Origin of the sequence: Gordonia sp. IITR100 (assembly GCF_002009645.1) — a bacterium.
Taxonomy (GTDB): Bacteria; Actinomycetota; Actinomycetes; order Mycobacteriales; family Mycobacteriaceae; genus Gordonia; species Gordonia hongkongensis.
The window spans coordinates 114,970-171,420 of sequence record NZ_MVKV01000007.1 but is presented as its reverse complement, the minus strand read 5'-3'; the positions used below and the strand labels follow the sequence as shown (position 1 = coordinate 171,420).

Genomic DNA, 56,451 nt, shown 5'->3' with positions numbered 1-56,451 from the left:
TGCAGGAGATCAGCGCCCCGACCGCCGAACTCATGCGGCTGGCCGACTCCGACGCAGCGCCGGTGACGACCGTCGCCCCGGGGCAGCTCGCCGCGCTGAGAACCGTGGAGTCGGAACCCGTCTCGGACTTTCCCGAAGTCGCGCCGACGCTGCTGGACGTGGGCGGCGATCCGACGCTGTGCCGCACCTGGACCCGCGGGACGGGGGAGCCCCGCGCACAGACGACGTTGCTCGCGGGGCGCGAACTGCCGCTCGCGTCGGATGCGGTGCCGGTCCGGCTGACGTCGTCCGATGGTGCCGGACCGAACCTCGACGCGGTCTACATGCCGCCGGGCTCGGGCCAGTATCTGCAGGTGACCGGCAACGAGGCGGACAGCTCGCGCACCGAATCGCTGTTCTACGTCAACGATTCGGGTGTGCGGTTCGGCGTGCCGGACTTCGAGACCGGCGGCATCCTCGGGCTCGGGGATTCACCGTCCCGCGCGCCGTGGTCGGTGGTGTCGCTGCTGGCGCCCGGGCCGACCCTCTCGCGCGAGAACGCCCTCGTCGCGCACGACGGCCTGGAGACCGCACGACTCGACGCCGGCGCGGAGCACACCGAAGGACCCTCGACCGGCGGATGATCGACGGCGCTCCCGCCGCGGCCCTACGTGAGCGGGCCGCCGACGATGTTGCCGACGATCCCGCGGATGACGTTGGTGCCGTCCTCGGATCGCAGTTCCTCGTACCAGGCCGCGGTCGCCTCCGGGTCCTTGCCGTGCGTGACGTCGCAGCGCTTCCGTGCGCGGAGCACGAGGTCGGCGGCCCGTTCGGTGCGTGACGCCTCATAGGTCGCGAGGGCCGCGTGCAGGTCGTCGGCGTGATCACGGAAGGCGAACTGCAGGGCGATCGCATCTTCCATCGCCGAACAACCACCCTGCCCGATGTCGGGGGTCGTGTTGTGCGCGGCGTCGCCGAGTAGTGCCACACGTCCCCGGACCCAGGTGTGGAACGGATCGATGTCGAGGATCTCGACGCGGTTGGTGGTCGCGGGATCCAGTGTCTCGATGAGCTTCTGGACGCCGGGCGCCCATCCGGCGAACTCCTCGGCGAGCACCTCGCGTGCGGTTCCGCGTTCGAACGGAACCCCTTCGGGCATGGTCACGTCGAAGAAGAAGTAGAACCGGTTGCCCGCCACCGGCATCACCGATACCCGACGCGAATCGCCCACGTAGGTGGTCCATTCGGTGGCCGGTCCGATCTCCTCGTCGATCGGGACGAGTCCGTTGAAGTTCACGTACCCGGCGTAACGACGCTCGACCGCTTGACCGAGCACATGGTCGCGGGCAAGCGATCTCGCACCGTCGGCGGCGATGACGACATCACCCTGGGCAGTGGTGCCGTCGGCGAATTCGACCGTGGCGCCGTCCGGACCGTCGTGGACGGCGACCATCTTCTTGCCGAACCGGATCTCGTCGTGGCCGAAGGCGTTCATGAGCATGAGCTGGAGTTCGGCGCGTGCGATCGGGTAAGGACGTTGCCTGACCTCGTCGATGAGCGGTGCCATGCTGAAGCGGCACATCGTCTCTCCGGTGAATGCGTCGATGTAGCTCATCGAATCGACGATGCCGCCCAGCGCGGCGGTCTCGGCTTCGAGGCCGAGGTGGTTCAGGCACTTGACCCCGTTGGACCACACCGAGATCGCCGCGCCGACGGGGCGGTTCTCGGTGACCTGCTCGTATATCTCGACCTCGTGCCCGAGCTGTCGCAACGCGATGCCCGCCGAGGTCCCGCCCATACCGGCGCCGATGATCACAGCTTTCACAGGAACCCAGGCTAGGTGTCCGCGAGCCGCGGCGCGCGGCGAGTACGCCGGACACCTCGCCGCCTGACCGCCGCCGCGAGGACGCGTGACCGGGATGGACCCGACGGTCAGGACCGGTCGTGTCCGGTGACGAGCGCGGTGACCATGTCCTGCCACTGATGGGTGATCGTCTCGAGGTCGAGCCCGATGTCCACCAACAGGTAGCGGACCGAACTCGCCGAGAGCGGCGCCTGGACAGTGAGGGCCAGGAAATCCAGCGCGCCGTCGAAACCCAACTGGCGCAACAGGATCTGCACATGCTGGGTGGACGTTCGGGCCACCGGGTGACTCATGAAGTCCTCGGCGCCGGCGCCGGCCTCCAGCAGGATGTCGAGGTGGTCGGCGGTGAGCTTGAGGCGAGCGCGACCGTAGGCGAGGAGTCGGTCGAGCGGGGGAGCGCCGGGACCCAGCGGCTCCGGACCGGACAGATACGCCTGCTGGATCTCGGACTCGCTGTGGTCGAGGAGAGCGAGCATGAGCCCGGTCCGGCTGCCGAAGCGACGGAACACTGTGCCCTTGCCCACACCCGCTTCGCGGGCAACCGCCTCCATCGTCACCGCGGCCGCACCGTGGTGATCGATGAGGTTCTTGGCGGCAGCCAGCAGCAGACGCCGGTTACGTGCGGCGTCGGCACGTTCGGTCCCCGAAGAATTGAGAGAGATGTGGAGTGGGGAGTGGTCGGGCCCGTTTGGCACGTGATGAGCGTAACTCTTGACCAGATGCGGAATGAATCGGACCCTGGTCCGGTTAGAGCACGTCGTAGACAAGGTCGCGTGGACTTCCACGGACCCCTGTGCCATCGAGAGGAATCACATGTCGGAACGAGTCGTCGAACTGGTCGCGCTGGTCGGAAGCCTGCGTACGGCCTCGGTCAACCGTCAGCTCGCCCACCTGGCCGCGGACAATGCGCCGTCGGGAGTCTCCATCACGGTCGTCGACAATCTCGGCTCGCTGCCGTTCTACAGCGAGGACATCGACATCGAGGAGCAGCTCGACCCAGCCGTGGCGAACCTGCGCCAGGTCGTCGGCGCCGCCGACGGCGTGCTGATCGCAACCCCCGAGTACAACGGCACCATCCCCGCCGCACTCAAGAACGCCATCGACTGGTTGTCGCGGCCCTACGGCACCGGCGCGCTCACGGGCAAGCCCGTCGCGGTGCTGAGCGCGGCCCTCGGCCAGTACGGCGGCGCGTGGACCCGTGAGGACACCCGTAAGTCGGTCGGCATCGCCGGCGGTCGCGCGATCGCGGAGGCCGACCTCGGTCTGCAGCTCGCGGCACTGCCCGAGGCCGGCCTGGATTCTCCGGAGGTCGTCGAGAAGGTCGTCGCGTCCGTAACCCGGCTCGTCGACGAGGTCGCTGTCAGCGCCTGACCCCTCACCGACGTAGCGACGCCGCGCCCGGCCCTTGCCCGGCGCGGCGTCGTCGTGTCCGGGGGTGCCGGCGTCGGGCAGGTGGGCGACCGGGGCCGGATGTGGATGGTCGGTGGACATGTTGTGGACCGCCTCGGGACAGCCTGTGAACGACACGCCGGACACGCGGAGGACACGCGGGGGATTTGTGATCGTGCACCGCTCCGACCTGCATGTCTTCCATCAATGTTATTCACAAGCCCTTGTGGTGACCAGAAATGTCAGCCACTAGGTGTAGTGTTTGAGCTACCAGTCAGGCAGACGACGGGAAGCAGTTCGACTCCTCGGAGAAAGCCACCACGATGGTGATCCAGGTCACCATCTTCACGCTGGGAAACCGCACGTCACTGGCGATTCCTACGACCCGAGGAGTACCTCCGAATGTCTATCACCGTCTACACGAAGCCGGCCTGCGTCCAGTGCAATGCCACCTACAAGGCCCTCGACAAGCAGGGTCTGTCCTACGAGATCGTCGACATCAGCGAAGATGCCGAGGCGCGTGACTACGTGATGGCGCTCGGCTACCTGCAGGCACCCGTCGTGGTCGCCGGCGACGCGCACTGGTCGGGCTTCCGTCCCGACCGCATCAAGGCACTCGCCACCGCCGCTGCCTGATCTGTCGTCACCATGACGGTGACATCGCCCGCCCGACCGACGGTTCGGAGGCGATCCGACGGGGAAGCCGGATCACGCCGCACCGCGGGGTCATCGAGGAAATGGTCACGCCGCTCACGGCGTTGACACCGACAGTGCCGGGCCGGACACGGCCGGCGAGATCGACGAGAACGTCCAGGCTGGAGGAGACATGGCGGCAGAATCGCCGTTGATCGTGTACTTCTCCTCGGTTTCGGAGAACACCCACCGGTTCGTCGAGAAACTGGACATGCGCGCTGTGCGCATCCCGGTCCTCGATCGGACCGGTGTTTTCCGTGTCGATGAGCCGTATGTCCTGGTCTGCCCGACCTACGGCGGGGGCAAGGCGACGGGGCAACCCGGCGGCTACGTTCCCAAGCAGGTCATCCGCTTCCTCAACGACGAACACAATCGGTCATCGATCAGGGGGGTGATCGCGGCGGGTAACACGAACTTCGGCGAGGAGTTCTGTTACGCCGGCGATGTCATCGCACGGAAGTGCCACGTCCCCTACCTCTACCGGTTCGAATTGATGGGCACCTCCGACGATGTCGACCGCGTCCGCGCGGGACTCGCCGAATTCGCCCAGAGTCCGGCGTTCGCGGCGAGCGTGTCGCTCAGCGCCTCGCCCGCCTGACCTGCGAATTCCGCTCGATCAGGCTTTGTCGTACCCCTCCCATACTCTGGCCGCACCGGCCCTCGGTAACAGCCACCACTACCCGCAGGAGTCATCTGTCGTGTCGCCCACCGCCGCCGTCTCGGACACCACTTCAGCCAGCAAGTCGGGTGTGCACCCCGGGCCCTCGGGACACGACCCGGGCGAGCTCGACTACCACGCTCTCAATGCGATGCTCAACCTGTACGACGCCGACGGCAAGATCCAGTTCGACAAGGATCGCGAAGCCGCGAACCAGTACTTCCTGCAGCACGTCAACCAGAACACGGTCTTCTTCCACGATCTCGACGAGAAGCTCGACTACCTCGTCGAAGAGAACTACTACGAGCCCGAGGTTCTCGCGAAGTACGACCGCGAGTTCGTCAAGAGCCTCTTCGGGCACGCCTACAGCAAGAAGTTCCGTTTCCCGACCTTCCTCGGGGCGTTCAAGTACTACACGAGCTACACGCTCAAGACCTTCGACGGCAAGCGGTACCTGGAGCGTTTCGAGGATCGCGTGTGCATGGTGGCGCTGACCCTGGCCGACGGCGACACGGTCCTCGCGCGCAACCTCACCGACGAGATCATCGACGGCCGGTTCCAGCCGGCGACGCCGACCTTCCTCAATTCCGGCAAGAAGCAGCGCGGCGAACCCGTCTCGTGCTTCCTGCTGCGTATCGAGGACAACATGGAGTCGATCGGCCGGTCGATCAACTCGGCCTTGCAGCTCTCCAAGCGCGGCGGCGGAGTTGCCTTGCTGCTCAGCAATATCCGCGAGCACGGTGCGCCGATCAAGAAGATCGAGAACCAGAGTTCGGGTGTCATCCCCATCATGAAGCTGCTCGAGGACTCCTTCTCCTACGCCAACCAGCTCGGTGCCCGGCAGGGCGCGGGCGCGGTGTACCTGCACGCGCACCACCCCGACATCTACCGCTTCCTCGACACCAAGCGCGAGAACGCGGACGAGAAGATCCGTATCAAGACCCTGTCACTCGGTGTGGTCATCCCGGACATCACGTTCGAGCTGGCCAAGGCCAACGACGACATGTACCTGTTCAGTCCGTACGACGTCGAACGTGTCTACGGCGTACCGTTCGCCGACGTCAACGTGACGGACAAGTACCACGAGATGGTCGAGGACCGCCGCATCCGCAAGACCAAGATCAAGGCGCGCGAGTTCTTCCAGACCCTCGCCGAGCTGCAGTTCGAGTCGGGATACCCGTACATCATGTTCGAGGACACGGTGAACCGGGCCAACCCGATCGACGGCAAGATCACGCACTCCAACCTGTGCTCGGAGATCCTGCAGGTGTCGACGCCGTCGACCTTCAACGACGACCTGTCCTATGCCGAAGTGGGCAAGGACATCTCGTGCAACCTGGGTTCGCTGAACATCGCCAAGACGATGGATTCGCCCGACATCGGCCAGACCATCGAGACCGCGATCCGCGGCCTCACCGCGGTGAGCGACCAGACCACGATCACGTCGGTGCCCTCGATCGAGCACGGCAACAACCAGTCTCACGCCATCGGCCTGGGGCAGATGAACCTGCACGGATACCTGGCGCGTGAGCGGGTCTTCTACGGCAGCGAAGAAGGCATCGACTTCACGAACATCTACTTCTACACGGTGCTCTATCACGCGCTGCGCGCGTCGAACCGGATCGCCGCCGAGCGCGGCCGGGCGTTCACCGGCTTCGAGAAGTCGAAGTACGCGAGCGGTGAGTTCTTCGACAAGTACACCGAGAAGGTGTGGGAGCCGGCGACCCAGAAGGTGCGAGACCTGTTCGGGCAGGCCGGGATCGCCATCCCGACCCAGGACGACTGGCGTGAGCTGAAGGCCGCCGTCCAGCGTGACGGCATCTACAACCAGAACCTGCAGGCCGTCCCGCCGACCGGCTCGATCAGCTACATCAACCACTCGACCAGTTCGATCCACCCGGTCGCCGCCAAGATCGAGATCCGCAAGGAAGGCAAGATCGGCCGCGTCTACTACCCGGCGCCGTACATGACGAACGACAACCTGGAGTACTACCAGGACGCGTACGAGATCGGGTACGAGAAGATCATCGACACTTATGCCGCGGCCACGCAGCATGTCGACCAGGGCCTCAGCCTGACTCTCTTCTTCAAGGACACCGCCACCACGCGCGACGTCAACAAGGCGCAGATCTACGCATGGCGCAAGGGCATCAAGACGCTCTACTACATCCGCCTGCGCCAGATCGCGCTCGAGGGGACCGAGGTGGAAAATTGCGTCAGCTGCATGTTGTGACCTGCGCATCCGCGAACCACTCACCGCAGGAGGAGGCATGACGTAAAGATTGAGGGTGGGTGAGCTACCAACTCACCCACCCTCGGACGGCCGATACACTCAACCGCGTTGCAGCATCGAGTGTACGGCCTCGGAGTACGACCGCGAAACCATTCGCGGTGTGAATTACAAGACGAGGAAGTACAGATCATGGCTATTCGATTGACAGCAGTTCGGCTCGCCGGTGGGTATGAGCACCAGCACATCACTCATTTGTGGTGGACGAATCCCAGTACCGGGGAGTCGGGCTCCAGCTCCAAGGCAACGCTCGTGGACTGGATCGAGAATGACGGCAAGGCATACGTTGAGGAAGACGGGCATCGAGTGAATGTCGGTGTCGTGAAACCCTCAAGTGGGTCCAAGTATCTGCGGACATATGCCGACGGGGTATGGACCAACAACCTGTTGTCCCTGCCGCGACGTTAGTCAGGCTCGGTGCGGGTGGACATAGCGTCCACCCGCACCGGGCTAGTGTCTTGGTGTCCACTGCTCCAGAGGACGAAAGGAATGTGTGAGATGTGTGTTGCACCAATGTACTTAGCGGTTTGTGAGGACCAATGACCTCCACCGAACGCCACAGCCCCGCCGACGGAGCGCCCATCAAGCTGGTCAGCCGGGTCTCGGCGATCAACTGGAACCGCGTGCCCGACGAGAAGGATGCCGAGGTGTGGGACCGCCTCACCGGCAACTTCTGGCTGCCCGAGAAGGTGCCGGTGTCCAACGACATCCCGTCGTGGGGCACGCTCACCGAATACGAGAAGCAGCTCACCATGCGGGTGTTCACCGGTCTCACCCTGCTCGACACCATCCAGGGCACGGTCGGTGCGGTGTCGCTGATCCCGGACGCCACCACCCCGCACGAGGAGGCGGTGCTCACCAACATCGCCTTCATGGAGTCCGTGCACGCCAAGAGCTACAGCTCGATCTTCTCCACTCTGTGCTCCACCAAGGAGATCGACGAGGCGTTCCGCTGGTCGGAGGAGAACGAGCAGCTGCAGCGCAAGGCGCAGATCGTCATGGACTACTACCGTGGCGACGACCCGCTGAAGCGCAAGGTCGCCTCGACGCTGCTCGAGTCGTTCCTGTTCTATTCCGGCTTCTACCTGCCGATGTACTGGTCGAGCCGCGCGAAGCTCACCAACACCGCCGACCTGATCCGCCTGATCATCCGCGACGAGGCGGTGCACGGGTACTACATCGGCTACAAGTATCAGCGCGGACTCGAGGTCGAGACCCCGGAGCGTCGTCAGGAGCTCAAGGACTACACCTTCGAGTTGCTGTTCGAGCTCTACGACAACGAGAGTGACTACACCGAGGCTCTGTACGACGAGGTCGGGCTGAGCGAGGACGTCAAGAAGTTCCTGCGCTACAACGCGAACAAGGCCCTGATGAACCTGGGCTACGAGGCGATGTTCCCGCGCGACGAGACCGACGTGAACCCGGCGATCCTGTCGGCGCTGTCGCCCAACGCCGACGAGAACCACGACTTCTTCTCCGGGTCGGGCAGTTCCTATGTCATCGGCAAGGCCGTCAACACCGAGGACGAGGACTGGGACTTCTAGGTCGACTGCAGATGAAAACTGTTGCCTTCTTCAATAATAAGGGCGGGGTTGGTAAGACTACATTAGCTTGTAATCTTGCTGCACACCTGTCCCTCGATCACGATGCCAAGATCGTGATGTTAGACGCAGACCCGCAATGTAACTCGACCCAGTTAGTGTTAGCGCCTGACCAATGGGCTGCGCTCTACCTGGACGAGCCTGAGGTAAGTCGCGGAACGCTGATCGACATTCTTCGTCCGATGGAAGACGGAGAGCCGAGTATTGACAACTCGGTAGAACCCATCTCTGGCTCAAGCACGAGATTTGGATTCGATCTTATACCCGGGCATCCACGAATGTCGATCATGGAGGACTTGCTTAGCCGCTCTTGGTCAGAGGCATCTGGTGGCGAAGTGGGTGGAATCAGGAAGACGCGCTGGGCTAGCGCGCTGGATAGCGTTTACGGGTCTGCTTACGACGCGATGTTCATTGATGTCGGTCCGAGTCTTGGTTCGCTGAATCGATCAATCCTATTAGAATGTGACTACTTCGTGACGCCGATGGCGGCTGATATTTTCAGCATCGTGGGTGTACGAAATATTAATCAGTGGTTGAAACAGTGGATTGCCACCTATAAAACTGGAATATCTCTTTGCAACGCGCAACACCCAGGCGCTCTTGATCGATACTTCGCGACCATGGATATAAAAATTGAGAGCGGGTTCGCTGGCTATACTGTGCAGCAGTATATTACAAAATCCAAAGAAGGCATCCGTCGTCCAACCGCAGCCTTTGAGAAAATACTCGAAGACATGCCGGCGGAGATCGACAGCGCCTTGATGCCATTTGCTGCTTCTTCGGTTGATGCCAATCTGGTCAAACTTGGAGATGTGCCTAGTATGTACAGTCTCGTACCGCTGGCGCAGGCTTGCAACAGTCCGATCAAGAAACTCACGAGCGCGGACGGCCTGGCGGGTGGTCAATACTCGCAACAAGCTAACTATGCGGAAGTAATTGGGGCGGTGTCCACCTCACTAGCGCGCAATATCGGACTGGAACTGTGACTTCGCACCTTTCATTCCCTAAGTCATTGATCAAGGAATTCGCTGAACGTCGGGTGGTGGTTTTCTTGGGCGCAGGTGCATCAGTGCGCCCGGTGGCAGATGTGCCAGAAACGGATGCAGTGCTAATGCCGCCGTTGTGGTCGGGCTTGATAAGCGCGTTGGAGGAGCAAGTGCCTGATTCGGACCTCGTGGCTCAGGCGCGCGAACTGGCCACATCGGGTCGTCCGCTTGATGCGGCGCAAGTACTGCGTAATCATATAGGCGCTGCGAAGTATCAAGAGGTTATCAGGGAACTGTTTCAGCGCTCTGCGTTGCCGGAAACTGATATACATAAAGCTGTACTGAGGCTCGATCCTAAAATTGTCTTCACTACTAACTACGATGATATCTACGAGCGGTTCTGTCAACGCGGCCCTGCAGGGGATGCCGGAGCTTTCAAGGTATGTCGCTACTCTGATTCAGGAGTTGTAGACGACCTTCGCACGGATCGTCGTTTGATCTTTAAGTTGCACGGATGTGTGAGTGAGCCATCAAAAACAGTGCTAACTCGAAGTGACTATCATCGAGCTCGAACTGACTACCCAGGGTTCTTCAAAGTGGTCGAGGCGCTGGTGCTCACCAATACTATCTTGTTTGTAGGTTGTTCTGTTGACGCCGATCCGCATTTGCAGCTTTTCTTTGAAGCCGCAAGTGCGATATCGCCGCAAACGCTTCCTCACTACGCAATTGTAGAAGAGGGGCGCTGGCCGTTGGCAGTCGAGAATGCACTATCGGAGACCCTGAAGATCGACTTTGTCACCTACCCGAATGGCGAACACGCGCAAATTGCCGATTTGCTTAATGCTCTCGCCGCCTCGGTTGACAGCTCGCGGTCAATACCATCGTAGTGGCCGGTGCTGGCGGACCGTCCAGTCGGTTTAATGAGTAGGTTGATTGCGCAAGCGGACGTTCGAGGTGTGCTCACGACCGCGTGGCCGCGTCCATTGACACGCTACGAATCGCCGGCGGTGAGGCGGTCGTAGAGGTCGCCGAGTTCGTCGATCGCCTCGGCGATGTCGGCGGGCGCGACGCCGGTGGCGCGCAACGCCGCCCGTAGTTCGCCGCCGTCGAGCGCGGTCAGTGGGTTCATCCGCGACGGCGACGGCAGCGGAGGGAGCGTCGAGGCGGTGCCGTAGTAGTCGTCGACCTGCAGTGAGGTTGCTGACCCACCGTCGTCGGAGGTCCGTGAATCCGGTGGGCGAGAGTCGATCTCGGCCAGCAGCGCTCGCAGGTCGGTGCCCATCACGGTCAGCAGGGTCAACGGGGTGCGGTCGATCTCGGCTGCCACCTCGTAGCAGGTGACCAGAGCATGGATGCACCGCGGCGCCTCGTCGGGGCACGTGCAGTCGGTCTCGACGTCGGCGGACTCCGTGGGCACCAGCAGCTCACCCAGCGCCGGCGGCTGTTCGCCGCGGGTGAGCAGCATGAGTTCATCGACAGCGTTGCGCTCGCGGAGAAGGTTCGCAAGTGTCGGTGTGTCGACGGTGCGGGTGGTCAGGATGACGTCGAACGGCTCGAGTTGGGTGCCCTCCACCGAGGCGGTCACCCGGCCGGCGTCGATCCGCAGGCCGCGCAGATGCCGATCGCGGAAATACCTGCGCGCCTTGGTGATACGACGGCTATCGGCGACCGATTCGCCATCGGCGCCGCGTCCCTCGACGACATCGACGAAGGCGCGTGACCATGAGGTGAGGCCATAGCCGCGGACCGCGATCGTGCCGCGCTCACCGCGTCGTTGCGTGCCCTTCTTGCGCACCGTCATTCGCTGACCGCCTCGTCGCGCAGCCGGATGAGTTCGAAGAGTTCGTCGTCGGCGAGGTCGGACACCCAGTTCTCGCCGGCCGCGACCGTCAGCCGGGACAGCTCACGTTTCTTGGCGATCATGTCGTCGATGCGCTCCTCGATGGTGCCGACACAGACGAACCGATGCACCGACACCTTCTGGTCCTGGCCGATCCGGTAGGCGCGGTCGGTGGCCTGGTCCTCGACGGCCGGGTTCCACCACCGATCGACGTGGATGACGTTGTTGGCCGCGGTCAGGTTGAGCCCGGTGCCGCCGGCTTTCAGCGTCGCCAGCAGGACCGGCGGCCCGTCGTCGGACTGGAAGTCGGCGACCAGGCGGTCGCGCTCGGTGCGACCCAGACCGCCGTGCAGGAGCGGGATCTCGCTGCCGAACTCCGCGGACAACCACGACGACAGCATGTCACCGAAGGCGGCGAACTGGGTGAAGACCAATGCGCGGTCGCCCTCCTCGGCGACGGTGGAGACGATGTCGGCCAGCAGTTCGACCTTGCCGGAGCGGTGTTCGCCGTCGCGGACGAGGTCGGTGCCGTCGGCGAGATAGTGCGCGGGGTGATTGCACACCTGCTTGAGGCGGGTCAGTGCGGCCAGTACGTTGCGGCGTCGTAGTGTGCGCTGCTGCTTGTCGCGCAGTGCCGTCATCAGTTCGTCGATCACCGCGCGGTACAGCGCCGCCTGCTCGACGGTGAGGTTGGCCCGGACGGCGAAGTCCGCCTTCTCCGGGAGGTCGGCGGCGATCGCCGGATCGGTCTTCTCGCGGCGCAGGATGAACGGCCGGGTGATCGCGGACAACCGTCGGAGGGCGGCCGGGTCACGATCCCGTTCGATCGGTTCGGCGTAGCGTGCACGGAAGACCGACGCGGAGCCGAGTAGTCCAGGGTTGACCAGGTCGATGACGGCGCGGAGATCCTCCAGGCGGTTCTCGACCGGGGTGCCGGTGAGAGCGAGGCGATGGCCGGCGGGGACCGTCCGAACCGCCTTGGCCGCAATGGTGTTCACGTTCTTGAGGTGCTGGGCCTCGTCGACCACGATCCGATGCCAGGGTTGCGAGGACAGCAACTCGTGGTCGCGCGCCGCGATCGCGAAGGTGGTGACCACGATGTCGACGGAGTCGCGGATGCCCGCGAACGCCGCCCCTGACTCGCGAGAGGGCCCGTGGTGGATCGCCACGCGGAGCGCGGGCGCGAACCGGGCGAATTCCCGCGCCCAGTTGCCCACCAGGGACATCGGGCAGACGACGAGCGTCGGCTTTCGAGGATCATCGGCAGGCGACGCGGACGGACCGCTACGCTCGTGGCATTCGAGTGCGATGACCTGCAGGGTCTTGCCCAGGCCCATGTCGTCGGCCAGCACGCCGCCCACGCCGAGAGTCGACAGATGGGCGAGCCAGTCCAGGCCGCGCTGCTGGTATGGACGCAGGGTGGCGGTCAACCCCGTCGGTGGCGCGACGGATTCAGGTCGAAGGACGCCGGTGTCGGCGACGTCGTCGAGCCAGGAGAGGCCTTCGACGCGTGACACAGGTACAGGTAGACGGTCCGACTCGCCGGTGACGAGGTTGAACAGCTCGCCGAAGTCGCTCGGCGGTTCGACCGCGGCCAGTGCGCGCTGGGTGGCGACGAACGTGGCTGCCCGGGTCAGCGCGGCGCCCTCGGCGCGCATCCACACTCCGCGCACGCGGACCAGATCGCCTTTCTGGCCAGACAATTCGTCGAGGTCGGCATCGGTGAGCGTGATCGCGTCTGGGGTGTCGCCGAGGGCGAGACGCCACTCGAACTCCCGGATCTCCCGAAGGCCGACCATCGCCGCCGGTGCCCCGCCGCCGGGCGGCGCGAGCGCGCGCAGGGTCAGACTCGGACGGACCTCGGCGATCGTCCTCGGCAGCAGAACCGGGATGCCGACGGCGCCGAGCGCCGCCGCGCCCGTGGCGAAGAGTTCCTCCGCGATCGCGGTCGGCAGCAGGAAGTCGAGGGAGCCACGATCGGGGTCGGCGCGGCCCAGTTCGGGAAATTCACGGACTGCCGTGGCCAACTCGGTCGTCAGTTCGTCGAGTTCGTGGGCGTCGAGGCGGTGCGGCGCGACGGGTTCGACCTGTCCGTCGATGCTCCGACGACAGACCTGCAGTCGCCACCGCGAGGTCTCGGCCACCTCGGCGCGGCTCGGCGGGTCGACCGGGTCGTCGTCCCATGCGTCGGCCCACTGAGCGTCGGCGAGGTCGTCGTACTCGGGTTCGTGCAGCCGGAAGATGAGCGAACGATCGTCGCGCGGAGCGCCGGCGTTCCACCGCGACCAGCCACCCGCGGCGGCGGCGAGACGTTCCGGTGAGCTGGGCGGGCGGGGATCGGCGTCGGGGAGCAGTGCCCGCACGACGGGTGACGCGGGCCGTGGTTCACCGAGGCGGACGGCGGAACGAGCGATGGCAGAACGGCATTCGTGGTCGACGAGTTCGGCGAGGAAGTCGTCCAGGGCGGGTGCGGACCCGTTGTGCAGCAGCGCATCCGGCGCGCTTCCCACGACGACGGCATGCCAGCTGCGCCACGTCGGCGTCGCGACGACGACCCAGCGCACCATCCACTCGCCGGCCACCTGCAGAACCGACGGCGCCACGGTGCCGGACCGCACGAACGACCGCACGCCGTCGAGCAGGTACCGGTACCACCGGACGTCACCCGCCACCGGGACCGACCGCGATGCGTCGAGCAAAGTGACCGCCGACGTCAGACCGAGAGTCGCGGCGCGCACGAACTGCCGTCGATCGCCGGCGTCGACGACGGGGATCTCGCTGCGGAATCGTCGACCGTCGAGGAGGTCGCGTAGGGGTGGCGGGAGATCGGACACATCGCCGTCGATCCACACCGCCATGCCGACGCCCGGCCGCCAGAGGGCGTGCAGGGGCTCGGCGAGATGAGGCTTCGGGGCAGAGTCCGGGGGAGTCTGACCGCTGGACGGCGAATCATGTGGCATCGAGGATCGTCGGCCAGTTTAGCCGTGGCCTCCGACACCGCCCGGGCGTCGCGCGGCCGGCCGGGCAGCGAGGTGGTTTGTCCGCCCGACTCCCCGGGTATCGACGATCGTCGCAGCCGGCACGAGCACGGAGGTATCGATGGGACAGTCCGACAACCACAAGACGTCCGGGACAGACGCTCCCGAGAAGGAAGTGGAGAAGGATCCGCCCGGCCCGCAGGACCACGGACGCGAGGGTGGTATGGCCACCCGCGAGAACGCCCCAGAAGCGGTTCAGCGCTCCGAGGGCGGCGACTCGTAGGAGGGTCGAGTTACCCGGGTCAGGACACCTCGCGCAGGAGTCCGGTCGCGACGTCGAAGACGAACCCGCGCAACGACGTGGTCTTGGTGACGAACGGGCTGTTCTGGATCCGGGTGATCGATTGGCGGACGTCCTCGTCGAGATCGGCGAACGCCTCCGCCGACCACGCGGGCTTCTGCCCGATCTCGTCCTGGATCTGGCGCTTGAAGTCGTCGTCGGTGAACGTCAGCATGCCGCAGTCGGTGTGGTGGATGAGGATGATCTCGGTGGTGCCGAGCAGTCGCTGACTGATGGCCAGGGAGCGGATCTCGTCGTCGGTCACCACCCCGCCGGCGTTGCGGATCACGTGGGCCTCGCCCTCGTTCAATCCGAGGATGCGATAGACGTCGAGCCGGGCGTCCATACAGGCCACCACCGCGACGTGCTTGGCCGGCGGCAGGGGCAACGGCCCGGTGAAGGTCTTGGCGTATTCGGCGTTGTTCTCGAGGTATTCGTCGGTGACACTCATGCGCCGATCCTGATGTGTCGACGTCGCCCCGGCGAGGGTTTGGACGTGGGTGATCGGAACTGACCGAACGGCCACGCAGAAGTAGCGCTTCGTTGCGCCTGGGGCAACGATGTGCGACACCTGCCGATCGGAGACCGTCAGGAGTTGCCGTCGAGTGAGCCCTTGACGTCGTTGAGGACCAGCCAGGCGGCGGCGAGTCCCGAGGACTCGTACCAGACGTCGTCGTCGACGGCGAGCACACGTTTCCACACGGGTGCGCCCAGGCTGAGCCATTCGTCGCTGAGCAGGACCTCTTCCCCGTGGGCGAGGCCTTCCTCGCCTTCGAAGCTCACATAGATGAGGTCGGCGTCGGCGTCGCGGAAGTTCTCGTCGGTGAGGGCGAAGGAGTCGGGCACGCGCTGCGGCCCGGGCCGCTGGACGCCGATGTCCCCGAGCACCTGGCCGGCGAAGGTGTTCATCCCGGCGATGGTCTCGGAGTCGTCGCCGAATCGCACCAGCGACACCTGGGTGTGCGAGGCGTCCATCCGCCGGCCGGTCTTGGTCGCCTCGGTCGTGTACTCGGCGAGACGCGTCCGACCCGACCCGCTGCGGTTCACGGCGTCGGCGACGGCCTGGAACTGCTCTTGCCAGGTGCCGTCGGCCGGGACGGTGACGGTGCGGACACCGGGGAACGCGCGGGCGGAGTCCGCGGTGTCGGCGGTGGTGAGGACGAGTCCGGCGTCGGCGTCGGCGACCGCCGCGGCGTCGGGCGTCGGTCCGATGGCCGGGACCGAGGTCAGTTGTGGACCGAGATACTCGGGCACGGAACCGGGTTCGGCAGCCACCGCGACGACCTCGGGGCCGAGCCCGAGGGCGCACAGCGCGTCGAGGACGGCGGGGTCGGTCACGACGATGCGGTCGACGTCGGCCTCACCCGGATCCGGCGCGGTGGGTGCGAGGCAGGTCTTCGCGTAATCACGGTCGGCCGAGACGATGTTCACCTCCGCCACCCGTGTCGTCACGGTGGAGATGGGGGAGCCGTCCGGAGTCGTCAGCGGTTCCTCGCCCGAACAGGAGGCCAGCGCGACCACGGTCAACCCGATCGTGGTAGCCAGGCCGATGCGTCGGACGAGTGAGCGCCGGGTCTCGCCGGTGGCTGCCTCGACACTTCTGGCGGCCTCGTTCGCGACCGTGACCCTCCGTTGCACCCGCCCAACCTAGCACCGGTCCCGAGGCACCCGGCGTAGGCTCGGATGCGCACTCCCGGGCGCCGGGCGCCGGCGATCGGAAGGGTGCTCCGAGAGCCTGGCGCGTCGTCGAAGAAACCCCCGATGAGCACTGCCGATCCGGTGGCTCCGACATCGAATACGACAGATCGTAGGACCCGCTCGGCCCGGGCACCGGTGAGGGTTTAGGATCAGTAACCAGCGCTCGGTTTGTTCATGTGCCGACCGACGGCCGAAGGGGTTCGGCGTCGGGTTCGGGCAAGAGGAGGATCTGTGACCGCGGTAGACCAACCCACCACGCAAGTGGCTCCAGTGCGTCCGTTCCCGGAGCGCTATCAGCCCAAGGGTTCGTTCATCTACAAGCTGCTGACGACGACCGATCACAAGTTGATCGGCATGATGTACATCACCGCCTGCTTCGCGTTCTTCCTCATCGGCGGCCTCATGGCCCTGCTGATGCGTGGCGAGCTCGCGATGCCGGGCATGCAGTTCCTGTCCACCGAGCAGTTCAACCAGCTCTTCACGATGCACGGCACCGTGATGCTGCTGATGTACGCGACGCCGATCGTGATCGGCTTCGCCAACTTCGTGTTGCCGCTGCAGATCGGTTCGCCCGACGTCGCCTTCCCGCGACTCAACGCACTCGGCTTCTGGCTGTTCGTCTTCGGTTCGACCATCGCCGTCGCCGGCTTCATCACGCCCGGTGGCGCCGCCGACTTCGGGTGGACCGCGTACACGCCGCTGACCGACGCCGTGCACAGCCCCGGCATCGGCGCCGACCTGTGGATCATGGGTCTGGCCGTCTCGGGTCTCGGCACCATCCTCGGTGGCGTCAACATGGTCACCACCGTGATCTGTCTCCGCGCACCCGGCATGACGATGTTCCGCATGCCGATCTTCACCTGGAACATCCTGGTGACCAGCGTGCTGATCCTCCTCATCTTCCCGCTGCTGACCGCGGCGCTGATGGGTCTCGAGGTCGACCGCCAGTTCGGTGCCCACATCTACGACCCGGCCAACGGCGGCGTCATCCTTTGGCAGCACCTGTTCTGGTTCTTCGGGCATCCCGAGGTGTACGTCATCGCCCTGCCGTTCTTCGGCATCGTGTCCGAGGTCTTCCCGGTCTTCTCGCGGAAGCCGATCTTCGGCTACTCCGGTCTGATCTACGCCACGCTCGCCATCGCCGCCCTGTCGGCCGCGGTGTGGGCCCACCACATGTACGTCACCGGCGCCGTGCTGCTGCCGTTCTTCGCCTTCATGACGTTCCTGATCGCGGTGCCCACCGGCGTGAAGTTCTTCAACTGGATCGGAACGATGTGGCGCGGTCACATCACGTTCGAATCCCCGATGCTGTTCTCGGTCGGCTTCATCGTGACGTTCCTCTTCGGTGGTCTGACCGGTGTGCTGCTCGCGAGCCCGCCGCTGGACTTCCACCTGTCCGACAGCTACTTCGTCGTCGCGCACTTCCACTACGTGCTCTTCGGCACCATCGTGTTCGCCACCTACGCCGGCATCTACTTCTGGTTCCCGAAGATGACCGGACGCATGCTCGACGAGCGACTCGGCAAGATCCACTTCTGGCTGACGTTCATCGGCTTCCACATGACCTTCCTGGTGCAGCACTGGCTGGGCAACGAAGGCATGCCGCGTCGCTACGCCGACTACCTCCCGTCGGACGGCTTCACGACGCTGAACATGATCTCGACCGTGGGCGCGTTCATCCTCGGCCTGTCGACCCTGCCGTTCCTGTGGAACGTCTTCCGCAGCTACCGCTACGGCGAGGTCGTGACCGTCGACGATCCGTGGGGCTTCGGCAACTCGCTCGAGTGGGCCACCTCCTGCCCGCCGCCGCGCCACAACTTCACCGAGCTGCCCCGCATCCGGTCGGAGCGCCCGGCGTTCGAGCTGCACTACCCGCATATGATCGACCGCATGCGTGCCGAGGCGCACGTCGGACCGGGCCACGCCGCGGGCAAGGACCGTCAGATGGAAGAGGCTCGTCGCGAGCCGTTCACCGTGGGAACGCACGAGGGATCCCCGGATCCCGACCCGCGCTGACCCGGTGAGCAAGGACTCGACAGCCAGTTCCGGTACGACCGTCCTGGTCACTGTCACCGGTCCCGACCGGCCAGGTGTCACCTCTGTTCTCATGGGTGCCCTGGCCGGTCAGGCCGTTGCACTGCTCGACGTCGAGCAGGTGGTCATCCGCGGGCAGCTGACCCTCGGCGTGCTGGTGTCCTCCACCGGCGACCCCGAGGCGCTGCAGGAAGTCGTCGAACAGGCGATGGCGTCCATCGGTTTCGACGTCCGGGTGGAGATCGGGGTCGATCCCGGTAGCCGCTCGCCGTCCTCGCATGCCGTCGTGATCCTCGGCAGCCCGGTCACCGCCACCGCGTTCAGCGCCGTCGCGGCGAAACTGGCGAGCCAGGGCGGCAACATCGACTCGATCCGCGGAATCGCCGACTACCCGCTCACCGGCCTCGAACTCATGGTCAGCGTTGCCGGCCGGGGTGGTGTCGCCGCCGACGCCGCCCTCCGCAAAGGCCTCGCCGAGGTTGCTGCGAAGCATTCGGTCGATATCGCCGTGGAGCGCGGCGGACTCGCTCGGCGCGCCAAGCGCCTGATCGTCTTCGACGTCGACTCGACCCTCATCCAGGGCGAGGTGATCGAGATGCTCGCCGCGCACGCGGGCCGCGAAGCCGAGGTCGCCGCGGTGACCGAGGCGGCGATGCGAGGTGAACTCGATTTCGCGCAGTCCCTTCACGAACGCGTCAAGGCCCTGGCCGGACTCGACGCGAGTGTTCTCGACGATGTCGCCAAGTCACTCGAACTGACCCCCGGTGCCCGGACGACGATCCGTACGCTGCACCGTCTCGGATTCCACTGCGGTCTCGTGTCCGGCGGTTTCCGTCAGGTCATCGACGGACTCGCGCACGAACTCGAACTCGACTTCGTCCGGGCCAACACCCTGGAGATCGTCGACGGGAAGCTGACCGGCCGGGTCGTCGGCGAGGTCGTCGACCGGATGGGCAAGGCGCACGCGCTGCGGTCGTTCGCCGATCAGGTCGGGGTGCCGATGGAGCAGACGATCGCGGTGGGCGACGGCGCCAACGACATCGACATGCTCAGCGTCGCCGGGCTGGGAATCGCCTTCAACGCGAAGCCTGCACTGCGCGAGGTCGCCGACGCCACGCTGAATCACCCGTTTCTCGACGGGGTCCTGTTCATCCTGGGCGTCTCCCGCGACGAGATCGAGGCGGCCGACGCCGCCGACGGCGTCTATCGCCGGGTACCCCTGGGCTGACCTCGCACCGCTCCATGGAATCCGAGCGCACGGTCTCTCCGCAGGTCGATCCGGAAGCGATCGCGGCCGATCATCGGCGGCTGGTCGCCTACGTCGGAGGCGGCGACGACCCGTCTGACCCCGCCGACGTCCTGGCGATGGCGATGGTGCTCCGCATCGAGAAGAACGATCCGCCCGACCGCACCGAACTGCTGACCGCGGCGGCGCGAGCGGTGGCGTTATTGTGCCTCGACGAACGGAGTGCGGGCGACGGTCCGTGGGCGGCGGCGATGGACGCCTGGTGCGACGCACGGATCCGGAAGATTGCCCGGCGCGCGCGTGGCGCGCAATGGGCTGCCGCGCAGGAGGTCTGGGGTGTGACCGCGACCGCGGGCGGGGCGTCGGCACGGGCGTTCGTGCCCGGCCGCGTCGGTGACCTCGACCGGCGTGTGGCGAAGCTGCAGATCGGTGGGACCGAGGTCGAGGGAGAGCTGCCCGAGCAGCCGCCGGTCTCGGGCGTCGTGCTGTGGACCAATCCCGACCTGCCGATGACTGTCGGCAAACTGGCCGCGCAGGTCGGTCACGCGTCGATGCTGGCGGCCAAGCTCCTCGCCGCGGACGACGCGATCGAGTGGCGTCGGGACGACTGCCCGCTCGCGGTCCGTCAGGCCACGCCCGGGCGGTGGCGAGAACTGCTCTCCGCCGATGCCGCCGGGAGGGCGGTGGCCGTTCGAGACGCCGGGTTCACCGAGATCGCGCCCGGTTCGGTGACCGTCATCGCCGAGGTCATCCGGGCCCAGGAGGACACGTGAGCGCTGCGGTACCGCCGGAATGGGTGAAAGCTCTTGATCTGCAACCCCATCCGGAAGGCGGCTGGTTCCGGGAGACGTGGCGGAGCGACGTCGTCGTGCCGTCGGCGTCGCTTGCCGACGGCTATACCGGCGACCGTGCCGCCGGCACGGCGATCTACTTCGTCCTCATGCCGGGCGACGAGTCGGCGTGGCACACGGTACGCGGCGCCGAACTGTGGCTGCACCATCGAGGAGCGCCGGTCGAACTCGATTTCGGCGGGGACGCCGATGTCCCCGGTGACCCGACGACAGTTCTCGTCGGACCCGACATCGAGGCCGGTCACCGACCCCAGGCGCTCGTGCCGCCGGGCGTGTGGCAGCGTGCCCGGCCCGCCGGGGACGAGCCGTCACTCGTCAGCTGTATCGTCGTGCCCGGGTTCGACTTCGAGGACTTCCGGCTGGCCTGACGGTCGGCCTGCGAATCCCGGCTAGCCGGCGGCGACCGGTGAGTTCACCGGCGCGAGGTGGCCGAAGGTGCCCAGCCACACGTCACGATCGGGCGCCAGCGACGCGACGATCAGCTCGTCGGCGTCGGCGTGCCCGGCGAACCACGAGAGGTACTCGAGCACCTCGCCCGGCGTCCCGACACCCGAGTACGTCAGCATCTCGTCGATCTGGCGTCCCTGCGGCATCGAGAGGATGGCGTCGGCTTCCTCGTCGGTGAAGGTCCGGCCGCGGCCGTAGAGCAGCGACACGCGTTGACGTTTCGCGATCTGCAGCTGCGCCTGCGCACGGTCGGCGTCCTCGTCGGCGATCGCTCCCACACCCGCGATGACGTAGGGCTCGGCGAGGACCTCCGACGGCCGGAACTCGCGGCGGTACAACGCCACGGCCTCGGTGAGCGCCTGCGGCGCGAAGTGGGAGGCGAAGGCGTACGGAAGTCCGAGGGCCGCGGCGAGCTGCGCGCCGAACAGCGACGAGCCGAGGATGTAGAGCGGCACGTGGGTGCCCGCCCCCGGGGTCGCGCGGACGCCTTCGACACGCGACTCGTCACCGAGGAAGGCCTGCAGCTCGAGGACGTCGTGCGGGAACCGCTCCGCGGAGGCGTGGGTGCGGCGCAGGGCCGCGAAGGTCTGCTGATCGCTGCCGGGCGCGCGCCCGAGCCCGAGGTCTATGCGCCCGGGATGGAGTTCGGCGAGTGTGCCGAACTGCTCGGCGATGGTCAGCGGGGAATGGTTCGGCAGCATCACGCCGCCGGCGCCGAGACGGATGGTCGAGGTGTGCGCGGCGATGTGTGCGATGAGCACCGCCGGCGCCGACGACGCGATGGCCGACATGTTGTGGTGCTCGGCGTACCAGATCCGGCGGTAGCCCCACTTCTCCGCGTTCTGTGCGAGATCGACACTGGCGGAGAGGCTTTGCGCGGCAGTCTCGTCACGACCGATCTGCGCGAGATCCAGGATCGACAAGGGGAGGTTCGAAGGGGTCACGACGATGTTCAATGCGGCCGACGCCCCGGACTATTCCCGCCGTCCGGTCTGCCGTGAGTCGAACGGGTCGACCATTCCCTCGTGGTGCAGGATGGGGGAGTGACCGAATCCGATCCCGACCTCTTGATCGATTTTCGCGACGTCGCCGTCGTTCGAGGCGGCAAGACTCTCGTCGGCCCGTTGTCGTGGCAGGTGGAACTGGACGAACGCTGGGTGATCATCGGACCCAACGGCGCGGGCAAGACGACGCTGATCCGCCTGGCCGGGGCGGAGATTTACCCGACGTCGGGCACCGCCTTCGTGCTCAACGAGAAGCTCGGCCGGGTCGAGATCCGCGAGCTGTCGACCCGGATCGGGGTCTCGAGCCCGTCGCTGGTCGATCGAGTGCCGCCGGAGGAGATCGTCAGCGACGTCGTCATCTCGGCGGGGTATGCGGTCCTGGGGCGGTGGCGCGAGAGCTACGACGCCATGGACCGTGCGCAGGCCGTCGAATCGCTGGAATCGATGGGAGCCGAGCACCTCGCGGACCGTCGCTTCGGCACGCTGTCCGAGGGCGAGCGCAAGCGTGTCGTGATCTCGCGCGCGCTGATGACCGACCCCGAACTGCTCTTGCTCGACGAACCGGCCGCCGGGCTCGACCTGGGTGGCCGCGAAGAACTCGTCGATCGTCTCGCGCGTCTGGCCGCCGACCCCGACGCCCCGGCCATCGTGCTGATCACCCACCACGTCGAGGAGATCCCCGAAGGTTTCACACATGCGATGATCCTGTCCGAGGGCGGCGTGGTGGCCCAGGGGCTGCTCGAGGAGGTACTCACAAGTGAGAACCTCACCGCCGCCTTCCGCCAGCAGATCGTTCTGGACAAGGTCGACGGCCGGTACTTCGCGCGGCGCCGGCGCCGCGCGGGTGGCCACCGTCGAGCAGCAGGAGGTAACTGAATGACGTCGACACAGGAACAGGGCCCGGACATCGTGTCCGCACCGTTGCGGGATGCGGCAACCGTCGTGCTCGTCCGCGACGCCGCGGACGGCATCGAGGTCTTCCTGCAGCGCCGCGTCAAGCAGATGGCCTTCGCGGGGGGAATGACGGTGTTCCCGGGTGGCGGCGTCGACAAGCGGGACGCCGACGCCGACCTGGCGTGGACGGGTCCCGAGGCCACCTGGTGGGCCGGGCAATTCGGCAGCGACGCCGAGATCGCCCAGGCCCTGGTGTGCGCGGCCGTCCGCGAGACGTTCGAAGAGTGCGGCGTCCTGCTCGCGACCGATGCCGACGGCGCATTCGCCGACCCGGAGGGACTGGCCGAGGATCGGCAACGCCTCGTCGAGAAGTCGTTGTCGTTCGCGCAGTTCCTCACCGCGCGCGGACTGACGCTGCGTGCCGATCTGTTGCGTCCGCTCGCGCATTGGATCACCCCGGTGAACGAGAAGCGGCGCTACGACACCCGGTTCTTCCTGGCGGCGATGCCCGACGGACAGCACGCCGACGCCGAGACCACCGAAGCCGAGGTCGCCCGGTGGGTGAACGCCCGGGTCGCGATCGATTCCTGGGCCGCGGGCCAGCACTTCCTCATGCCGCCCACGTGGTCGCAGCTCAACTACGTCTCGCAGTTCTCGACCATCGACGAACTGCTCGACGCCGAACGTGTCATCGAACCGATCCTGCCGAACGTGACACCCGGCGCCGGGCTGGCCGGCCTCGGTTTCCCCGGCTCCGACGAGTACTTCCGGACTCTCGGCGATCAGCAGCCGCCCGAGATCACGCTCTGACCGGACGCGCTGTCAGGTTGAGGGCGCCAGAGCCCCGGCGGCGTTCGTCCGTCCGCCGAACAGCATGACGATGTCGCGGATCGGCGCCTCGACGACCGCGCCTGTCCCGGCCGCGAAGTCGCAGTCGGTGGCCACGTAGCGTCGTCCCTCGTTCCGGCGACGTGCGTGGAACGGGAAACCCGTCGACCACAGGTAGTCGGCGCACGCCGTCGCGGCGTCGGTCGGCATCGGCCGGTCGAGTCCGAGCGGGACCGCGATGTCCTGCCCGTGCAGGAGCGAATCCAGCAGCGGCGCCATGGGAGTCGTCCCGATCGGATGCCGACGCGAACCGACCATGGCGCGCAACTTCGAGGCGGCATCGCCCGCCGTGGTGTCGTCGCGCAGCGCGAGTTCGCGGATCATCGTGTTGAACCGGAAACCGTATCGGCACGCGGCGATCATCGCTCGTGCCGGTGAGGTGTGGGAGTGGGTGAGGTGGACCGCGACGTCGCGCACCGTCCACGCGTCGCACAGCGACGGGGTGGCGAGTTGCTCGGGCGTGAGGGTCTCGATCAGTGCGGCGAGTTCGAGTCGTTGCTCGTCGATGCGCTGCCAGATGAGGTCGGTGTCCATCGGTCGCTCCCGCCACACGGATAGTCAGGTTTCCTGACTGATATTAGTCAGGTTTTCGTACTAAAGTCAACGACGTGTCCGACCCGCAGATCGCCGTCCTGATGTTCATCGCCCACCGCGCGACCGAGCGCCGGGTGTTGGCACGGATCGCCGAGGAAGGGGCCGACGACATCACTCCGGCGCAGTCCCGGGTGCTACAGCGGCTGGCACCCGAACCCATGCGGCTGACCGATCTCGCCGAGCAGGCGGGTGTCACCAAGCAGACCGCGGGCGGCATCGTCGACCAACTCGAGGCGGCGGGCTACCTGACCCGGGTGCCGGACCCGTCCGACCGTCGCGCCCGGCTGGTGACGCTGAGTGAGCGGGGCGTTCACCTGTGCGAGGTCGCCGCGCGAGAGGTCGAGGCGCAGCAGCAGGAGTGGCGCGAGCATCTCGGCGACGCCCAGTTCGCCGCCCTGGAAAAGGCATTGCGGTCGTTACGCGACGTCACCGATCCATATCGATGATCTCGGCGTCCTCGTCGGTGCCGATGTCGTCGCGGTCGGCCCAGTCGATGAGGGTGTCGAGTCGGTGCGCGACGTCGTCGATCTCCGCGTGCAGGTCTCCGAGTTCGGCGAACCGGGCCGGCACGGTGGCGATGGTGAAATCGTCGGGTTCGATGTCGTCGATCTCGGCCCAGGTGATCGGCGTCGACACGGTGGCCCGCTCGTTGCCGCGCACGGAGTAGGCCGACGCCATGGTGTGGTCGCGGGTGTTCTGGTTGTAGTCGACGAAGACCGCCGCCGGGTCGCGGTCCTTGCGCCACCAGGTCGTCGTCACGTCGTCGGGCGCCCGACGTTCGACCTCCCGAGCGAACGCGAGAGCCGCACGCCGGACCTGTGGGAAGCCCCACTCCGGCGCGATGCGGACGTAGATGTGCAGCCCGCGACCGCCCGAGGTCTTGGGGAACCCGCGCATACCCAGTTCGTCGAGAACCTCTTCGACGACGTGCGCCACCCGCCGGATCCGGGGGAACGTGCAGTCGGGCATCGGGTCGAGGTCGATACGCCACTCGTCGGGCGACTCGGGGTCGTCGCGCCGTGAGTTCCAGGGGTGGAACTCGACGGTCGACATCTGCACCGCCCAGATCACCGATGCCAGTTCGGTGACACACAGTTCGTCGGCGGTGCGGCCGTACCGCGGGAAGTAGATCTCGGTGGTCTCCAGCCAGTCCGGCGCGCCGGCGGGGACGCGCTTCTGGTGGACCTTGTTGCCGCTGACGCCCTTGGGGAACCGGTGCAGCATGCACGGACGGTCGCGCAGCGCACGGACGATCCCGTCGCCGACGGACAGGTAGTACTCGGCGAGATGGAGCTTGGTCTCACCGCGCTCGGGAAAGTAGACGCGGTCGGGACTCGACAGCCGGACGGTGCGGTCGCCGACCTCGAGTTCGATGGGATCACCTGCGGAACCCGACGTTTTCGCCATGACCGCCACTGTATGGCTCCGATGCCGGCGAGCGGCGGACTCCGGGCCGCGTCGTGCGTGCCGGGTCGTCGGCCTGGGTCGCCGGGCTGGGGCACCGACCGGACTTACCTACCGGTAGCCTTCGACCATGCCTGAGTTCGTGACCCTCGAGTGCTCCGACGCTCATCCGGGGGTCGGCACCATCCTGCTGCACCGGCCTCCGATGAACGCGTTGAGCCGGCAGGTGCAGGCCGAACTGGCCGCCGCGGCCGAGGAGGCCACGGTGCGCGCCGACATCAAGGCCGTCGTCGTCTACGGCGGCCCGAAGATCCTGGCGGCCGGCGCGGACGTCAAGGAGATGCGGGACGTCGGCTACGCCGAGATGAGCCGGGTGGCGGGTCGCCTGCAGAGCGATCTCGGCGCGATCGCCGCCATCCCGAAGCCGACCGTCGCGGCCATCACCGGGTACGCGCTCGGCGGTGGCCTCGAAGTCGCGTTGGGTGCCGACCGACGGATCGCGGGCGACAACGCGAAGCTCGGGCTGCCCGAGGTCCTGCTCGGTCTCATCCCCGGCGGCGGCGGCACGCAGCGGCTGGCACGCCTCATCGGGCCGTCGAAGGCCAAGGACCTGATGTTCACCGGCCGCTTCGTCGACGCCGCGGAGGCGCTGGCGATCGGACTCGTCGACGAGGTCGTCGCGCCGGACGAGGTCTACAACGCCGCGCTCGCCTGGGCCGGACAGTTCGACGGCGCCGCCTCGGTGGCGCTCGCCGCGATCAAGAAGGCCGTCGACCAGGGCCTCGGCGTCGACCTCGACACCGGGCTCAAGATCGAGGAGCAGCTGTTCGCCCCGCTGTTCGCGACCGAGGACCGCGCCATCGGTCTGACTTCGTTCCTCGAGAACGGCCCCGGGAAGGCGGAATTCGTCGGCCGCTGAGCCGTCGTCGCCGCGTACCCCTCGACCACAGCACCCCATCACCACGCACACAGGAAGCGATCATGACCACCGACGCCACACCGGGCACCGATCCCGCTCCCAATCCGCACGCCACCGAGGAACAGGTCAAGGCTGCCCTCATTGACACCAAACTCGCCCAGGTGCTCTACCACGACTGGGAGGCCGAGACCTACGACGAGAAGTGGTCGATCAGCTTCGACGAACGCTGCATCGACTACGCGCGTGGCCGTTTCGACGCCGCGGCCACCGAGGAGCCCCTGCCGTACGGCCGCGCGATGGAACTCGGTTGTGGCACCGGGTTCTTCCTGCTGAACCTGATGCAGTCGGGTGTTGCGTCGAAGGGGTCGGTCACCGACCTCTCGCCGGGCATGGTCAAGGTCGCCCTGCGCAACGCGGAGAACCTCGGTCTCGATGTCGACGGCCGGGTCGCCGACGCGGAGAAGATCCCGTACGACGACGACACCTTCGACCTCGTCGTCGGACATGCTGTGCTGCACCACATTCCCGATGTCGAGCAGGCGCTGCGCGAGGTGCTGCGGGTACTCAAGCCGGGCGGACGCTTCATCTTCGCGGGTGAGCCGTCGACGATCGGTGACTTCTACGCGCGCTGGATGAGTCGGGCGACGTGGTTCGCCACGACCAATGTCACGAAGCTCGGTCCGCTGCAGGGATGGCGGCGCCCGCAGGAGGAACTCGACGAGTCCTCGCGTGCGGCCGCGCTCGAGGCCGTCGTCGACATCCACACGTTCGATCCCGACGAGCTCGCCGGGATCGCCCGCGCTGCCGGCGCGCAGAAGGTGTCCACCGCCACCGAGGAACTGGCCGCCGCGATGCTCGGCTGGCCGGTCCGCACCTTCGAGGCCGCGGTCCCGCCGGAGAAGCTGGGGTGGGGCTGGGCCCGCTTTGCCTTCGGCGGATGGAAGCGCCTCACCTGGCTCGACGAGAACGTGCTGCGGAAGGTCGTGCCGCCGAAGTTCTTCTACAACGTCGTGGTGACGGGGACGAAGCCGCAGTAGGCGGTTCCGCCGTCAGGCCATGGGCTACTCCTTCGATCTCGACGACGTCGCGTTCCTGCGGTCGCGGCACGGCGAGAAGGCGCTCGACACGGTGTCCCGCCTCGAGTTCACCCCGTCGACGATGCTGGCCGACATCACCGAGGTACGCAGCCGATACGCGCCCCACGACGCCGCGCTGATCGAGACGGTGCAGTGTCGTAGGCGCGCCCGCCCGAAGCTGCGCGATGCCGAGGCGCTCCTGCTCACCGACGACGCCCTGCAGCAGGCGACCGCGTCGGTGGTCGCCGCGCACCGTGCGGCCGAAATCGCGGCGCGGTTTCCGGAATCGGTGGTGCACGACCTGACCTGTTCGATCGGGGCGGAGCTACGGGAGCTGGTGCGCGCCAACGGTATCTCGGGTGTCATCGGCAGCGACATCGACCGGGTCCGGCTCGCGATGGCGCGTTCCAACGTGCCGGAGGCGACGCTGCTGGTCGCGGACGCGCTCACCCCGACCTCGACCGCAGACGTGCTCCTCGCCGATCCCGCGCGGCGATCGGATGCGGGCCGCATCTTCCGGCTCGATCAGCTGACCCCACCGCTCTTCGAGCTGCTGACGACCTATCCCGGTCGCACGCTCATCGTGAAATGCGCTCCCGGACTGGACCATCAGATGCTGCGAAACCGCTATGGCTTCGACGGCGAGGTTCAGGTCACCTCACTCGACGGCGGCGTGCGCGAGGCGTGCCTGTGGACGGGCCCAGGTGTGGAGCCCGGCCGGCGGGCCACCGTGCTCCGCACCCGCGCCGACGGAACCATCGCCGAGGTCGAGGTCACCGACCGCGAAGACGACGACGTGCCGGCCGGTGAGGCGGGGGAGTGGATCGTCGACCCGGACGGGGCGATCGTGCGCGCCGCGCTGGTCAAGCACTACGCCCACCGGTCCGGGCTCTGGCAACTCGATCCGCAGATCGCCTATCTCACGGGTGATTCCGTCCCCGACGGCGCCCGCGGATTCCGGGTGATCGAGCGGACGGGGGTGACCGAGAAGGCGCTCCGGAAGGCGCTCTCGGCGCTCGACTGCGGCCCCCTCGAGATCCTCGTCCGCGGACTCGACGTCGACCCCGACCGGCTGCGGAAGAAGCTCAAGCTCAAGGGCTCCCGGCCGTTGTCGGTGGTGCTGACCCGGATCGGGCGCAAGGGTGTCGCGTTCATCTGTGAGCCGGGTGTCCGGTTCTGAAACGAACCCGACCACGCAGAGTGCGGGATCTGTATCGGTTTCCAGTACGAATCCCGCACTCTCCGAACACCTACTCGAGATCGGCCTTGCTGTCGAAGAAGTACACCTCGCCGAGATTGGTCGCGGTCGCGATCTGTCCGGCGTAGGACACCGAGACGCCGGTCGCGAAACCGCGCGAATTCGGCAGCGGCAGAGTCCGTTTCGTCGCGCCGTCGGTCGTGGACACCTCGACCAGGGACAGGGAGTCCTTGCCGGGATCGCGGGCGACCGTCCACGCGGTCTGCTGCTGGGTCAGCGTGGACAGGCTCACCGTCGCCAGATCGGTGCGCTGCCAGACCTGTTCGGCGCGATCGCCCCGATCACGCAGCAGGGTCAGCGGGGCGCCGAGCGAACCGGTCGGGATGATCAGACCGTCCGGGGAGACGGTCATCGTCGCGAATCCGTGGCCGCCGATGTCGTAGGTCCACCGCGTCGATCCGTCCTCGGCGTTCAGGGCGACGATCTTGCCGTCGCGCGAGAACGCATAGACGGTCGCGCCGTCGGCCGAGAGCGTCGGGGTCCCGATGACGCCGCTGGGGACGTCGGCCTGCCACGCGGTCCGGACTTCGCGGTTCCCGGCAACGGCGCCGTACTTCATCGCGCGGATCTGCGACGTCGCTGCGCCCTGGGGAAAGAAGTTGAGGAAGAAGCGTTCTCGTTCGGTGTCGACGGCAGCGGGGGCGGGGATCGCGCACTGCGGCCCGTTGCTCACGCAGTCGCCGAAGCCGCGGAGCGGTTGCGCGGGGTCGGCGTCGTCGCGCAGTCTCACCTCAGGCGCGAGGAGTTCGTTGCGCTGGGTGTCGATCAGCAGGATCTGACCCTGTGTGGTGGCGACCAGCACCTCGTTCGGGGCCGCGAACTTCGCCGACAGCGGTACCCCGATCACGCCGGCCCGCCAGCGGATGGCGCCGCCGGCATTGAAGGCGAGGAAGGTCGTCTCCTCGCCGAGATAGGGCTGGTCGTACTGATCGACGAGCATCGCGTTGATCTCGACACCGGCCCGCATGTCCTTGCAGAAGTTCTTGCGTCCGGAGCGGCTGTCGAGCACGAGCACGTTGCATCCCTGCGCCGCATTCGACGTCACGCCCACGTTCCCCTTGCCGGAGATCGTCACCGGCGCGGTGACCGGGCCGCCGGTCGGCCGTGTCCAGCTCAGCGTGAGGTCCTCCGGCACATCGGCATACGCGAAGTTGGCGTTGCCCGGGACACCCCCGTAGCTGGGCCATCCGACGCTCGGTACGGAGCGGACGTCGATGTGACCGTCCGAGCAGGCGGCGAGCGCCATCGAGCACACGGCCGTCAGCGCGACGAGCAGGCGGGTCAGCGCGGATCGGCGGCGTCGAGACACCTGCGGTCGTGCCAAAGCCATCCTGCTCCTCGTCGTCGTGCCCTGTTCTGCGTCGTGTGCAGGCGCCGGGCATGCCATCGAACGGCACCCTCCGCGCCAGCAGTGAGCCTATCGTGCGCGAAAATCGCGTCGATTAGGGTTTCTGGTCATGACCACCATGTGGAATGCGTCGTACCGGTCCCGCCGGCGCGCGGGCCGACGCCGCGACCCCGACCAGGCGCGTTTTCTCACGCTGGACTCGCTGCGATGGATCAGACGCAACCGGGCGTACACACCGTGGTACCTCGTGCGCTACTACCGCCTGGCGCGGTTCCGCCTGGCCAATCCGCACATCGTGCTGCGGGGCATGGTGTTCCTCGGGCGCAACGTCGAGATCCACGCGACGCCGGAACTCGCGCGCATGGAGATCGGTCGCTGGGTCCACATCGGCGACGGCAACTCCATCCGCTGCCACGAGGGCAGCCTCCGCATCGGCGACAAGACCGTCTTCGGCTGCAACAACGTGGTGAACTCCTACCTCGACCTCGAGATCGGCGGTTCCACCCTCATCGCCGACTGGTGCTACATCTGCGACTTCGACCACAAGATGGACGACATCACGCTGCCGATCAAAGACCAGGGCATCGTGAAGGGCCCGGTGCGCATCGGGCCGGACACGTGGGTCGCGGCCAAGGTGTCGGTGCTGCGCAACACCATCGTCGGGCGAGGATGCGTGCTGGGCTCGCACGCGGTGGTCAAGGGCGTCATCCCCGACTACGCCATCGCGGTCGGCGCCCCCGCCCGGGTGGTCAAGAACCGGATGGACGACTGGGCCTCGAACGCCGCCGAACGCGCCGAACTCGAACGCGCCCTCGCCGACATCGAACGGAAGAAGGCCGCGGCCGAGCGGGAGTGACCCTTCGTGACGCCCTCCGCAGGCTCCGGGCTCCTCAGGGAGCAGGGGTGGAGGCGTTCCGAAGGCTCCGGGCTCCTCAGGGAGCAGGAGGTGGAGGCGTTCCGCAGGCTCCGGGCTCCTCAGAGAGCAGGGGGTGGAGGCGTTCCGCAGGCTCCGGGCTCCTCAGGGAGCAGGGGCTATGCCTGCCCCGGGTCCCGTTCGGGCAGCGGGCGTTCCGGGATGTCGGGCCGTCCGATCGCGTGCCGGACTCGACGCTTCGCGGCGAGGTGCACGCTCGCGGTGCGCTCGGCGACCTCGGCCCAGGAGAACTCCGCGGTGAGCCGCGCCCGGGCCCGCAGTGCTCGCTGCGCGGCCGCGCCCGGATCGGACAGCGTGGCCCGGACCGCCGCGGCCAGTCCGGCGACATCCGCGGGCTCGAACGTCAGCCCGGTGCCCGGCTCGCGAACCGCCTCACCCAGACCCCCGGCCGTGGACACGATCAAGGGCACGCCGGTCGCCGCCGCCTCCAGCGCCACGATCCCGAACGGCTCGTATCGACTCGGTAGCACGATGGCGTCGCAGCGGTGCATCAGCGTCACCAGCTCGGTGTGGTCGACCGGGCCGACGAACCGCACCGCCTTGCCGACCCGATGCTTGCGCGCCTGCTCCATCAGCCAGTCCCGCTGGGTGCCGTCACCGGCGATCGTCAGCGTCGTACCCGGATGGCTGCGGCGGATCCGGGGGAGCGCCGCGAGCAGATCCTGCACGCCCTTCTCGTATTCGAGCCGACCGGCGAACAGCAGCTCGGCCGGACCGCTCGTCCGAGCGCGTTCGGCGAACGGCCACGTACGGATGTCGATGCCGTTGTGGATCACCGTGATGTCGGTGGCGTCGTAGCCGAACAGTCGGTTCACCTCGTCGCGCATCGACGCCGAACACGTGATGAGAGCGTCGGATTCGGACACCAGCCACCACTCGACCGAATGCACCTGCCGGTTCGTCCGACCGCTCACCCAGCCGCTGTGCCGCCCGGCCTCCGTCGCGTGGATCGTGGAAACCAGTGGCACATCGAAGAATTCGGCCAGCGCGATGGCCGGGTGGGCGACCAGCCAATCATGCGCGTGCACGACCTCCGGCACCCATCGCGACCCGCTCGTTCCGCTCCCGGCGCCGCCGTGCAGAATCCGAAGTCCCGCCCGCACGAACGCATGCCCCATGGCCAGCGTCCAGGCCATCATGTCCTGCCCGAACTCGAACTCCGGCGGGTCCTCGGCGACGGCCAGAACCCGGACACCTTCGACGACGGTGTCCGTCGTCGGATGAGTCACCGCATCGGTCCCCGACGGACGCCGGGTCAGCACCACCACGTCGTGTCCGGCGGCGGCCATCTCGGTGGCGAGGTGATGGACATGCCGGCCGAGTCCGCCCACCACCACCGGCGGGTACTCCCACGACACGAACAACACCTTCATCGGATTCCCCCCTCGACGCCGACCCGGTCGGCGGTCAGAGCCGTGTGCAGCCGGCGCGCATCGAGTGCGGGAAAGAGATTGTCGGCACGCGCCCAGGCGGCGGCGAGCGTCTCGGCTGCGTCGTCGCGGCCCCGCATCGCCGCGTCGCTGATCTCGCGGGTGGCATGCGCATGCGTGTGAGCTCGCGACACAGCGTACTGCGCCGCGGTGTCCTTCGACACCATGAACGGCCAGTCCGAGGACACGGTCAGCAGCGCCTCGCGCACGATCTGATCGGCGACCCGGCTGCGTGCACTCCCGTGTTGCCGCAGCTTGGCGACCGCGTCGAGCGCCGTCTCGGTGACCTCGGCGTTCAGGTCGACCAGGTGCTGCACGGCCGGGCCGTTCCACACCCGCCAGTCCTTACCCGACCCCCACGACGACCTGGGGAGGTCGATGGGAGCGCCGACGAGCCCGGCCTGCGTTGCGCCCGCGAGTGTCCCGACGGTGACCCCGACCTCGGGCAGACGTCGCAGCACCCGTTCCAGCCAGACCGGGCCCTCATGCCACCAGTGCCCGAACAATTCGGTGTCGAACGCGGCGACCACCAGCGCAGGCCGGCCGATCCGCGCGGACTCGTCGACCAGACGCTGCCGCACATGCGCGACGAAGTCCTCGACGTGCCGGTCGACAACCGCGTCGACGCGAGCCGGGTCGTAGGGCTTCTTGTCCTGCCCGGACACGGTCCGGCCGGTGACCCGGAATCGCTTGAGCCCGGTCTCGTGGTCGTAGGTGTGGAAATCCCGATAGGCGCCATGACCCGGATAGCCCGACTTCGGCGACCAGACGCGATAGCTCACCGTCAGGTCACGTCCGTAGGCGACGACGGCGCTGTCGCCGACGGGGCGTCCCAGCGCGGTGTCGCCGTGCAAGGCGGGCCCGTCGACCATGAAGTGGCGCACGCCCGCGCGGTCGTACTCCGTTTCCATCCCCGGCGCGAAGGCGCACTCGGGTGCCCAGATCCCGGTCGGGTCGACACCCCACCGGGCATGGGCGTCCGCGAGCCCCTCGGTCAGCGAGAACCGGCGCAGTCGCGGGTCGAGCAGCGGTGCGAACGGGTGGGCCAGGGGGCCGCCCAGGATCTCGACGACACCGCTCGAGGCCAGTCCGCGGATCAGTGGCGACGCGCCGTGACGCCATCGGGAGGCAAAGGTGTCCAGCGCGCGCTGGGCGTCGAGGTACTCACGGCGGCCCGCCGCGGCTCGGTCGGCGTCGCGGGACATCGCCGCTTGCGTGGCCCGGAGCTGCCAGTCGGCGAGCCACTCGTACATCGACGACGTACAGTGCGGATCGTCGAGCTGCGCGGCCAGCACCGGCGTGATCCCGAGGGAGAGCTGGTCGGTGAAACCGTCGGCGGCCAGCCGCTCGAGCATGTCGAACAGCGGCAGGTACGACGCGGCCCACGACTGATACAGCCATTCCTCGCCGACCGGCCAACGTCCGTGATTGGCCAGCCACGGCAGATGCGAGTGCAGGACCAGCGTGAACTGGCCCGCGACGGGTTCGGTGCGGGTGGTCACCCTCAGCCCCGCAACGCGACGGCGAACAGGTCGAGCGAGGCATCGATGTCGTACACGCCGGAATCGACGACGTCGAAATCTGCGGCGACCACGCCGGCGACATCCGCGGCCAGCTCGTCCGGCCAGGGCACGCCGGCGAGCGCACGCTCGATCTGGGCGTCGATGAGCGAACCGCCCCATCTGGTGTCCAGGGCGCGAAGTCGCGGTCCGTGCACGACTCCCCACATCGCGTCGATCACGAAGCCGCCGTCGAGAAGCAGTTCGGTGAGTTCGGCCGCGTCGAGCTCACGGGTGTGGAACGGGTTGAGCGGTGTGTCGCGACCGGGGGAGAAGGTGATGCGGTTGGGCGTCGACATGACCAGGACCCCGCCCGGACGCAGCACGCGGTGGCATTCGGCGACGAATCGCGGCTGATCCCAGAGGTGTTCGATGACCTGGAAGTTGACCACGATGTCGACCGAGGCGTCGGCGAGGGGGAGGTCGACGAGGTTGCCCTGGTGGACGACGAGCTGGGGATAGCGGCGTCGGGTGTGTTCGACCGCGGCGGCGTCGTAGTCGACGCAGACCACCGACGACGCCCCGGCGTCGGCGATCATCGCGGCGCCGTACCCCTCACCGGAGCCGGCTTCGAGGACGTCGTGGCCCGCGCACCGGTCGGCGATGTGGCGGTAGGCGATCTCGTGGCGCCGGAACCAGTAGTTCTCGGCGGGAATCCCCGGGACCGTCCGCTCGCCGGTCAGCGCCAATTGCTGGTCGGTGTCGAGCGCCTCGAGACCAGTGGTTGCCGTCCCGCGCGACGATCCGAGGTCTGCGTCAGTCATCTGACAGAGAGTAGGGCATGCCCCGGGGACCGCCGGGGCCGTCGTACCGAGCGAGCGAACGGTAGCGTGCATTGTGTGAGGTAGTCGATGTTTAGTGGAAACATAGGAGACGCTAAAGTGGTGGGGACCCATGGCCTTACCCGCCGGTAAGTTGCCGAACCCGATGCAGGAGGTCGACGTAGACCCATGACAAACATTGTCGTACTGATCAAGCAGGTTCCCGACACATGGTCCGAGCGCAAGTTGTCCGACGACGACTACACCCTGGACCGTGAGGCCGCCGACGCCGTCCTGGACGAGATCAACGAGCGCGCCGTCGAGGAAGCGCTGAAGATCAAGGAGGCCGACGGCGGTGAGGTCACCATCCTGACGGCGGGTCCCGAGCGCGCCACCGACGCCATCCGCAAGGCCCTGTCCATGGGCGCCGACAAGGCGATCCACATCAAGGACGACCTCATGCACGGCTCAGACGCGGTCCAGACCGCCTACGTGCTGGCCCGGGCGCTCGGCACGGTCGAGGGTGTCGAGCTGGTCATCGCCGGCAACGAGGCCACCGACGGTCGCGTCGGCGCCATCCCGGCCATGATCGCCGAGTACCTCGAGCTCCCGCACCTGACCCACCTGCGCAAGCTGACCCTGGAGGGCGAGACCCTCAAGGGCGAGCGGGAGACCGACGACGGCATCTTCCACGTCGAGGCCAGCCTGCCGGCCATCGTCAGCGTGAACGAGAAGATCAACGAACCGCGCTTCCCCTCCTTCAAGGGCATCATGGCCGCCAAGAAGAAGGAGGTCACCGTCCTGACCCTCGCCGAGATCGACGTCGAGGCAAGCGATGTGGGCCTGGAGAACGCCGGCTCGGTCGTGACGGCGAACACCCCGAAGCCGCCGAAGACCGCGGGCGAGCGCGTCACCGACGAAGGCGACGGCGGCACCAAGGTCGCCGAGTACCTGGTCGGCCAGAAGATCATCTGACCTTCTCCACGCAGACCACCGGCGAACCCCCAGACATTCAGGAGAAAACCACCATGGCAGAAGTACTCGTTCTCGTGGAACAGGACGCCGAAGGCGCCCTGAAGAAGGTCACCAGCGAGCTCATCACCGCCGCCCGCGCACTCGGCACCCCGTCGGCGGTCGTCGTCGGCAAGCCCGGCTCGGCCGACGGCATCCTCGACGGACTCAAGGAGGCCGGCGCGGAGAAGATCTACGTCGCCGAGTCCGACGATGCGGGTAGCTACCTCATCACCCCGCAGGTCGACGTGCTGGCCTCGATCGCCGAGACCGCCTCGCCGGCCGGCATCCTCGTCGCGGCCACCGCCGACGGCAAGGAGATCGCCGGCCGCTTGGCCGTGCGCCTCGGCTCGGGCGTCCTCGCCGACATCGTCGACGTCAAGGAAGGCGGCGTGGGCATCCACTCCATCTTCGGTGGCGCCTACACCGTCGACGCCCAGGCCAAGGGTGAGGTCCCGGTCTTCTCGATCCGCCCCGGTGGCGTCGAGGCCGCTCCGCAGGCCGGCGCCGGCGAGCGTGTCGACGTCGAGGTCCCGGCTCAGGACGAGGGCGCGGTCAAGATCACCAAGGTCGAGCCGAACGTCGGCGGCGATCGTCCCGAACTGACCGAGGCGTCGATCGTCGTCTCGGGTGGTCGCGGTGTCGGCAGCGCCGAGAAGTTCTCCGTCGTCGAAGAACTCGCCGACGTGCTCGGTGCCGCCGTGGGCGCTTCGCGCGCGGCCGTCGACTCCGGTTACTACCCCGGTCAGTTCCAGGTCGGTCAGACCGGTAAGACCGTGTCGCCGCAGCTGTACGTCGCACTGGGCATCTCGGGCGCCATCCAGCACCGCGCCGGCATGCAGACCTCGAAGACGATCGTGGCCGTCAACAAGGACGAAGAGGCCCCGATCTTCGAGATCGCCGACTACGGCGTCGTCGGCGATCTGTTCAACGTCGCGCCGCAGCTGACCGAAGAGGTCAAGAAGCGCAAGTGATCATGAGCTGATCAACTGCAGAACCCGGTGACCCCCGACTCCCCGTCGGGGGTCACCGTGCGTTCGGGGGTCGTTCACCCGCAGGTGGCCGTGGCGAGGCCTGTTCATCCGGTGGCGGCCCGAGTTCATCGAACCCGCACCGACACGACACGCTGCGGTGGTCCTGCCGATGCCCGGTCTCGTTTCCATTCGAGTCATGAACGCCATGCAGTCGCCAGTCCGCACCAGCCATGTCGCGCGCGCTCGGTTCTCGCGGGCCGTGCCGACGACCCTGCTCACCGCGGGGCCCATCCGGGTCCTCGTGTCCGACGATCCCGCCGACATCGTCGCCGCCCAGGAACTGCGGTATCGCGTCTTCGCCGACGAACCCGGCTTCTCCAACCGCATCGGTGACGCGGTCACCGGACGGGATGCCGACCGGTTCGACGCCTTCTGCGAGCACCTCATCGTCCGCCACGCCGACGACGGGGTCGTCGGGTGTGCGCGCCTGCTCTCCCCGGCGCGGGCGATCGCCGCCGGCGGCTGGTACTCGGCCACCGAGTTCGACCTCCGCGAGATGAACGACATCGTCTCCGCCACCGTCGAATTGGGTCGAGCGTGTGTCCACTCCGAGTACCGCGACGGGTCGGTGACCGCGCTGATGTGGGCGGCGCTGCTGCAGTACATGGACGACGCCGACCTGCGATACCTGATGGGTTGTGTGTCGGTGCCCCTGCACACGCCGGGTGAATGGCTGCCGGGTTCGTCGCTGCGCGCCCTGCGCGATCGTCTGCGCGACGACCACCAGGACCCCGAGCGCCGCGCCCACCCGCTGGCGCCGGCCCGCATCGGCGGACGCCTGCTCGACGACATCGTGCCGTCCGACACGGTCGCGATGCCGGCACTGATGCGTGGATACCTCCGCCTCGGCGCCCGCATCTGTGGCGAGCCGGCGGTCGACGACGTCTTCGACGTCGCGGACTTCCTGACCCTGCTCGACCGCGAAGGTGCCAACAAGCGATACCTCGACCGGCTGCGATCGAGTGCCCGACGGCTGGGTTCGGCCCGCACGGATGCCACGCCGGAGCCCGGGGGCGCGGCACGATGACCGCCCTGCTGGTCGGTCCGGTCGGACCTCGCTCCGAGCGTTTCCGACGCGAACACGCCGCCTGTCCGCCTGCCCGCCCGGCCGGCGCGCTCGCGCACCCGTGGTTCCCGATCAGCACCTGTGGTGACGGTTGCATCGGTGCACCGCGGGCCGGGCGGTTCGACGCGGTCACCGGCGCGACGATCGTCGCGTGGCGTCTGTGCCGACTCGTGGTGGTCGTGGTGTGGATCTTCTGGGCGGCGCTGACCACCGGGGCGGTGGCGCGGCTGCGTCGTCGTCCGCCGCGTCCCCTGCGTCGATCCGCGTCGGGTGCACTGCTGGCGGCCCTGGGTATCGCCGTCCGCGTCGAGGACCGGCGCTGTGGCCCGACCCGCGCCGGACTCGTGGTCGCCAATCACATCTCGTTCCTCGACGTCTTGGCGCTCGCGCTGATCAGCCCTGCTGACGTGGTGGCCAAATCCGATGTCGTCGGGATGCCGGTGGTGTCGTCCCTCGCGCGCCGGTTCGGCGTCATCGCCGTCGACCGCGGCACACTCCGCGGTCTGCCGGGGACGGTCGGCGACGTGGCCGGGCGGCTGCACTGCGACTCGTCGGTGATCGTGTTCCCCGAGGGCACCACGTACTGCGGCCGCTCGGCCGGTGCATTCCGACCTGCGTTCTTCCAGGCCGCGATCGATGCGGACGTGCCGGTCGTGCCGGTGAGGTTGCGTTTCGTCGGCAGCGACGGGACCACGGCGACGGCACCGAGTTTCATCGGCGCCGACACCCCGGCCGACACGCTGCGGCGGGTCATGCGGGCGCGTGGTCTCGTCGTGACGATGGTCATCCACCCGCCCGAGGAACCCGGCGCAGATCGTCGCGAGCTGGCGCGTCGGTGTGAGCGCGTCGTGGCGGGGCGGTTCCCGGCCGCGGAAAGTGACATCAACCGTTCCCTGATATAGGTTTTTCCGGTAGCCGTCCGCAGCTCTGCGGACGATCAACCGCGTACCTCCAGGAGGCCGACGATGACGTCCACTCAGACCCGAGAAGCCGCGCGCGCCAAGTTCTTCGAACTCCGGGACGTCGACGGCCGGGTCGACGACGCCGACCTCGACACCGTGTGGGCGGGACTGTCGCCGCTGCGGCCCGAGGAGATGCTCGGCGCATGGAAGGGCGGCGAGTTCACCACCGGGCACGCCATCAACGGCGCGCTCGCCAAGGCCAACTGGTTCGGCAAGACGTTCACCTCACGCAGCGACGTCCAACCGCTGGTGTGCCGCGACGAGAACGGCAACCTCTACTCCAACACCAAGCTCGGCAAGGGCGAGGCCAGCCTGTGGGCGATCGAGTTCCGCGGCGAGATCACCGCGTCGATGGTCTACGACGGTCAGCCGGTCATCGACCACTTCAAGCGCGTCGACGACACCACGGTGATGGGGATCATGAACGGCAAAGGCGGAGTCATCGACGGCCGTCACTTGTACTTCTACCTCGAGCGGGTCTGAGGCGGGCTGTCGTTCCGCGTCCGATCGCGGAATTTGTCGGCGACCTACGCGCGTTTATCCTTGCTAGCGATGCCCGTGCCAAGCCGACCGCCCGTGAAGGCGCCTGTCTACCTCGACCACGCCGCTTCGACGCAGATGCTGCCCGAAGCCGTCGAGGCGATGACGGCCGTCTTCGCGCAGCCGGGTAACGCCTCGTCGCTGCACGGATCCGGTCGCACCGCACGTCGTCGGCTCGAGGAGGCGCGCGAGGCCATCGCCGCGGCGGTCGGCGCCCGGCCCTCCGAGGTCGTCTTCACCGGCGGCGGCACCGAGGCCGACAACCTGGCGGTCAAGGGGATCTACTGGGCACAGCAGAACGCCGACCCCCGCCGTCGCCGGATCATCACCTCGGCGATCGAACATCACGCCGTCCTCGACCCCGCGCAGTGGCTGGCCGAGCAGGCCGGCGCCGAGCTCGTCCTGCTCCCGGTCGACGCCGACGGTGTCGTCTCGCCCGCCGACCTGCGCGCGGAGCTCGAGGAGCACGCTGCCGAGACCGCTCTCATCTCGCTGATGTGGGCCAACAACGAGGTCGGCACGATCCAGCCGATCGCCGAGCTCGCCGCGGTCGGGTCCGAATTCGGCGTCCCGGTGCATTCCGACGCGATCCAGGCCGTCGGCCATCTGCCGGTCGATTTCGCCGCGAGCGGCCTCTCGGCGCTCAGCCTGACCGCCCACAAGTTCGGCGGCCCGCAGGGCGTCGGGGCCCTGCTGCTCGGTCGGGACGTCGGATGCGTGCCGCTGCTGCACGGCGGCGGCCACGAACGCGACGTGCGCTCGGGAACGCAGGACGTCGCCGGTGCGGCCGGGATGGCCGCGGCACTGTCGTGGTGCGTCGAGCACCTCGACGAGAACACCGCGCACGTCCGCGCCCTGCAGACCCGGCTGACCGACGTCCTCCTCGGCGTCGACGGAACGGTGCGCAACGGTGCCGACGGCGATCGTCGCCTCCCGGGGAACGTGCACGTGTCGTTCGCCGGTTGCGAGGGTGACTCGCTGCTCATGCTTCTCGACGCCAAGGGCGTCGAGTGTTCCACCGGATCGGCCTGCACCGCCGGGGTCGCCCAGGCCAGCCATGTCCTCCTGGCGATGGGTCTGGACATGGCCGACGCGCGGTCGTCGCTGCGGTTCTCCCTCGGCCACACCACCACCGAGGCCGACATCGACGCGGTCGCCGCGGTCATCGACGAGGTCGTCGACCGGGCGCGGGCGGCCGGCCTGGTCTCGGTCCCCGGCGGAAGGATCTCCTGATGCGCGTACTGGCAGCGATGAGCGGCGGCGTCGACTCGGCGGTCGCCGCGGCCCGGGCGGTCGAGGCCGGTCACGAGGTGGTCGGAGTTCATCTGGCATTGTCGACGGCTCCGGGTGCGCTGCGCACCGGCTCGCGTGGATGCTGCTCGCGCGAGGACGCCTCCGACGCCCGCCGGGCCGCCGATGTCCTCGGAATCCCGTTCTACGTCTGGGATTTCGCCGACCGGTTCAAGGACGATGTGATCGACGAGTTCGTCGAGGCCTACGCGGCCGGACGCACCCCGAACCCGTGCCTTACATGCAACGAGAAGATCAAGTTCGCGGCCCTCGCCGACAAGGCGATGGCGCTCGGCTTCGACGCGCTGGCCACCGGTCACTACGCGCAGCTGACCGACGGCGAGTTACGACGAGCGGTCGACGCCGACAAGGACCAGTCGTATGTGCTGGCCGTGCTGACGCGTGATCAGTTGTCGCGGGCGATGTTCCCGATCGGTGACACCCCGAAGTCCGAGATCCGGGCCGAGGCGGCCCGGCGCGGCCTGGCCGTCGCGGACAAGCCGGACTCCCACGACATCTGCTTCATCCCGAGCGGAGACACCCGCGCGTTCCTCGGAGCCCGCATCGGTGTCCGGCCGGGCGCGATCGTGGACGCGACGTCGGGCGAGCGCCTCGCCGAGCACGACGGGGTCCACGGCTTCACCATCGGGCAGCGCAAGGGCCTGGGGGTCGAGGCGCCGGCCGCCGACGGCAAGCCCCGCTATGTCACCGAGATCGACCCGGATTCGGGAACGGTGACGGTCGGGACGGCAGCCGATCTGCAGGTCTGGGGCATCACCGCGACGCGTGCGGTGTGGACCTCCGGGGTCACTCCGGACGAGCCCTTCGACGCGATGGTGCAGGTCCGAGCCCACGGCGGGCTCGCGCCGGTGCGCGCGACCGCCACCACGATCGACGGTGAACCCGGTATCGACATCGCGCTGCAGGAGCCGCTCACCGGCGTCGCCCGCGGTCAGGCCGCGGTGCTGTACCTGCCCGATGCCCGACGCGGCGACCAGGTCGTCGGGTGCGGACGCATCGCCACCACCTCGTCGCAGCCGACCGTCGTCGCGTCTCGGTGACCGGAGCGGCACTGCCCACCGGAGTGGGCACCGGCGTGGGGTCGATGCCCGGCACCGACGCACGTGCCGCCGCCGCGGTGGTGAACGGCGAACTCGATCTCGCCCACCTCGTCGAACTGCCCGCGCGAGGTATCGGTGCGGATCTGATCGGCCGGATGGCGGCGATCCTCGTCGACCTGCCGATGGACACCGCGACATGGGGTTACCGGCTGGCGCAACGCCACTCCCGTCTGGCCCGACGCGCCGCGGACCTGCTTGCCGAGGACCTCGACGTCGTCGAGGAGCTGTGGGAGACAGCGGGTTTCATCGGTACCGGCCGCGCCTTCAAGGTGCAGGTGGCCGGTCCGTTCACCACCTCGGCATCTGTCGAGCTGACGAACGGGCAACGAGTCCTGAAAGACCACGGTGCCGTCCGCGACATCGTCGAGTCGACGGCGGAGGGTGTGCGCGAGCACGTCGCCGAGGTGGAACGCCGGCTCGGTGCGCGCGTGGTGGTCCAGCTCGACGAGCCGATGGTCGGCCAGGTCATCGACGGCACGGTGAAGCCGCTGACCCGCTTCGACCCCATCCGGGCGATACCGGCGGTCGAGGTGGCTCGCGCACTCACCGAACTCGTCGACCACGTCGGCGTCCCGGTGGTCTTGCACGATTGCGGCACACCGCGGTGGGATCTCCTCGAACATCTTCCCGGGGTTGCGTATTCGATCGACATCACCACACCGTCGGCGACCGATCTCGACGGGATCGGGATGCTCGTCGACCGCGGCGGCGTCCTGCTCGCGGGTCGTGTGCCGTCGACCGCACCCGATCGTCCGCTGGCCGCCGAACACGTGGCGACCGAACTCGCCGCGTTGACCGACCGCATCGGACTGGACCGCAAAGTGTTGTCGGACAACGTGATCGTGACGCCGACCTGTGGTCTGGCCGGCGCGTCGGCGAAGTGGGCCAAGACGGCCTTGGCGATCACCGCGGAGGCCGGTCAGCTGCTCGGCAGCGATCCCTCCGCGCTCTGAAAACCCCTGCGGGTCCGACGTCGTAGACCTATTCTCGTCGGTATGCCGCACCCGATCATGTTCGACGACGCGGATCCCTATCTGGGCCGCATACGGGAGATCGCGCTCGCGCTGCCCGACGCAACCGAGGTCGTCGCGCACGGTCGCCCGACCTTTCGCTGCGGCAAGATGTTCGGCAACTACGGCGGTGGCGTCAAGGGCAGCAAGGTGCGCCATGATCAATCGATCCTGGTCCTCGCCGACGACTCCGAACGGCCCGCGCTGCTGGACGATCCGCGGTTCTTCCTGCCCGCCTACCTCGGCCCGGCCGGCTGGGTGGGGCTGATCCTCGACGACGAGACCGACTGGGACGAGGTCGCCGAACTCCTCGACACGAGTTACCGCCAGATCGCACCGAAGCGGTCGGTGGCCAAGCTCGGTCCGTTGTGATCGTCGACGCGGAAACTCCCGCGGCCCCGTCTCCGTCCCGCTGATCGGATCCGATCAGCGGGAGGGAAGCAGTACCGCGCGAACGAGGCATCGGTTGACGAGCTGGGTCTGTCCCACCACTCCGATACCCTCGGAACGTGGCAGATACAACGGAGTCGGGTCAGCCGGTCACCGAGCAGTCGGGGCCGGAGGCGGACCTGCGTGAGGAGTGGACCGCTCTCGCCGAGGAGATCCGCGAGCACCAGTTCCGCTACTACGTGAAGGACGCGCCGGTCATCACCGACGGCGAGTTCGATCTGCTCCTCCGACGCCTGCAGGCGCTCGAGGGCGCGCATCCCGAACTCGCGGCCGCCGACTCACCCACCAAGCTCGTCGGGGGCGGCTTCTCCACGGCGTTCTCCGCAGTGGACCACCTCGAGCGAATGATGTCGCTGGACAACGTCTTCGACCACGACGAGATGCGCGCCTGGGTCGACCGCGTGGTCGCCGACGCCGGCGCCCGGGCCGACTTCCTCTGCGAGCTCAAGATCGACGGCGTGGCCCTGGCGCTGGTCTACCGGAACGGGGTTCTCGAGCGAGGTGTCACCCGTGGCGACGGACGCACCGGGGAGGACGTCTCACTGAACGCGCGCACCATCGATGACATCCCGATGCGCCTGACCGAGTCCGCGGAGTACCCGATTCCCGAGGTCCTCGAGGTGCGTGGCGAGGTCTTCTTCCGGGTGGAGGACTTCGAGGCGCTCAACGCCTCGCTCGTGGCGGAGGGCAAGCCGCCGTTCGCGAATCCGCGCAACTCGGCCGCCGGCTCGCTGCGGCAGAAGAATCCGCAGGTCACGGCCCGTCGCAAGCTGCGGATGATCTGTCACGGGATCGGGCACACGGAGGGCTGGCGACCGGAGTCGTTGCACGACGCCTACCTGGCGCTCGGGGCCTGGGGTCTGCCGGTGTCGACCCACACCACCAAGGTGTCCGGCGCCGACGAGATCATCGACAAGATCGCCTACTGGGGCGAGCACCGTCACGACGTCGAGCACGAGATCGACGGCATCGTGGTCAAGGTCGACGACGTCACCGTGCAGCGCCGCCTCGGTTCCACCTCGCGGGCGCCGCGGTGGGCGATCGCCTACAAGTACCCGCCCGAGGAGGCCACCACCAAGCTCTCCGACATCCAGGTCAACGTCGGACGCACGGGCCGGGTCACACCCTTCGCAGTTCTCGAACCCGTGCTCGTCGCCGGGTCCACGGTCTCGCGTGCGACCCTGCACAACGGTTCGGAGGTCAAGCGCAAGGGTGTGCTGATCGGTGACACCGTCACGATCCGCAAGGCGGGGGACGTGATCCCCGAAGTCCTCGGGCCGGTCGTCGATCTCCGCGACGGCACCGAGGTGGAGTTCGAGATGCCCGAACTGTGCCCGGCCTGCGAGACGCCGCTGCGGCCGGAGAAGGAGAGCGACGCCGACCTCCGCTGTCCGAACCAGGAGAGTTGTCCGGCTCAGTTGCGCGAGCGGCTCTTCCACCTGGCCGGACGGGGTTCTTTCGACATCGAGGCGCTCGGCTACGAGGCCGCGTCGGCCCTGCTGTCGGCGGGGGTGCTCACCAACGAGGGTGACCTCTTCTCGCTGACGGCCGAGGACCTGGTCCGCACGGATCTGTTCACCACCAAGGCGGGGGCGCTCTCGGCCAACGGCAAGCGGTTGCTGGCGAACCTCGACAAAGCCAAGGACGTGGCGCTGTGGCGCGTGCTGGTCGGGCTGTCGATCCGCCATGTCGGGCCCACCGCCGCCCGCGCCCTCGCCACCGAATTCGGTTCCCTCGAGGCCATCGAGGCCGCCGACATCGACCAGCTCGCCGGCGTCGAGGGGTTGGGAATGACCCTCGCCCAGTCGATCCACGACTGGTTCACCGTCGACTGGCATCGAGACATCGTCGAGAAGTGGCGCGCCGCAGGCGTTTCCATGGAAGACGAGCGCGACGAGTCGATCCCGCGGACCCTCGAGGGCAAGACGATCGTCGTGACGGGTTCGCTGGTGGACTTCTCCCGTGACGGGGCCAAGGAGGCGATCCTGCAACGCGGCGGCAAGGCGTCGGGTTCGGTGTCGAAGAAGACCGACTACGTGGTGGTGGGGGATTCGCCGGGCACCAAGGCCGACAAGGCCGAACAGCTCGGCGTGCCGGTGCTCGACGAGGACGCGTTCAAGAAGTTGCTGGAGACCGGCAGCCCCGAGTGACCGTCGATCAGTCCAGAGCGGACTCGAACGCGCGGAAGGCACGCTGGTCGAAAAGGACGAAACGGACCTCCTCGATCGAGGTCTCCGGCAGCGTGGCACGCACCGTGTCGACCGCCTTGCGGGCGCCGTCGTCCATCGGCCAGCCGTAGACGCCGGTCGAGATCGCCGGGAAGGCGATGGTGGTGGCACCGAGTTCGGTTGCGACGCGCAGTGACTCGCGGTAGCAGGAGACGAGCAGGGATGAGCGGTCCTCGTCGTAGGAGTGCACCGGTCCGACCGTGTGGATGACCCAACGTGCGTCGAGGTCTCCCGCCGTGGTGGCCACGGCCTCGCCGACAGGTAGTCCACGTTCGTAGGTGCCCGCCCGCAGCTCCTTGCACTCGGCGAGGATCGCCGGGCCGCCCCGCCGGTGGATCGCGCCGTCGACACCGCCGCCGCCCAGCAGTGTGGAGTTCGCGGCATTCACGATCGCGTCGACCGACTGTGTCGTGATGTCGCCCTGTATCAACGTGATGGACGTCATCAGACCATGATGCCTCCGGATCGACCGGCTGTGGCTAACTCTCGGCGCGCAGCACGGTACTGACGATCCCGGCGAGATAACCGAGTCGGGCGACCTCCGACGGCCGGAAGTCCGGTCCGCCGATGCGTCCGAGCAGGATCGCCCTCGACTCCGATCCCAGGGGAGCCGCCGCGAGACGGGTGTCCATGTCCTGCCAGGCACCGGGCACCCAGTCGCCGTCGGCGTCCAGCTCGACGGCTCTCTCGAGCGGTAGCCAGTCCGCCCTGGTCAGCGGGGTCTCCGGGGCGCCGGACGAGCCGAAGAGCTGCAGCACGCCGCCGCTGGCCGGTGTGACCACCATCGCCCAGGAGACGCGCAGGACGCGGGGCGCGTTGTCCACCAGGATCTGCAACCGGTCACGTCCGGCAGTGGCCACCTGATCGACCAACTCGAGTTCACGATGGGTGTCCAGCACGCCCGAGTAGGGGCGGATCGAGTCGACACGGACGCCGTTGACCTTCTCGGCCGCGGTGATCAGGCTGTCGGGCAGCGCCCCGGGCGCCACCTCGACGACGAGGTCGTCCACGGCGTAACCGTTGCCGCGCTCGACGACCTCGAGGGACAGGATGTCTGCGCCGACCGAGCCGAGCTGCACGGCGAGCACGCCGAGGCTGCCCGGCCGGTCTTCGAGATAGACCCGCAACAGGTAGGACACGTGCGACATTCTCGCACCCACGCGCGGGCGGCGCGCAGTGCACGGCTGCCAACCGGTGGCTGGGGGAAGCGGTCGTCGCGGGTTCCCATAGTCTGGAGACGTCGCCCAGACGCCGACACGACATCGGTCGACGACACGGCGGGGACGACGAGACCCGAACGAACAGTGATGGAAGGAAGGACGCTGCGGTGGCTGGCGAACCGAAGTCCATATCGCGCAACGAAGTCGCGCATCTGGCGCGTCTGTCGCGCCTGGCGTTGAGCGAGGACGAACTCGATGTCTACGCCGAGCAGCTGGACTCGATCCTGACCCACGTCGCGTCGGTGTCGGAAGTGGCCGCCGACGACGTGCCCGGCACGGCCCACCCGGCCGAACTGGCGAATGTGCTGCGCCCCGATGTCGTCGTCCCGGGTCTGACGACCGAAGCCGCGCTGTCCGGTGCACCGGCCGTCGAGCAGGACCGTTTCGCGGTTCCGCAGATCCTGGGAGAAGAGCAGTGAGTCCCGATTCCAGCGCCCCCGGATCCCATGTCGCCGCGCCGCGTCCCGACGGTGATCTGACCGGATTGTCCGCCGCCGAACTCGCCACCCGGATCGGTGCCCGCGAGGTCAGCTCGGTGGAGGTCACCCAGGCCCACCTCGACCGCATCGCCGAGATCGACGACCAACTCGGCGCGTTCCTCCACGTCAGTGGCGCCGAAGCGCTGGTCGCCGCGAAGGCCGCCGACGACGCGATCGCCGCCGGGGACGCCCCGTCGGCCCTCGCGGGTGTACCGATCGCCCTCAAGGACGTCTTCACCACCACCGACGCACCCACCACGTGCGGCTCCAAGATTCTCGAGGGTTGGGTTCCGCCCTACGACGCCACGGTCACCGCACGCCTGCGCGCCGCGGGCATCCCGATCCTGGGCAAGACCAACATGGACGAGTTCGCGATGGGCAGCTCGACCGAGAACTCCGCCTACCAGCTCACCCGGAACCCGTGGGATCCCAGCAAGATCCCGGGTGGTTCGGGGGGTGGCAGCGCCGCCGCGCTGGCCTCGTACCAGGCCCCGCTGGCGATCGGTACCGACACCGGGGGCTCGATCCGGCAGCCGGCCGCGGTCACCGCGACGGTCGGCGTCAAGCCCACGTACGGCACGGTCTCGCGCTACGGGCTCGTGGCGTGCGCCTCGTCGCTCGACCAGGGCGGCCCGTGTGGCCGTACCGTCCTCGACACCGCGATGCTGCACGAGATCATCGCCGGGCACGACCCGCGGGACTCGACCTCGATCGATGTGCCGGTGCCCGACGTCGTCTCGGCCGCCCGCGAAGGGGCCGAGCGGGATCTCGCCGGCGTCCGGATCGGTGTCGTCACCGAACTGCAGGGCGAGGGCTACCAGTCCGGCGTGCTCGACTCTTTCCACCAGGCCGTCAAGCTCCTCGAGGAGCGCGGCGCCGAGGTGGTCGAGGTCAGCTGTCCGCACTTCACCTACGCGCTGGGCGCCTACTACCTCATCCTCCCGTCGGAGGTGTCGTCGAACCTCGCGCGGTTCGACGCGATGCGCTACGGACTGCGGGTCGGCGACGACGGCTCGCATTCGGCCGATGAGGTCATGGCTCTGTCCCGGGAGCAGGGATTCGGTCCAGAGGTCAAGCGCCGCATCATGATCGGGACCTACGCGTTGTCCTCGGGCTACTACGACGCCTACTACGGTCAGGCGCAGAAGGTGCGCACCCTGATCGCGCGTGACTTCGCCACCGCCTTCGAGAAGGTCGACGTGCTCATCTCGCCGACCACGCCGACCACCGCGTTCCCGATCGGGGAGAAGGTCGACGACCCACTCGCGATGTACCTGTTCGACCTGTGCACGCTGCCGGTGAACCTCGCCGGCATCGGGTCGATGTCGGTGCCGTCGGGGCTGTCGGTCGACGACGGCATGCCCGTCGGGCTGCAGATCATGGCGCCCGCCCTGGCCGACGACCGGCTGTACCGCGTGGGAGCGTCGTACGAAGCGGCTCGGGGGCCGATCGTCTGACGACCGGGGCGGCGTGCCGTCCTCGGTGCACGCCGTCGCGGGGCTGTCAATTCCGCATCGGCTGCGGCGGTCCGGACTGTTCGGACCCGTACCGGTGGCCGACCCCGGCCGCACCGTCGAGTGCGCCGAGAAGGTCGATGCTTGTCTGTACGAAACTGACCACGGGTAGCCACGGCGCCGACGGGACCCGCGGACCGCGGATGTGGGTGTCCTCGGTCGCGCGGTGCGGCCTCCACAGTCCGGCGGGTGACCAGCGCACGACGGGGTCGCTGGAATTGGCGAGAACCGTTCGCGAGGTGCGGGAATCCGGGGCGACGGTGCCCGCCGGCGGCGCGACCAGCACGGTCTCGTCGAGCAGAGCGGGGCGCTCGTTCTCCAGCCATACCCGGGCGGCGTCGGCGCCCACGGCACCGAGACTCTGCCCGTAGAGGATCACCCGCGGACGTTCGCGGTCGGGAACACCGTCGAGGACGGCCGCCAGTGCTGACACCACCGCGATCGCCGAGTCCGCCGATCGGGAGCGGTCGGACACGAAGGCCTGCCACGACGGCACGTCGTCGTAGGGGAGTGCGAGAACCCGGACGTCGCCGGCGAACCGGCTCTCGAAACCGTCGACAGCTGCCGGGTCGATCCATCCCGATCCGGTCGGCACCGCGACCACGACCGCCCGTGTCGACAGTCCGCCCGAACGCGTCCACGTCCGCACGAGTTGTGCAGCGGCGCGGTCGAATCCATCGGTGTTCAGCTCCCCGCGGGCCAGGACGTCCGAATGCGTCGCCACCGTCGTCGACGACGCCGGCACCGGCTGTTCGTCGGCGCCGGCGTCGGCGGGTGCCAGCAGTCCCGCCGTGAGGGCGACTGCGCCGGCCGCGAGCAGAGCGCAGCTACGCGGGACGGCGACGATCGCCAGGACGAGGACGGCGGGCGGGATCGTGGCCGCCGCCACCCATCCGGGCCCGAGGGGTGCGACGTCGACCGCCGCACGGATGAGGTTCTGCCACCAGACCGCCACGCCGACCGCGCATCCGAGGATCACCAGGCAGGAGCCGAACACGACGCGCCGTGCCTGGTCGTCCGGCTGTCGCCGACTGCGCCGGGCGGCGATCATCCCGATGATCGCACCCAGCGCGCTCAATGCCGCGGTCACGATCGCGGTCGTCGTCGCGTCCCGGGGCAGGGTGCCCGGATAGACCGCGATGAGGTAACCGAGGGTCACCGCGACACTGATCGCGGGATGCGGCCACGATCGGAACGGGCCGTCACGCAGGCAACGGGCGTCTCGGTGCTTCGTCATCGCCGCACCTCGCGCTCGTCGGGATCGACCAGGGCACGCTCGACGGTCGTGTGGACCAAGGCCGACAACGACTCGCCCCGGGCCGGGGGGCCGCCGTACTGGCGCCACGTGTTCCACGCCAACCCGATTCGAGCGCCGTGCGTGGCAGTCGTGCAGGCAGCTGTCCGGCAGGAGGCGTACATCCGGTCGATCAGCATGCGGTCCAGCGCGATCCGGGCCCAGGCGCCGAGCGGTTTGCCGTTTCGCTGCGCCGCCCGCAACAGGTCGTAGCCGAGATCGTGGGTGCGGCACAGCGGGGTGAAGTGCGGTGGCAACGGAACCGGCGACGAGCAGTCCCCATCCGGGTCGATCGGGTATCCGTCGACGATCCGCGGGGAGTACCCCTGCGCCACGACGAAGGACCGCGGAAGGGACGCCAGTGCGGTGGCCGGGTGCGGTCCCACGAGGGCGACGACCACGGCCGCGTAGGGATTGGTCGCATCGGCCGCCGGCGCCGTCACCGCCGGGCTCGATGCTGCGAGGAGCGGGCCTGCGACGGCGTGTGCGGTCGAGATCCACTGGCCGGTGACGAGTACGGCCAGGGTGAGCATCGCCGCCCACCACCGCGACCGTCGTCGGCGAGTGGTTGCGGAGAGATCGCGGTGCTGGTGTAAGACGTTGTCCGACGGAAGCTTTCGGATGTTCTCTGATCCGGTCATGAGCATCGACGCTATGAGTCCGGATCCGGCCGGCACATCGCTCCGCGGGACCGGCCGCGGTCGTCCCCAGGCCGGTTCGTCGGCGCCGAAACGCTACGACGGTATCGGGTCGTCTCCCTCGGAAGTATGAGGTCTTCGAGCGGTCGCCGAGCCTAGGGTGAGGGCATGTTCGGATACCGCAAGAAGCTCCGCGCGGTGGGGGCGTCCTCACTCGAATGGGCCTCGACCGCCCCGGTGGCCCAGGACCCCGCGGTGCGCCACTACTTCTCGTCGCGCCTCAACTGGTTCTTCCTGTTCGTGGCGCTGGTCATGTACTCGGTTGCGTGGCCGACGCTCCCGATCACCCACTCGATGCCGGTGTTCGTGCTACCCGTGGTCGCTGCCTTCGCGGCCCTGCCGATCGCCCTCGCGTGGTCGGCCCCGTTGCTGGGGTGGGCGATCTCGGTGGTCTCCGCCCAACTCATCGGCATCGTCGTCCCGACCCGGGGCGGGTGGGAGCTGACGATCCAGGTCACCCACCTGATCGAACTGCTGGTCCTCACGTTCATGGCCTTCCTCAAGTGCCCGCTGCGATGGATTCCGGTGGTCTGGGTCTCGACGTCGATCGTCATCGCCTTCGCCGTGCAACCGACCGCGCGCGTCGGGTGGGTCTTCGGGATCTCGGTGCTCGCGGTCGTGGTCGCGTTGCTGCGCGGACTGATGGCTTCGCGCCGGCAGTTGGCGGTGCGCACCGAGCAGACCGAGGCCGCCGAAGCCGAGGCAGCCGTACTCCAGGAGCGGGCGCGAATCGCCCGGGACCTGCACGATGTGGTCGCTCACCGGATGTCGATGGTGGTGGTGATGTCACAGACCGCCAGATATCGCCTGCCGGATGTGAGCCCCTCTGCCGCAGCGGAATTCGACGCCATCGCCGAGGCGGCACGTACGTCCCTCGACGAGGTCCGACAGTTGCTCGGGGTCCTGCGCGTCGAGGGTGCGGATGCTTCGGCGGCACCCAATCCCGGCCTGGCCGAACTCGATTCGCTGGTCACCGAGACACGCCGCGCGGGTGCCGAGGTCGTGCTGAACCTGGCCATCGACGCCGACGACGTCGGTGAATCGGCCGCCCTGGTGATCTATCGGATCGTGCAGGAGTCGCTGGCCAATGCCACCCGGCATGCCCCCGGCGGGCGCGTGGACGTCGAGGTGAGGCGCGGGGACGATGATCTCGTCGACGTCGCCGTGGTCAACACGGCCGCGACCGCTGAACCATTGCAGATCGGCGGGAGCGGAGTGGGTATCCCCGGGATGATCGATCGCGCTCAGGCGGTGGGTGGTTCGCTGGTCGCCGCCCCCACATCGACCGGCGGGTTCGCGGTACGCGCTCGCATCCCGGCGACGCCGCGCCGGGACGTCGTCGTGCCCGAGCCGATCGTGACCTCCACGGGTTCCGGTGAGCCGTCGTCACGACGACGGTAGCGTGACGGCGTGCCGATCACCGTAGTCATCGCAGATGACCAGGCCATGGTGCGTCAGGGCTTTTCGGCGCTGCTCGCCGCGCAACCCGACCTCTCGGTCCTCGGCGATGCCGCCGACGGGGTCGAGGCCGTCGAGGTGTGTCGTCGGGTGCGTCCCGACGTCGTGCTGATGGATGTGCGGATGCCGCGCAAGGACGGACTGTGGGCCGCGGAGCAGATCCTCGCGTCGTCTGCCGAACCGCCCACGCGCGTGTTGATGCTGACGACCTTCGACATCGACGACTACGTGTACGAGGCGCTGCGCATAGGGGCATCGGGATTCTTGCTGAAGGATGCGCCCGCCGAAGAGCTGGTGCGAGCGGTCCGCGTCGTGGCCGCGGGTGAGGCGTTGCTGGCACCGTCGATCACACGGCGGCTGATCACCGAGGTCACCGCCAGGCGCCGGCGGCCGGCGCGGGATCAGAAGCTCGACACGCTCACCCCGCGGGAGCGCGAGGTGCTCGACCTGGTGGCCGACGGCAAGTCCAACGCGGAGATCGGCGCGGACCTGTTCGTGACCGAGCAGACGGTGAAGACCCATGTGAGCAGTCTCCTGAACAAACTCCGGCTCCGGGATCGGGCGCAGGCCGTCGTGTTCGCCTACGAGAACGGCATCAAGTGATTTCGCGACCAGCGCCGGGCTCGTCGGGGCACTAGATTGGGGTTGCTCGGGCAGGTTGACCGATGACGACAGGGAGGGTGGTCTCACCAGTGGCCAAGAGGTTCGGCATTCTGACGTCCGGGGGAGACTGCCCCGGACTGAACGCGGTCATCCGCGGCGCAGTGCTCAAGGGTGAGACCGTGTACGGCCACGAGTTCGTCGGCTTCCGGGACGGCTGGGCCGGACTGGTCTACGGCGACATCGTCGAATTGAGCCGGTCGACGGTCCGCGGCCTGTCGAACCAGGGCGGCACCATTCTCGGCACGAGCCGATTCGGTCCCTACTCCGAACCCGACGGCGGTCCCGAGAACATCAAGAAGGTGCTGAAGAACCTCGAGATCGACGGCGTGATCGCGATCGGCGGCGAGGGCACGGCGGCGGCGTCGAAGCGGCTGTTCGACGACGGCATCAACATCGTCGGGGTTCCCAAGACCATCGACAACGACATCGCCGCCACCGACTACACCTTCGGGTTCAACACCGCGGTGGAGATCGCGACCGAGGCCATCGACCGCCTCCGCACCACCGGCAACTCGCACAAACGGTGCATGGTCCTCGAGGTCATGGGTCGCCATGCCGGCTGGATCGCCCTGCACTCCGGGATCGCCGGCGGCGCCCATGTCATCCTGATCCCGGAGAACCCCGAGAGTCTCGACCAGATCTGTGCCTGGGTCACCAGCGTCAAGTCGCGCGGGCGTTCGCCGATGGTCGTCGTCGCCGAGGGGTTCAAGCTCCCGGAGATGAAGGAGGCGTACTCCACCAAAGGCCTCGACGGTTTCAACCGCCCCCGACTCGGTGGAGTGGCCGAGGTGCTCGCCCCGCTCATCGAGGAGCGGACCGGGATCGAGACCCGGGCCACCATCCTCGGCCACATCCAGCGCGGCGGCGTGCCGTCGGCCTACGATCGGGTGCTCGCGACCCGCATGGGGATGGCGACCGCCGACCTCGTCGCCGAGAAGGGCTGGGGGCAGATGGTCGCGCTTCACGGCACCGACATCGCCCGGATCACCTTCGACGAGGCACTCGGTGAACTGAAGACGGTGCCGTTGGATCAGTACAAGGAGATCCGGGTCATCTTCGGCTGAGCGACTCCGGGCCGTCAGGCCACCGGGGTGACCGTCGCGGCCGGCTCGCGCGGGATGATGATCCAGAGCGCCAGGTAGATCAGGACCTGGGGTCCGGGCAGCAGCATCGACAGGATGAACAGCACGCGGATGAGCGTCGGATCCCAGCCCCAACGTTGCGCGATACCACCGCAGACACCGCCCAGCCACGAGTTGCTGCGCGAACGCATCAGGCGGGGGCCGCTGTAGGCGGGTTGCGGGGTGGTCATCTCGTCCTCCTGTGTGGATTGTGGTCCGGCGTCGTTCGCCGGTGACATCCACGCTACGAGCGGGTCCGGCTCCCGGCATCGGTGATCACCCTGAACGTGCCCCTGGGATATCGCCGCATAAACTGGCCGCTATGACTTCCGCAGCCGTCGACCTGTTGGACTACGACGAGGTGCTTGCCGCATTCGATCCGGTGATGGGTCTCGAGGTGCACGTCGAGCTGGGCACCGCGACCAAGATGTTCTGCGGGTGCCCCACCGAGTTCGGCGCCGACCCGAACACCCAGGTGTGCCCGGTGTGTATCGGACTGCCGGGTTCGCTCCCGGTCGCCAACGCCAAGGCCATCGAGTCCGCGATCCGCATCGGCCTCGCGCTGAACTGCTCCATCCGGCCGTCGAGCGTCTTCGCGCGGAAGAACTACTTCTACCCGGATCAGCCGAAGAACTACCAGATCTCGCAGTACGACGAGCCGATCGCCTACGACGGTTTCCTCGACGTCGTGCTCGGCGACGGCACCACCTGGCGGGTCGAGATCGAGCGCGCCCACATGGAGGAGGACACCGGCAAGTCGCTGCACATCGGCGGCTCGACGGGTCGAATCCACGGCGCGAGTCATTCGCTGCTCGACTACAACCGCGCGGGCGTGCCGCTCGTCGAGATCGTGACGCGGCCCATCGAGGGCGCGGGGGAACGCGCGCCCGAGGTCGCCCGGGCCTACGTGTCGGCGCTGCGCGACCTGCTCAAGTCGCTGGACGTGTCGGACGTGCGTATGGACCAGGGGTCGATGCGCTGCGATGTGAACCTGTCGCTGAAGACGAAGGACGCCACCGAATTCGGTACGCGCACCGAGACCAAGAACGTCAACTCGCTCAAGAGCGTCGAGGTGGCGGTTCGCTACGAGATGCGCCGTCAGGCCGCCATCCTGGAGGCCGGCGGCGAGATCGTCCAGGAGACGCGGCACTTCCACGAGACCGACGGCACCACGTCGGCCGGGCGCCGCAAGGAGACCGCCGAGGACTACCGCTACTTCCCGGAGCCGGATCTGCCTCCGGTGCAGCCGGATTCGGCGTGGATCGAGGAGTTGCGGGCGAACCTGCCCGAGCTGCCGTGGCTACGTCGCGCCCGCATCCAGGAGGACTGGGGAGTCTCCGACGAGGTCATGCGTGACCTCGTCAACGTCGGCGCGGTCGATCTCATCATCGCCACCGTCGACGCCGGAGCAGCACCCGAGGCGGCGCGCGGCTGGTGGGTGTCCTTCCTTGCGCAACAGGCCAATTCTCGCGGAGTCGAACTCGCCGACCTGTCCATCACGCCGGCGCAGGTCGCCGAGATCATCGGGCTGGTCGACGAGGGCAGACTCACGACCAAGCTGGCGCAGCAGGTCGCGACCGCCGTCCTCGACGGTGAGGGTGAGCCCGCTCAGATCGTCGCCGACCGCGGCCTCGAGGTGGTTCGGGACGATTCCGCGCTCCAGAAGGCCGTCGACGACGCGCTCGCCGCCAACCCCGACATCGCCGACAAGATCCGCGGCGGGAAGGTCCAGGCCGCCGGCAAGATCGTCGGAGACGTCATGAAAGCGACTCGCGGACAAGCAGACCCGGCCCGCGTCAAAGAACTCGTCATCGCGGCCTGTTCCTGAGGGCGCAGCCCCTCTGCTCCCTGATCCGAAAGACGACATAACCATTGCTCCCTGAGGTGCGAGGAGCGCCAGCGACGAGCCACGAAGGGCCTGGTGAGACAGGTTGCGGAGCCCTTCGTGGCTCGCTTCGCTCGCACCTCAGGGAGCAGAGATGTGGACGCTCAAGAGTGTTCTTTCACGATCCACGACGGCCGCCCGGCCGCAGTTACTGAGGTGCGGGGAGCGCACGCCGCCGGGCCGAGCAAGCGACGAAGGAGCGCGTCGAGGTCGACGAGCCTTGAAGGGCGCGTCCCGGTCACGTCCGGTCGTTGCCACCGCCGGAGGGCAGGAAGCGGAACACGCGATCGTCGGTGGGCTTCGCTGAGCCCACCTCCTTGTTGACGGTCGCCACCTGCAGCAGCCCGTTGGGGAGCGCGGCCATCCGGCCGAGGGCGCCGTACCGCCGGTCGAGCACGACGGCCGGAGCGGTGATCGTCGGCTCCTCGCGAGTGGGCTCGTTGA

At 67.8% G+C, this 56,451-nt stretch carries 56 protein-coding genes (2 of these 56 cut by a window edge); 37 read left to right on the top strand and 19 right to left on the bottom strand.

Features of this window, described 5'->3' with window-relative positions:
• Window positions 1–623, top strand: partial view of a type VII secretion protein EccB gene (eccB, locus tag B1818_RS12825; RefSeq protein WP_078112945.1) — the end only. 874 nt of this gene lie to the left of the window's left edge; the window shows 623 of its 1,497 coding nt (coding positions 875–1,497); its start codon lies off the left edge, out of view; its stop codon occupies window positions 621–623.
• Between the two features lie 23 nt (window positions 624–646).
• Here the strand turns inward: eccB and hpxO are convergent, their stop codons facing one another.
• A complete protein-coding gene (gene hpxO / locus B1818_RS12820; RefSeq protein ID WP_055475906.1) occupies window positions 647–1,804 on the bottom strand; it encodes an FAD-dependent urate hydroxylase HpxO in 1,158 nt (385 codons plus the stop codon).
• 107 nt (window positions 1,805–1,911) lie between these two features.
• Entirely contained in the window at window positions 1,912–2,538 is a 627-nt protein-coding gene (locus B1818_RS12815; protein ID WP_055475907.1) for a TetR/AcrR family transcriptional regulator, read from the bottom strand.
• A gap of 118 nt (window positions 2,539–2,656) precedes the next feature.
• Here B1818_RS12815 and B1818_RS12810 point away from each other — a divergent pair, with 118 nt between their 5' ends.
• The 8 genes from B1818_RS12810 to B1818_RS12775 all read left to right on the top strand — a co-directional run bounded on the left by B1818_RS12810 (window position 2,657) and on the right by B1818_RS12775 (window position 10,347).
• On the top strand, window positions 2,657–3,214 hold the full coding sequence (locus B1818_RS12810) for an NAD(P)H-dependent oxidoreductase (protein ID WP_078112944.1): 558 nt from the start codon (window positions 2,657–2,659) through the stop codon (window positions 3,212–3,214).
• Between the two features lie 420 nt (window positions 3,215–3,634).
• Window positions 3,635–3,868: a redoxin NrdH gene (locus B1818_RS12805; protein ID WP_004019249.1), complete on the top strand. Its 234-nt coding sequence runs from the start codon at window positions 3,635–3,637 to the stop codon at window positions 3,866–3,868.
• A 190-nt stretch (window positions 3,869–4,058) separates the two neighbouring features.
• Window positions 4,059–4,523, top strand: coding sequence for a class Ib ribonucleoside-diphosphate reductase assembly flavoprotein NrdI (nrdI, locus tag B1818_RS12800; RefSeq protein WP_055475910.1), 465 nt, complete (start codon window positions 4,059–4,061; stop codon window positions 4,521–4,523).
• A gap of 100 nt (window positions 4,524–4,623) precedes the next feature.
• A complete protein-coding gene (gene nrdE / locus B1818_RS12795; RefSeq protein ID WP_068970713.1) occupies window positions 4,624–6,816 on the top strand; it encodes a class 1b ribonucleoside-diphosphate reductase subunit alpha in 2,193 nt (730 codons plus the stop codon).
• 189 nt (window positions 6,817–7,005) lie between these two features.
• A complete protein-coding gene (locus B1818_RS12790; protein ID WP_078112943.1) occupies window positions 7,006–7,281 on the top strand; it encodes a DUF3892 domain-containing protein in 276 nt (91 codons plus the stop codon).
• A 131-nt stretch (window positions 7,282–7,412) separates the two neighbouring features.
• Window positions 7,413–8,417, top strand: coding sequence for a class 1b ribonucleoside-diphosphate reductase subunit beta (nrdF, locus tag B1818_RS12785; protein ID WP_068970712.1), 1,005 nt, complete (start codon window positions 7,413–7,415; stop codon window positions 8,415–8,417).
• An 11-nt stretch (window positions 8,418–8,428) separates the two neighbouring features.
• Complete coding sequence (locus B1818_RS12780) at window positions 8,429–9,460, top strand: ParA family protein (protein ID WP_078112942.1); 1,032 nt, start codon at window positions 8,429–8,431, stop codon at window positions 9,458–9,460.
• A gap of 26 nt (window positions 9,461–9,486) precedes the next feature.
• Window positions 9,487–10,347: an SIR2 family protein gene (locus tag B1818_RS12775; RefSeq protein WP_139363019.1), complete on the top strand. Its 861-nt coding sequence runs from the start codon at window positions 9,487–9,489 to the stop codon at window positions 10,345–10,347.
• 104 nt (window positions 10,348–10,451) lie between these two features.
• Here B1818_RS12775 and B1818_RS12770 read toward each other — a convergent pair whose 3' ends face one another.
• Window positions 10,452–11,261, bottom strand: a complete 810-nt coding sequence (locus tag B1818_RS12770; RefSeq protein WP_078112940.1) for a hypothetical protein — start codon at window positions 11,259–11,261, stop codon at window positions 10,452–10,454.
• A complete protein-coding gene (locus tag B1818_RS12765) occupies window positions 11,258–14,260 on the bottom strand; it encodes a DEAD/DEAH box helicase (protein ID WP_078112939.1) in 3,003 nt (1,000 codons plus the stop codon). Before B1818_RS12765 ends, B1818_RS12770 begins: the two co-directional genes overlap by 4 nt.
• 139 nt (window positions 14,261–14,399) lie before the next feature.
• On the opposite strand from B1818_RS12765, the gene B1818_RS24175 reads away from it, so the two are divergent.
• Complete coding sequence (locus B1818_RS24175; RefSeq protein ID WP_165629809.1) at window positions 14,400–14,561, top strand: hypothetical protein; 162 nt, start codon at window positions 14,400–14,402, stop codon at window positions 14,559–14,561.
• Window positions 14,562–14,580: 19 nt separating this feature from the next.
• Here the strand turns inward: B1818_RS24175 and B1818_RS12760 are convergent, their stop codons facing one another.
• Both B1818_RS12760 and B1818_RS12755 read right to left on the bottom strand, forming a co-directional pair.
• On the bottom strand, window positions 14,581–15,069 hold the full coding sequence (locus B1818_RS12760; protein ID WP_078112938.1) for a carbonic anhydrase: 489 nt from the start codon (window positions 15,067–15,069) through the stop codon (window positions 14,581–14,583).
• Between the two features lie 137 nt (window positions 15,070–15,206).
• Window positions 15,207–16,256 carry an ABC transporter substrate-binding protein gene (locus B1818_RS12755; RefSeq protein ID WP_176455920.1) on the bottom strand — a complete coding sequence of 350 codons (1,050 nt, stop codon included), beginning with the start codon at window positions 16,254–16,256 and terminating at the stop codon, window positions 15,207–15,209.
• Window positions 16,257–16,547: 291 nt separating this feature from the next.
• On the opposite strand from B1818_RS12755, the gene ctaD reads away from it, so the two are divergent.
• Genes ctaD through B1818_RS12735 form a run of 4 tightly spaced genes read left to right on the top strand, consistent with a single transcriptional unit; the run spans window position 16,548 to window position 20,815 of the window.
• Window positions 16,548–18,332 (top strand): cytochrome c oxidase subunit I, encoded by a 1,785-nt coding sequence (ctaD, locus tag B1818_RS12750; RefSeq protein ID WP_065632663.1) that lies wholly within the window; start codon window positions 16,548–16,550, stop codon window positions 18,330–18,332.
• 4 nt (window positions 18,333–18,336) lie between these two features.
• Window positions 18,337–19,578 (top strand): phosphoserine phosphatase SerB, encoded by a 1,242-nt coding sequence (serB, locus tag B1818_RS12745; RefSeq protein WP_068970709.1) that lies wholly within the window; start codon window positions 18,337–18,339, stop codon window positions 19,576–19,578.
• Between the two features lie 14 nt (window positions 19,579–19,592).
• On the top strand, window positions 19,593–20,369 hold the full coding sequence (locus tag B1818_RS12740) for a peptidyl-tRNA hydrolase (RefSeq protein WP_078112937.1): 777 nt from the start codon (window positions 19,593–19,595) through the stop codon (window positions 20,367–20,369).
• Complete coding sequence (locus tag B1818_RS12735) at window positions 20,366–20,815, top strand: cupin domain-containing protein (protein ID WP_068970707.1); 450 nt, start codon at window positions 20,366–20,368, stop codon at window positions 20,813–20,815. Before B1818_RS12740 ends, B1818_RS12735 begins: the two co-directional genes overlap by 4 nt.
• Before the next feature lie 21 nt (window positions 20,816–20,836).
• On the opposite strand, the gene B1818_RS12730 is transcribed toward B1818_RS12735, so the two are convergent.
• The gene (locus B1818_RS12730) at window positions 20,837–21,838 is read right to left on the bottom strand and encodes an LLM class flavin-dependent oxidoreductase (protein ID WP_078112972.1); all 1,002 of its coding nucleotides are present in this window, start codon (window positions 21,836–21,838) and stop codon (window positions 20,837–20,839) included.
• Window positions 21,839–21,937: 99 nt separating this feature from the next.
• Between B1818_RS12730 and B1818_RS12725 the strand changes: the two genes are divergently transcribed.
• Entirely contained in the window at window positions 21,938–22,774 is an 837-nt protein-coding gene (locus tag B1818_RS12725) for an ABC transporter ATP-binding protein (RefSeq protein WP_078112936.1), read from the top strand.
• On the top strand, window positions 22,775–23,602 hold the full coding sequence (locus B1818_RS12720; protein ID WP_058252175.1) for an NUDIX domain-containing protein: 828 nt from the start codon (window positions 22,775–22,777) through the stop codon (window positions 23,600–23,602).
• Window positions 23,603–23,614: 12 nt separating this feature from the next.
• Here B1818_RS12720 and B1818_RS12715 read toward each other — a convergent pair whose 3' ends face one another.
• Window positions 23,615–24,214 (bottom strand): maleylpyruvate isomerase family mycothiol-dependent enzyme, encoded by a 600-nt coding sequence (locus B1818_RS12715; RefSeq protein WP_078112935.1) that lies wholly within the window; start codon window positions 24,212–24,214, stop codon window positions 23,615–23,617.
• Between the two features lie 74 nt (window positions 24,215–24,288).
• Here B1818_RS12715 and B1818_RS12710 point away from each other — a divergent pair, with 74 nt between their 5' ends.
• On the top strand, window positions 24,289–24,720 hold the full coding sequence (locus B1818_RS12710) for a MarR family winged helix-turn-helix transcriptional regulator (RefSeq protein ID WP_078112934.1): 432 nt from the start codon (window positions 24,289–24,291) through the stop codon (window positions 24,718–24,720).
• Here the strand turns inward: B1818_RS12710 and ligD are convergent.
• Window positions 24,701–25,681, bottom strand: a complete 981-nt coding sequence (gene ligD, locus B1818_RS12705) for a non-homologous end-joining DNA ligase (protein WP_058252173.1) — start codon at window positions 25,679–25,681, stop codon at window positions 24,701–24,703. The two genes, B1818_RS12710 and ligD, sit on opposite strands and share 20 nt — an antisense overlap.
• Before the next feature lie 127 nt (window positions 25,682–25,808).
• On the opposite strand from ligD, the gene B1818_RS12700 reads away from it, so the two are divergent.
• The 3 genes from B1818_RS12700 (at window position 25,809) to B1818_RS12690 (ending at window position 28,853) form a co-directional block, all read left to right on the top strand.
• Entirely contained in the window at window positions 25,809–26,597 is a 789-nt protein-coding gene (locus B1818_RS12700; RefSeq protein WP_058252172.1) for an enoyl-CoA hydratase/isomerase family protein, read from the top strand.
• A 62-nt stretch (window positions 26,598–26,659) separates the two neighbouring features.
• A complete protein-coding gene (locus tag B1818_RS12695; protein WP_058252171.1) occupies window positions 26,660–27,634 on the top strand; it encodes a class I SAM-dependent methyltransferase in 975 nt (324 codons plus the stop codon).
• A gap of 19 nt (window positions 27,635–27,653) precedes the next feature.
• Window positions 27,654–28,853 carry a hypothetical protein gene (locus B1818_RS12690; protein ID WP_058252170.1) on the top strand — a complete coding sequence of 400 codons (1,200 nt, stop codon included), beginning with the start codon at window positions 27,654–27,656 and terminating at the stop codon, window positions 28,851–28,853.
• Window positions 28,854–28,923: 70 nt separating this feature from the next.
• Here the strand turns inward: B1818_RS12690 and B1818_RS12685 are convergent, their stop codons facing one another.
• Entirely contained in the window at window positions 28,924–30,261 is a 1,338-nt protein-coding gene (locus B1818_RS12685) for a PQQ-binding-like beta-propeller repeat protein (protein WP_058252169.1), read from the bottom strand.
• 127 nt (window positions 30,262–30,388) lie between these two features.
• On the opposite strand from B1818_RS12685, the gene B1818_RS12680 reads away from it, so the two are divergent.
• Entirely contained in the window at window positions 30,389–31,135 is a 747-nt protein-coding gene (locus B1818_RS12680; RefSeq protein WP_058252168.1) for an acyltransferase, read from the top strand.
• A 176-nt stretch (window positions 31,136–31,311) separates the two neighbouring features.
• On the opposite strand, the gene B1818_RS12675 is transcribed toward B1818_RS12680, so the two are convergent.
• From B1818_RS12675 to B1818_RS12665, 3 genes are read right to left on the bottom strand one after another with little or no spacing between them, the layout of a single operon-like run.
• Window positions 31,312–32,586, bottom strand: coding sequence for a glycosyltransferase family 4 protein (locus B1818_RS12675; protein WP_058252167.1), 1,275 nt, complete (start codon window positions 32,584–32,586; stop codon window positions 31,312–31,314).
• On the bottom strand, window positions 32,583–34,145 hold the full coding sequence (locus tag B1818_RS12670) for a glycoside hydrolase family 57 protein (protein ID WP_058252166.1): 1,563 nt from the start codon (window positions 34,143–34,145) through the stop codon (window positions 32,583–32,585). The genes B1818_RS12675 and B1818_RS12670 overlap by 4 nt, the downstream gene beginning before the upstream one ends.
• A gap of 2 nt (window positions 34,146–34,147) precedes the next feature.
• Window positions 34,148–34,966 (bottom strand): bifunctional 2-polyprenyl-6-hydroxyphenol methylase/3-demethylubiquinol 3-O-methyltransferase UbiG, encoded by an 819-nt coding sequence (locus B1818_RS12665; RefSeq protein ID WP_058252165.1) that lies wholly within the window; start codon window positions 34,964–34,966, stop codon window positions 34,148–34,150.
• Window positions 34,967–35,152: 186 nt separating this feature from the next.
• Between B1818_RS12665 and B1818_RS12660 the strand changes: the two genes are divergently transcribed.
• The 10 genes from B1818_RS12660 to ligA all read left to right on the top strand — a co-directional run bounded on the left by B1818_RS12660 (window position 35,153) and on the right by ligA (window position 45,597).
• Window positions 35,153–35,938, top strand: coding sequence for an electron transfer flavoprotein subunit beta/FixA family protein (locus B1818_RS12660; protein ID WP_004019278.1), 786 nt, complete (start codon window positions 35,153–35,155; stop codon window positions 35,936–35,938).
• A gap of 53 nt (window positions 35,939–35,991) precedes the next feature.
• Window positions 35,992–36,948 (top strand): electron transfer flavoprotein subunit alpha/FixB family protein, encoded by a 957-nt coding sequence (locus tag B1818_RS12655; RefSeq protein WP_058252164.1) that lies wholly within the window; start codon window positions 35,992–35,994, stop codon window positions 36,946–36,948.
• Between the two features lie 100 nt (window positions 36,949–37,048).
• A complete protein-coding gene (locus B1818_RS12650) occupies window positions 37,049–38,035 on the top strand; it encodes a GNAT family N-acetyltransferase (protein ID WP_058252163.1) in 987 nt (328 codons plus the stop codon).
• Window positions 38,032–38,976: a 1-acyl-sn-glycerol-3-phosphate acyltransferase gene (locus B1818_RS12645; RefSeq protein WP_058252162.1), complete on the top strand. Its 945-nt coding sequence runs from the start codon at window positions 38,032–38,034 to the stop codon at window positions 38,974–38,976. The genes B1818_RS12650 and B1818_RS12645 overlap by 4 nt, the downstream gene beginning before the upstream one ends.
• Before the next feature lie 63 nt (window positions 38,977–39,039).
• The gene (locus B1818_RS12640) at window positions 39,040–39,519 is read left to right on the top strand and encodes a DUF4334 domain-containing protein (protein WP_058252161.1); all 480 of its coding nucleotides are present in this window, start codon (window positions 39,040–39,042) and stop codon (window positions 39,517–39,519) included.
• A gap of 69 nt (window positions 39,520–39,588) precedes the next feature.
• Entirely contained in the window at window positions 39,589–40,809 is a 1,221-nt protein-coding gene (locus tag B1818_RS12635; protein ID WP_175404333.1) for a cysteine desulfurase family protein, read from the top strand.
• A complete protein-coding gene (mnmA, locus tag B1818_RS12630; protein WP_058252159.1) occupies window positions 40,809–41,927 on the top strand; it encodes a tRNA 2-thiouridine(34) synthase MnmA in 1,119 nt (372 codons plus the stop codon). The genes B1818_RS12635 and mnmA overlap by 1 nt, the downstream gene beginning before the upstream one ends.
• Window positions 41,924–42,940 carry a vitamin-B12 independent methionine synthase gene (locus B1818_RS12625; RefSeq protein WP_058252198.1) on the top strand — a complete coding sequence of 339 codons (1,017 nt, stop codon included), beginning with the start codon at window positions 41,924–41,926 and terminating at the stop codon, window positions 42,938–42,940. Before mnmA ends, B1818_RS12625 begins: the two co-directional genes overlap by 4 nt.
• Window positions 42,941–42,982: 42 nt before the next feature.
• Window positions 42,983–43,369: an MmcQ/YjbR family DNA-binding protein gene (locus B1818_RS12620; protein WP_058252158.1), complete on the top strand. Its 387-nt coding sequence runs from the start codon at window positions 42,983–42,985 to the stop codon at window positions 43,367–43,369.
• 137 nt (window positions 43,370–43,506) lie between these two features.
• A complete protein-coding gene (gene ligA / locus B1818_RS12615) occupies window positions 43,507–45,597 on the top strand; it encodes an NAD-dependent DNA ligase LigA (protein ID WP_058252157.1) in 2,091 nt (696 codons plus the stop codon).
• Window positions 45,598–45,604: 7 nt separating this feature from the next.
• Here ligA and B1818_RS12610 read toward each other — a convergent pair whose 3' ends face one another.
• Window positions 45,605–46,120, bottom strand: a complete 516-nt coding sequence (locus B1818_RS12610) for an O-acetyl-ADP-ribose deacetylase (protein WP_058252156.1) — start codon at window positions 46,118–46,120, stop codon at window positions 45,605–45,607.
• A gap of 34 nt (window positions 46,121–46,154) precedes the next feature.
• The gene (locus tag B1818_RS12605; RefSeq protein WP_058252155.1) at window positions 46,155–46,823 is read right to left on the bottom strand and encodes a hypothetical protein; all 669 of its coding nucleotides are present in this window, start codon (window positions 46,821–46,823) and stop codon (window positions 46,155–46,157) included.
• Between the two features lie 179 nt (window positions 46,824–47,002).
• On the opposite strand from B1818_RS12605, the gene gatC reads away from it, so the two are divergent.
• Window positions 47,003–47,314 (top strand): Asp-tRNA(Asn)/Glu-tRNA(Gln) amidotransferase subunit GatC, encoded by a 312-nt coding sequence (gatC, locus tag B1818_RS12600; RefSeq protein WP_058252154.1) that lies wholly within the window; start codon window positions 47,003–47,005, stop codon window positions 47,312–47,314.
• Window positions 47,311–48,831: an Asp-tRNA(Asn)/Glu-tRNA(Gln) amidotransferase subunit GatA gene (gene gatA / locus B1818_RS12595; protein ID WP_058252153.1), complete on the top strand. Its 1,521-nt coding sequence runs from the start codon at window positions 47,311–47,313 to the stop codon at window positions 48,829–48,831. Before gatC ends, gatA begins: the two co-directional genes overlap by 4 nt.
• A 46-nt stretch (window positions 48,832–48,877) precedes the next feature.
• Here the strand turns inward: gatA and B1818_RS12590 are convergent, their stop codons facing one another.
• Both B1818_RS12590 and B1818_RS12585 read right to left on the bottom strand, forming a co-directional pair.
• On the bottom strand, window positions 48,878–50,125 hold the full coding sequence (locus B1818_RS12590) for an alpha/beta-hydrolase family protein (protein WP_058252152.1): 1,248 nt from the start codon (window positions 50,123–50,125) through the stop codon (window positions 48,878–48,880).
• Entirely contained in the window at window positions 50,122–50,823 is a 702-nt protein-coding gene (locus B1818_RS12585; RefSeq protein WP_231742435.1) for a hypothetical protein, read from the bottom strand. Before B1818_RS12585 ends, B1818_RS12590 begins: the two co-directional genes overlap by 4 nt.
• Window positions 50,824–50,988: 165 nt before the next feature.
• Here B1818_RS12585 and B1818_RS12580 point away from each other — a divergent pair, with 165 nt between their 5' ends.
• The 3 genes from B1818_RS12580 (at window position 50,989) to B1818_RS12570 (ending at window position 54,065) form a co-directional block, all read left to right on the top strand.
• On the top strand, window positions 50,989–52,281 hold the full coding sequence (locus B1818_RS12580) for a sensor histidine kinase (protein ID WP_058252150.1): 1,293 nt from the start codon (window positions 50,989–50,991) through the stop codon (window positions 52,279–52,281).
• A 9-nt stretch (window positions 52,282–52,290) separates the two neighbouring features.
• Window positions 52,291–52,941 (top strand): response regulator transcription factor, encoded by a 651-nt coding sequence (locus B1818_RS12575; protein WP_058252149.1) that lies wholly within the window; start codon window positions 52,291–52,293, stop codon window positions 52,939–52,941.
• Between the two features lie 89 nt (window positions 52,942–53,030).
• Window positions 53,031–54,065 carry a 6-phosphofructokinase gene (locus tag B1818_RS12570; protein WP_078112933.1) on the top strand — a complete coding sequence of 345 codons (1,035 nt, stop codon included), beginning with the start codon at window positions 53,031–53,033 and terminating at the stop codon, window positions 54,063–54,065.
• A gap of 14 nt (window positions 54,066–54,079) precedes the next feature.
• On the opposite strand, the gene B1818_RS12565 is transcribed toward B1818_RS12570, so the two are convergent.
• Complete coding sequence (locus B1818_RS12565) at window positions 54,080–54,313, bottom strand: PspC domain-containing protein (RefSeq protein WP_058252197.1); 234 nt, start codon at window positions 54,311–54,313, stop codon at window positions 54,080–54,082.
• 131 nt (window positions 54,314–54,444) lie between these two features.
• Here B1818_RS12565 and gatB point away from each other — a divergent pair, with 131 nt between their 5' ends.
• Window positions 54,445–55,950, top strand: coding sequence for an Asp-tRNA(Asn)/Glu-tRNA(Gln) amidotransferase subunit GatB (gatB, locus tag B1818_RS12560; protein ID WP_078112932.1), 1,506 nt, complete (start codon window positions 54,445–54,447; stop codon window positions 55,948–55,950).
• A 295-nt stretch (window positions 55,951–56,245) separates the two neighbouring features.
• On the opposite strand, the gene B1818_RS12555 is transcribed toward gatB, so the two are convergent.
• Window positions 56,246–56,451, bottom strand: partial view of a PQQ-dependent sugar dehydrogenase gene (locus tag B1818_RS12555; protein ID WP_058252196.1) — the final stretch only. 898 nt of this gene lie beyond the right edge of the window; the window shows 206 of its 1,104 coding nt (coding positions 899–1,104); its start codon lies off the right edge, out of view; it ends in the stop codon at window positions 56,246–56,248.

What these genes read in the sequence shown, in the direction of transcription:
- B1818_RS12810 (WP_078112944.1), top strand. Translation starts at nt 2,657, where the DNA reads ATGTCGGAACGAGTCGTCGAACTGGTCGCGCTGGTCGGAAGCCTGCGT.
- B1818_RS12805 (WP_004019249.1), top strand. Translation starts at nt 3,635, where the DNA reads ATGTCTATCACCGTCTACACGAAGCCGGCCTGCGTCCAGTGCAATGCC.
- nrdI (WP_055475910.1), top strand. Translation starts at nt 4,059, where the DNA reads ATGGCGGCAGAATCGCCGTTGATCGTGTACTTCTCCTCGGTTTCGGAG.
- B1818_RS12790 (WP_078112943.1), top strand. Translation starts at nt 7,006, where the DNA reads ATGGCTATTCGATTGACAGCAGTTCGGCTCGCCGGTGGGTATGAGCAC.
- nrdF (WP_068970712.1), top strand. Translation starts at nt 7,413, where the DNA reads ATGACCTCCACCGAACGCCACAGCCCCGCCGACGGAGCGCCCATCAAG.
- B1818_RS12780 (WP_078112942.1), top strand. Translation starts at nt 8,429, where the DNA reads ATGAAAACTGTTGCCTTCTTCAATAATAAGGGCGGGGTTGGTAAGACT.
- B1818_RS12770 (WP_078112940.1), bottom strand. Translation starts at nt 11,261, where the DNA reads ATGACGGTGCGCAAGAAGGGCACGCAACGACGCGGTGAGCGCGGCACG.
- B1818_RS12765 (WP_078112939.1), bottom strand. Translation starts at nt 14,260, where the DNA reads ATGCCACATGATTCGCCGTCCAGCGGTCAGACTCCCCCGGACTCTGCC.
- B1818_RS24175 (WP_165629809.1), top strand. Translation starts at nt 14,400, where the DNA reads ATGGGACAGTCCGACAACCACAAGACGTCCGGGACAGACGCTCCCGAG.
- B1818_RS12760 (WP_078112938.1), bottom strand. Translation starts at nt 15,069, where the DNA reads ATGAGTGTCACCGACGAATACCTCGAGAACAACGCCGAATACGCCAAG.
- B1818_RS12740 (WP_078112937.1), top strand. Translation starts at nt 19,593, where the DNA reads ATGGAATCCGAGCGCACGGTCTCTCCGCAGGTCGATCCGGAAGCGATC.
- B1818_RS12720 (WP_058252175.1), top strand. Translation starts at nt 22,775, where the DNA reads ATGACGTCGACACAGGAACAGGGCCCGGACATCGTGTCCGCACCGTTG.
- B1818_RS12715 (WP_078112935.1), bottom strand. Translation starts at nt 24,214, where the DNA reads ATGGACACCGACCTCATCTGGCAGCGCATCGACGAGCAACGACTCGAA.
- ligD (WP_058252173.1), bottom strand. Translation starts at nt 25,681, where the DNA reads ATGGCGAAAACGTCGGGTTCCGCAGGTGATCCCATCGAACTCGAGGTC.
- B1818_RS12700 (WP_058252172.1), top strand. Translation starts at nt 25,809, where the DNA reads ATGCCTGAGTTCGTGACCCTCGAGTGCTCCGACGCTCATCCGGGGGTC.
- B1818_RS12695 (WP_058252171.1), top strand. Translation starts at nt 26,660, where the DNA reads ATGACCACCGACGCCACACCGGGCACCGATCCCGCTCCCAATCCGCAC.
- B1818_RS12690 (WP_058252170.1), top strand. Translation starts at nt 27,654, where the DNA reads ATGGGCTACTCCTTCGATCTCGACGACGTCGCGTTCCTGCGGTCGCGG.
- B1818_RS12685 (WP_058252169.1), bottom strand. Translation starts at nt 30,261, where the DNA reads ATGGCTTTGGCACGACCGCAGGTGTCTCGACGCCGCCGATCCGCGCTG.
- B1818_RS12680 (WP_058252168.1), top strand. Translation starts at nt 30,389, where the DNA reads ATGACCACCATGTGGAATGCGTCGTACCGGTCCCGCCGGCGCGCGGGC.
- B1818_RS12675 (WP_058252167.1), bottom strand. Translation starts at nt 32,586, where the DNA reads ATGAAGGTGTTGTTCGTGTCGTGGGAGTACCCGCCGGTGGTGGTGGGC.
- B1818_RS12665 (WP_058252165.1), bottom strand. Translation starts at nt 34,966, where the DNA reads ATGACTGACGCAGACCTCGGATCGTCGCGCGGGACGGCAACCACTGGT.
- B1818_RS12660 (WP_004019278.1), top strand. Translation starts at nt 35,153, where the DNA reads ATGACAAACATTGTCGTACTGATCAAGCAGGTTCCCGACACATGGTCC.
- B1818_RS12655 (WP_058252164.1), top strand. Translation starts at nt 35,992, where the DNA reads ATGGCAGAAGTACTCGTTCTCGTGGAACAGGACGCCGAAGGCGCCCTG.
- B1818_RS12645 (WP_058252162.1), top strand. Translation starts at nt 38,032, where the DNA reads ATGACCGCCCTGCTGGTCGGTCCGGTCGGACCTCGCTCCGAGCGTTTC.
- B1818_RS12640 (WP_058252161.1), top strand. Translation starts at nt 39,040, where the DNA reads ATGACGTCCACTCAGACCCGAGAAGCCGCGCGCGCCAAGTTCTTCGAA.
- B1818_RS12635 (WP_175404333.1), top strand. Translation starts at nt 39,589, where the DNA reads ATGCCCGTGCCAAGCCGACCGCCCGTGAAGGCGCCTGTCTACCTCGAC.
- mnmA (WP_058252159.1), top strand. Translation starts at nt 40,809, where the DNA reads ATGCGCGTACTGGCAGCGATGAGCGGCGGCGTCGACTCGGCGGTCGCC.
- B1818_RS12620 (WP_058252158.1), top strand. Translation starts at nt 42,983, where the DNA reads ATGCCGCACCCGATCATGTTCGACGACGCGGATCCCTATCTGGGCCGC.
- B1818_RS12610 (WP_058252156.1), bottom strand. Translation starts at nt 46,120, where the DNA reads ATGACGTCCATCACGTTGATACAGGGCGACATCACGACACAGTCGGTC.
- B1818_RS12605 (WP_058252155.1), bottom strand. Translation starts at nt 46,823, where the DNA reads ATGTCGCACGTGTCCTACCTGTTGCGGGTCTATCTCGAAGACCGGCCG.
- B1818_RS12590 (WP_058252152.1), bottom strand. Translation starts at nt 50,125, where the DNA reads ATGACGAAGCACCGAGACGCCCGTTGCCTGCGTGACGGCCCGTTCCGA.
- B1818_RS12585 (WP_231742435.1), bottom strand. Translation starts at nt 50,823, where the DNA reads ATGACCGGATCAGAGAACATCCGAAAGCTTCCGTCGGACAACGTCTTA.
- B1818_RS12580 (WP_058252150.1), top strand. Translation starts at nt 50,989, where the DNA reads ATGTTCGGATACCGCAAGAAGCTCCGCGCGGTGGGGGCGTCCTCACTC.
- B1818_RS12565 (WP_058252197.1), bottom strand. Translation starts at nt 54,313, where the DNA reads ATGACCACCCCGCAACCCGCCTACAGCGGCCCCCGCCTGATGCGTTCG.
- gatB (WP_078112932.1), top strand. Translation starts at nt 54,445, where the DNA reads ATGACTTCCGCAGCCGTCGACCTGTTGGACTACGACGAGGTGCTTGCC.